Below are 57169 nucleotides of genomic sequence, written 5' to 3' on the forward strand. Positions count from 1 at the left end.
TCGGCTGCTGGACCTCGGTGTCGCGGAAATCGGTGCTGCCGGTGATCGAGGAATTGAACGGCCTGCTGTTCTACCCGGTGCAATACGAAGGCGAGGAATCGTCGAAAAACGTGTTCTACACCGGCGCGGCCCCCAACCAGCAGGCGATTCCGGCGACGGATTACTTCCTGGACGAGCTGGGCGTCGAGAAATTCGCGCTGCTGGGCACTGACTATGTCTACCCGCGCACGACCAACAACATCCTCGAAGCCTACCTGCAGGACAAGGGCATCCCGGCCGAGGACATCTTTGTCAACTACACGCCCTTCGGCCATTCCGACTGGTCCAAGATCGTGGCTGATGTCGTGGCGCTTGGCGCCGACGGCAAGAAGGTCGGCGTGATCTCGACGATCAACGGCGACGCCAACATCGGCTTCTACAAGGAACTCGCCGCGGCCGGCATCTCGGCCGACGACATTCCCGTCGTGGCCTTCTCGGTCGGCGAAGAGGAACTGTCGGGCCTGGACACGACCAACCTGGTCGGTCACCTGGCGGCCTGGAACTACTTCCAGTCGGCTGAATCGGAAGAGAACGACGCATTTGTCGCCGCCTGGAAAGAGCGGATGGGCGAAGAGCGCGTGACCAACGACCCGATGGAAGCCACCGTCATCGGCTTTGAACTCTGGGCCAAGGCCGTCGAGGAGGCCGGCACCACCGAGGTCGACGCCGTGTCCGACGCGATCATCGGCATGGAAGTGCCGAACCTGACCGGCGGCACCGCGACCATGCTGCCGAACCACCACCTGTCCAAGCCCGTGCTGATCGGCGAGATCACCGAGGACGGCCAGTTCGACATCATCAGCCAGACCGAAGAAGTGCCGGGCGACGCCTGGACCGATTTCCTGCCGGAATCGGCCGTGCTGAAGTCGGATTGGAAGGAACTGGGCTGCGGCATGTACAACACCGACACCGAAAGCTGCGTGCAGCTGAAATCGAACTACTGAGCCCCGCTCGGAAGATCGGGGGACGAGGCGGCATGCTCGCCTCGTCCCCACCCAAGACCCTCGATACCTCCCTCCCCGTCATCCCGGGACGCCTTGCCTCATGCTCAGAACCCTGGTCACCGGCCTGTTCCTGCTTCTTGCCGCGCTGCCTGCCGCGGCGCAGACCCTGCAGGACGTGCTTCAGCAGCACCGGCCCGATATCGAGAAGGCCTCGCGCCGGACGATCGAACCCGTGCTGGCCGACATCATTGCCACCGACCTGCCCGAGGTGCAGCTATTCCTGGAACGCTGGGAGGCGCGCGACGTCTGGCAGGATGACGAGACCGCGCTGTTTCATTTCGTCGAGATCGATGGCGACACCTATGCGCTGATCGACATTTCGACCGGCGAGGTCGTGGCCGAGAAGACCAAGAGCGAGCTGTCGCAGCTGAGGCCGAATTCGGGTGTGCGCGGGGTGATTGCCGCGGCGCTGGTGCAGTTCCAGCTGGGCGATCCCGATCCCGACCGGCGGATGGACGCGCTGGCGGCGATCCAGCGCGATGCCGAGCCGAGCCACCTGGCGCCGCTGCGCGCCTCGATCGACGACGAGCCCGACCTGGTGATCAAGGCCCGCAAGATCGAGCTGGAACGTCTGCTGACCGCGGCCTTCGGCACCGACACGGCGGCGCGGGTCGAGGCGATCGGCGACCTGTCGACTTCGATCTCGCTGGAGACGCGCGCGGCGCTGAACCCGCTGCTGAACACCCGGCCGATGCTGGCCGATGCGGTGCCCGACGGCGCCAACGTGGCCGGCCCGATCACGCCCGGCTCGCCTGAGCTGAGCGTCGAGGCGGCCTATGACATGATGATCGACGCGGGCCTGGCCCAGCCGATCCCCGATGCCGCCACGCGCAAGGCCGCGCTGGTGGCCAATATCACCGACGGGGCGGTGGCCGGCGTGCCGGTGGCCGAGCTGGACACGCAGGAGGCGCGCGACGCGGCCTATGTCCAACTGGCGGCCATGGCCGATGTGCCAGCCTGGACCCCCGGGGCGACCCACGACAGCATCGTGGGCGATGCCGATTTCGTCGCCGTCTATACCGAGCCCGACGCCGAGGTGACGCGGGCCGCGCGCAACGCGCTGGCCTCGATCTCGGCCCGGGTGGGGGCCAACCAGGTCTTTGACCTGGCGCTGGACGGGCTGTCGCTGGCGTCGATCTATTTCCTGGCGGCCATCGGCCTGGCGATCACCTTTGGCGTGATGCGGGTGATCAACATGGCCCATGGCGAGTTCATCATGATGGGCGCCTACACGGGATATGTGCTGCAGCAGATCATTCCGAACAACACGGTGTCGATCCTGGTGGCGATCCCGATGGCCTTTGCGGTGACCTTTGCCGCCGGGGTGGCGATGGAGCGGCTGGTGATCCGGCATCTTTATTCGCGCCCGCTGGAGACGCTGCTGGCGACATTCGGCATTTCCATCGCGTTGCAGCAGATCGCCAAGAACATATTCGGCACGCAGGCGCGGCCGCTGACGGCGCCGGGCTGGCTCGATGGGGCCTGGGTGCTGAATGACGTGGTGGGGATCAGCTATATCCGCATCGCGATCTTCGTGCTGGCGCTGATCTTCCTGGTGCTGCTGCTGCTGATCCTGAACCGGACGCGGCTGGGTCTGGAGGTGCGCGCGGTGACGCAGAACCCGCGCATGGCGTCCTCGATGGGGATCAACCCGGACCGGATCAACATGCTGACCTTCGGGCTGGGCTCGGGCATTGCCGGGATCGCCGGGGTGGCGATCGGGCTTTACGCGCAGGTGACGTCCGAGATGGGGCAGGCCTATATCGTGCAGAGCTTCATGACGGTCGTGGTCGGCGGCGTGGGGAACATCTGGGGTACGCTGCTGGGCGCGACGATGATCGGCTTCCTGCAAAAGGGGATCGAATGGTTCAACCCGTCCAACACGCTGGCGGCGCAGACCTACATGATCGTCTTCATCATCATCTTCATCCAGTTCCGGCCGCGCGGGATCATCGCGCTCAAGGGTCGGGCGGCGGAGGCATGATGATGGGGCGTTGCGACGGAACCATGCTTGGGGGGGCGCTGCCCCCGTCCGCCGGGGGCGGACTCCCCCGAGGGTACTTGGGCCAAGAAGAAGACAGGGCGTCGGCGCGGGCCGGGCGGAGGGGTGCATGAGACAATCGGTATTCAGGCAGAACCCGTCGGTGGTGGTGTTCCTGGTGATCCTGGCGCTGTTTGCGCTGCTGGTGACCTTCGGGTCCGAGGCGGCGGGGGCGGGGTGGATTTCGACGTCGTTCGTCAAGACCCTGGGCAAGACGCTGTGCCTGGCGATGGCGGCCGTGGCGATGGATATCGTCTGGGGCTACACCGGCATCCTGAGCCTGGGGCATTTCGCGTTCTTCGGGCTGGGCGGCTACATGATCGGCATGTGGCTGATGTATGCGCGGACCGAGGCGATTGTCGCCGGGTCGCTGGCGCAGGCCGAGCTGCCGCCGACGGCTGGCGAGATTTCGGATGCGATTGCCACCCAGATCTTTGGCGTGGTGGGGGGAAGTGAATTCCCGGCGATCTGGCATTTTGCCGGGTCGCTGCCGATGCAGCTGCTGTTTGTCGTGCTGGTGCCGGGGGTGCTGGCGCTGGTCTTTGGCTGGCTGGCCTTCCGCAGCCGGGTGACGGGGGTGTACCTGTCGATCCTGACCCAGGCGATGACGCTGGCCCTGTCGCTGTACCTGTTCCAGAACGACAGCGGGCTGCGCGGGAACAACGGGCTGTCGGGGTTGCAGAACATTCCGGGGATCGAAGGGCGCGGGCAGGACGTGGTGTCGCTGTGGTTCTTCTGGGCCAGTGCCGTGGCGCTGGCGCTGACCTACATCGTCGGGGCCTTTGTCGTGTCGGGCAAGTTCGGCAACGTGATCCGGGGCATTCGCGACGACGAGGCGCGGGTGCGGTTCCTGGGCTATTCGGTCGAGGGCTACAAGCTGTTTGTCTTCACCCTGACGGCGGTGATCTGCGGCATTGCGGGTGCGCTGTATTATCCGCAGGCGGGGATCATCAACCCGGCTGAAATCGCGCCCATCGCGTCGATCTACCTGGCGGTCTGGGTGGCCATCGGCGGGCGTGGGCGGCTTTACGGGGCGGTGATGGGGGCCTTTGTGGTGTCGCTGCTGTCGAGCTGGTTCACCGGGGGCGCGGCGCCCAATATCAACCTGGGCTTCTACACGATCGAATGGACGGAATGGTGGCTGGTGCTGCTGGGCCTGGGCTTTGTCCTGGTGACGCTTCTGGCGCCGAAAGGGCTGGGCGGGCTGGTGGACCTGGTCGCACGGCCCAAGGTCGATGACCGCCATGGCGCGGATTACGGGCCCGACAAGGGATCGAAGCGGGAGGTCGAGCAATGAGTGAACAGACCCTGCTTGAGGTCTCGGGCGTGTCGGTCAGCTTTGACGGGTTCAAGGCGATCAACAACCTGAGCTTCCAGATCGGCAAGGCCGAGCTGCGGGCGATCATCGGGCCGAATGGCGCGGGCAAGACGACCTTCATGGACATTGTCACCGGCAAGACGCGCCCCGACGAGGGCCGCGTGCTGTGGGGCGACAAGTCTGTGTCGCTGCTGTCGATGCGGGAAAGCGACATTGCCCAGGCCGGGGTGGGGCGCAAGTTCCAGCGGCCGACGGTCTTCGAGGACCAGAGTGTCGAGGACAACCTGGCCATGGCGCTGAAGAACGACCGCAAGCCCTGGGGCGTGCTGTTCTACAAGCGCACCGGCGGGGATACCGACCGCATCCGGGCGCTGGCCGAAGAGATCGGGCTGGCCGACCAGCTGGGCCGGACCAGCGGCGAGCTGAGCCATGGCCAGAAGCAATGGCTGGAGATCGGCATGTTGCTGGCGCAGGATCCGCAATTGCTGCTGGTGGACGAGCCGGCGGCGGGGATGAGCCCCGAGGAGCGGGACCATACCACCGAGATCCTCAAGGAAGCGGCGAAGACGCGGGCCGTCGTTGTTGTCGAGCATGACATGGATTTCGTGCGGAAACTCAATTGCAAGGTGACGGTGCTGCACGAAGGCTCGGTGCTGGCCGAGGGCAGCCTGGATCACGTGACCTCCAACCAGGAGGTGATCGATGTCTACCTTGGGCGCTGAGCGGGGAGAGCCGTGATGCTCGATGTAAAGAACCTGACGCTTCATTACGGGCAGAGCCAGATCCTTTACGACGTGAGCCTGCAAGCCGCGGCGGGGCAGATCACCTGCCTGATGGGGACCAATGGCGTGGGCAAGACATCGCTGCTGAAGGCCATTGCCGGAGTGCACCCGCGCTCGGGCGGGTCGGTGGCGCTGGATGGCGAGACACTGGGCGTCGTGCCCAGCCATGTGCTGGCCCGTAAAGGCATCGCCTATGTGCCCCAGGGGCGCGAGATCTTCCCGCTGATGACCGTGCGGGAGAACCTGGAAAGCGGCTTTGGCTGCCTGCCGGCGGATCAGCATGTCGTGCCCGAGCAGATCTATGAATTGTTCCCGGTCCTCAAGGAGATGCAGAACCGGCGGGGCGGCGACCTGTCGGGCGGGCAACAGCAGCAGCTGGCCATCGGCCGGGCGCTGATCATCAAGCCGAAACTGCTGCTGCTGGACGAGCCGACCGAGGGCATCCAGCCCAACATCATCCAGCAGATCGGCCGGGTCATCGAATACCTGCGCGACCAGGGCGGCATGGCCATCCTGCTGGTCGAGCAATATTTCGATTTCGCCTATGGGCTGGCCGATGAATTCTATGCCCTGCGCCGGGGATCTGTGGTCCTGAGCGGGGCCAAGGACGAGGTCGGGCGGGCGGCGATGCTGGAGGCCGTTTCGGTCTGATCCGCCGGCCAGCGCGTGGTTTGCGGGCATGACATGGGCGTCGCTTCGCGCATGTCGGCAATAAGACGCCGATGCAATGTGACAGGCCAGGCCCGGTGCGGGCCGGGACAGCCGGCGGGCAAATGCGCCCGGATGACGGCCTGCGGCCGCGGGTGATCCGGTGAGCCGGGCGGCGGCAATTCCCGCGCCGCGGGTGAAATATTAACCTTTATGAACGCCTTGCGGGGCATGGGGCGGCCGCGAACGGGGCCGGACGACGGCCCGGGGCAGGGGGCGGCGGCGCCGGCCTGACGCCCGTTCGCGTCAGGCGGTGGCATGGCCCGGCGGGGCCCTGTCATTGCGGTTTCGTGTTCAACCGGCGGCGGGCTCAAAAATATTCGACGGAACCGGACCGCATTCGACATAGTTAACCGAGAAGCGGCCGAGCTGTGAGCATCGGCCCGCAAGTTTCGGTTTCCAACTGGGAGTTTCCAATGAAACGCATCCTCCTCAGCTCCGCCATCATTGCGGCAACCTTCTCTTCGGCTGCCATGGCCGGCGACTGGACCGGCTGGTATGCCGGTGGCCAGGTCGGCTATTCCTACGGCGAGTTCGATCTGTCCAGCGTCGCCAACCCGGGCAATTTCGACGCCGACGGCGTGATCGGCGGTATCATGGGCGGGTATCTGTACGACTACGGTGACTGGGTCGCCGGTGTCGAAGTGCAATACGACTTCTCGGACATCAGCTTCAACGAGGCCACCGGCTCGGGCTCGTTCGACGGCATCGCCCGGGTCAAGGCCCGCGCCGGCCGCGACTTTGGCAACGCGCTGGGCTTCATCAGCGTCGGTGTCGCCTACACCAACTTCGACGGCCTGTCCGGCGTGACCGACATCGATTTCGATGACCCGGGTGTCATCGCCGGTCTGGGCTATGAATACGCGATCAACGAGAACTGGGTCGTCGGTGGCGAATACATGTGGCACCAGTTCCTCGACTTCGGTGGCGACGGCAACGACGTGACCTTCAACACGCTTCACGTCCGCGCGTCCTACCGGTTCTGACCGGCAGGACGTCCAAGATCAGGGTGGGGGCAGCCAGCGGTCCGGCTGGCCCCGCCCGCTTCCGGTCCGGTCCTTTCCAGGCAGCCTATTTGATGCGCCCCAGAAAGGACCAAACGACGCCGGAATTGTTTGTATGCGAATAAATTTCCCTGCCCGATTGCCGGTGTCCGGCGTCGGGATTTCGGCATTTCCGGATCACGGAAATGTACGAATACCGGCCCATCCGGGCCCGCGTTCCCCCCGATCACCAGCCATTTGACAGGCCAAAAGGGCCCGAAACCCGCGCGCCCCGACTGTGCCTTGTGCGACAGAAATGGTCTTCGATTCGGGAAAAATTGTGCCGAAATGAACAATATATAGGCCAAAAACGCACCTGTGGTTGCATTTTGATACCATCTACGCACTTTTTACGGTGGTGAGGCCGCTGCAGTCGCGAAAAGGTGACGTCGCGCGAACTGCAGCCTTGCACGGCATCCCGCATCGCAGCATATTCGAGTGGTTTTCGGACCTTCGGTTGGGCGGGACCGCGCTCATCACTGAATTGGCCCTCCGGGGGTCCATGAATTGGTAGATTAGAAAAGAATGGGTAGGAAAATGCTCGATTCCTCGAATGAGAGTGCACGTAACGCTGCCTCCAAGAAAATTGCTGTTGTTGGTATTGCATGTCGACTGCCTGGCGGAGTGACCGGACCGGACTCCTACTGGCAGCTTCTCGAAGACAAGAAATGCGGGATCCGCGAGGTTCCCTCGGACCGGTGGAGCGTCGATCATTTCTACGACAGCGACCCCAACGCCCTGTCGCGCTCGCAGACCAAGTGGGCCGGTTTCCTCGATGACGTGAAAAGCTTTGACCCGGGCTTCTTCGGCCTGTCGCCGCGCGAAGCCACGTCGATGGATCCCCAGCAGCGCAACACGCTGATGACCTCCTACGAGGCGATCGAGGATTCCGGCATCCCGTGGGAAGAATACCAGAAGGCCCGCACCGGCGTGTTCGTCGGCGTGCAGTCGGTCGATTACCGCGAAGTCCAGGAAAAGCGCCGTTCGGGCTTTGACGCCTTCGGGGGCACCGCGCTGGCCCATTGCATCATCTCGAACCGGGTGTCGCACCGGCTGAACCTGAACGGGCCGTCCTATTCCGTCGACACCGCCTGTTCCTCGTCGCTGACCGCGCTGAACCAGGCCATCCTGAACATTCGCAACAACCAGGCCGATTATTGCATCGTGACTGGCGTGAACTTCATGCTGGCGCCCTCGACCTTCGTGGCCTTTTCCAAGGCGGGCATGCTGTCGCCGACCGGCACGCTGCGCACCTTTGATGCCGATGCCAACGGCTTTGTCCGCGGCGAAGGCATCGGCACCGTGGTGCTGAAACCCTATGACCGGGCCCTGGCCGACGGTGACCGCGTCTATGCGGTGATCGAGGAAAGTTGGGCCAACCAGGACGGCTTTACCTCGACGATCACGGCGCCCAACCAGGACAGCCAGATCAAGATGATGCAGTCGCTCATGCAGGGCGCCGGCGTCGGCCCGAACGAGATCGGCTATGTCGAGGCCCACGGCACCGGCACGCCCATCGGCGACCCGATCGAAGCGGGCGCCATCGGCCGCGTGGTCGGCCAGCCCAAGACCAACGGCAAGCTGCTGATCGGGTCGGTCAAGCCCAACATTGGCCACCTGGAATCGGGTGCCGGCGTCAACGGGCTGATCAAGCTGGCCCTGGCGATCCACAAGGGCAAGATCCCGGCCCAGATCGGGTTCGACAAGCCCAACCCGCGGATTCCGCTGGACGCGCTGAACATGGAAGTCCCGCTGGACATGACCGATTTCCCCGAGGTCGACGGCATCCGCCGGGGCATCGTGAACTCGTTCGGCTTTGGCGGCGCAAATGCCTCGGCCCTGCTGGCCACGGCGGAAACCAAGCCGGTCGAAGGCGTCTGGCGCAAGCCGGTCGAGGTGGCCTCGGCTGAGGCCCCGCGGATCTTCCCGATCTCGGCCCGGACCGAAGCCGTGGTCAAGGACGTGGCTGCCAAGCTGGCCGTCTCGCTGCGCGAGGGCAAGCTGGCCGATACCGACATCGCCGAGGTTGCCGCGGCGCTGGCGTCCAACCGCACCCATCACGCCTATCGCGCGGCCATCGTGGCCAAGGACAAGGACGAGCTGCTCAAGGGGCTGGATTTCGTGGCCGGCACCGATGCCGAGGCCGAGGATCCGGGCAATGTCTATCGCGGCCAGGCCGCGGCGGACAAGAAGGTGGCCTTCATGTACGCGGGCCAGGGCTCGCAATGGTGGGGCATGGCCCGCCAGCTGATGGAAGACAACGCGGCCTTCCGCGATGCCGTCGTGGCCTATGACGCGGAATTCGTGAAATCGGCCGGCTGGTCGATCATGGAAGAGCTGCTGAAGGACGAAGCCGACAGCAACATCGACGACACGACCGTCACCCAGCCGGCGCTGTTCGCCATCCAGCATGGCCTTGTGGCCGTGTGGAAATCCTGGGGCGTGGAACCCGACATGGTGGTCGGCCATTCGATCGGCGAGGCCTGCGCGGCCTATACCGCCGGCGGCCTGTCGCTGGCCGGCGCGGCCAAGTTCCTGTCCAAGCGCGGCGCGATCCGCGACCAGCTGGGCCAGAAGGGCGCCATGGCGGCCGTCGGCCTCGACCCGGAAGACATCGAACCGCTGCTGCCCGAAGACGGCAAGATCAACATCGCCGCGGTCAACGGCCCCGGCTCGACGACGATCTCGGGCGATTTCGACACGCTGCATGCCTTCGTCGAGCAATTCGAGAAGGACCACCCCAACACCTTCATCCGCATCCTCAAGGTCGATACCGCATGGCATTCGTACCAGCTGGAAGCCGGTGAGGCCTGGTTCCGCAAGGAAGTGTCCGACATCGACTGGTCGGTGCCGCACACGCCCTGGATCTCGACCGTGACCGGCAAGCCGGAAACCCGGTTCGACATCGATTACGGCTGGCGCAACCTGCGCCAGGCCGTGCTGTTCAAGAACGGCGTCGAAACCGCCCTGCGCATGGGGGCCAACGTCTTCCTGGAAATGGGCCCGCACACCACCCTGTCGGCGCCCGCCACCTCGACCGCCGGGGATGCCGGCGCCAAGGTCGACGTGATCAACTCGTTGAACCGCAAGCAGAACGACCACCTGTCGATGGCCCAGGCCGCCGCGCGGCTGTTCTGCTCGGGCGTCAAGCTGGACTGGGACGCGATCGCCGGCGAGCCGTCGGATTTCGTGGAACTGCCGGGCTATCCCTGGGCTCTGGAAGAGCTCTGGATGGACAACAACGAATGGCGCGCGATGATGTTCCCCGAAAGCGTGGGCCCGCTGCTTGGGGTCCAGCTGGAAGGTGCCAAGAACCAATGGGTCGGTGAGGTCTCGCTGAAATCCCATGCCTGGATCGGCGATCACCGGCTGCAGTCGGAATGCGTCTTCCCCGGCGCGGGCTACATGGACATCATGTTCGAGGCCGGCCGCCGCATGTTCGGCGACGAGGGCTGCATCGAGATCGAGAACCTGACGATCCACGAGGCGCTGTTCATCCCCGCCGACACTGACGTGCGGTTCTTCACCATGTTCGTGCCGGAACGCAACGCGATCCAGATCTACACCCAGCCGCGTGACAGCCAGGAGCCCTGGACCCTGCGCGCCGATGGCCAGATCCGCCAGAACATCGTGCCGCCGAAATCGGAATTCACGCCGATCCTCAAGGATGATGCCGGGTCCGAGCCGGTCGAGCTGACGACGCTCTACCAGGCCACGTCCGACGACAGCGTGATCAACTATGGCCCGGCCTTCCAGACCGTGCGCGATTTCTGGGTCCATGACCTGGGCGCCGGGGCGCTGGTGGCGGTCGATCCGATCTGCGAGCACAAGTTCGAGGAATTCGAAACCCATCCGTCGCTGCTGGACGCCTGCCTGCAGATTTCCGACCCGCGGATGACCGCGGCCTCGCTGGCGATGGATTACGACGAGCTGACCGGCAATTACGAAAGCTTCATGCCGGTGGGCGCGCTGCAACTGCGCCAGCACCGCAAGATGCCCAAGGAATTCAAGGTCTACGCCTGGCAGAAACCGCGCATCGACGCGCTGACCGGCTGCTCGGACTTCCTGGTTGTCGACATGGACGGCAACGTGGTGATGGAAGGCAACGGCCTGCTGAACCGCTCGCTGTCGGGCACGGCCACGCGCGAACATCCCGAAGGCTTTGCGCCCCATTACGCGGTCGAGGAATACACCGACCACAAGGTGGCGGCGCCCGAACCGGATGCCGAGTTCGGCACCTGGCTGGTGCTGGCCGATGAAGGCACGGCGGGGGAAACCCTGGCCGAAGGCCTTGAGGCCCGTGGCGCCGAGGTCATCCTGATGACCCGTGACGAGGTGTCCGACGAAGTCGAGGACATGCGCGAGGATTTCGCCGACCGGATCAGCGAGCTGATGGAAGACGAGGAAAACGGGCTGGCCGGCGTGGTCTATGCCTGGAGCCTGTCGCAGGAACCCATCACCGAGGACACCCCGGCCGAGACCGTGGCCGAACTGGTGGCCAATGACAGCCGCGCGGTCATCGCCCTGGGCTCGTCCTTCGACGAGCTGCGCCATGGCGAGAACCTGCCGCGCGTCGTGCTGGTGACCCGCAACGGCCGGTCGGCGCCCGACGGCGTGTCGATGAAGGTCGACGGCCTGACCCAGGCGCCGCTGGCCACCCTGCTGCGCACCGTGGCCAACGAGGTCGGCGAAATCGACATGATGGAAATCGATGTCGACGAGGCCCAGCTGGAGGCGATGGACACGCTGCTTGACGCGATCCTCGCACCGGGTGCGGAAAACGAGATCGTCCTGCGCGAAACCGGGGCCTATGTGCCGCGTCTGAACCGCGTCTGGGCGAACGAGCTGGATCCGCAGGACCTGTACATTCCGAAGGACAACACCGACCGGAACTTCTATGTCACGATGAACAACCCGGGGGTGATCGACAACCTCGAGCTGATCGAATGTGGCTTCGAGGAACTGGGCCCGGATGACGTGCGCGTGGCGGTCAAGGCCGTCGGCCTGAACTTCCGCGATGTCATGGCCGTGACCGGCCTGCTGCCCAAGGAAGCCGAAGGCGAACCGGCCTGGACCAACCTCGGCCTGGAATTCGGCGGTGTCATCGTCGAGAAGGGCTCGAACGTGACCGAGTTCGAGATCGGCGAGCGGGTCATGGGCATGGGCAAGCGCTGCCTGCAGCGCTACCTGAACACGTCCAAGCTGGCGCTGGCGCGCATCCCCGAACACATCTCCTTCGAGGAAGCCTCGACCATCCCGTCGGCCTTTGCCACCGCCCATTACGCGCTGAACCGCGTGGGCCGGATGGCCAAGGGCGAAAAGGTCTTCATCCACGTGGCCACCGGCGGTGTCGGCACGGCCGCGGTGCAGATGGCCAAGAACGTCGGCGCGGAAATCTTTGCGACCGCCGGCAACGACGAGAAACGCGCGCTGCTGAAGGAATGGGGCGTGCCCCATATCATGAACTCGCGCGATCTGACCTGGGCGGACGAGGTCAACCGGATCACGGGTGGCAAGGGCGTCGATGTCCTGCTGAACTCGCTGCCGGGCGCCTATATCGAGAAAGGCCTGGAGGCGATGGCCCCCTATGGCCGTTACCTCGAAATCGGCAAGCGCGACGTCTACGCGGACAGCTCGATCGGCATGAAGGTCCTGCGCAAGAACATCTCGGTCTCGGTCCTCGACCTTGCCGCGATGGGCGTGGAACGGCCGGACCTGCTGGGCAGCATGTTCCAGGAACTGACCGAAGCCTTCGTCCGCCGCGAGCTTGAGCCGCTGCCGCTGGTGTCCTTCAAGGTCTCCGAGGTTGCCGACTCGATCCGCTTCATGTCCCAGGCCAAGCACGTCGGCAAGGTTGTCGTCACCTTCGACGAAGACGAATACGTCGTGAAGGCCGACCGCTCGCGCGACGTGAAGATGGAACCGGACGCATCCTACCTGATCACCGGGGGCAATGGCGGCTTTGGCCTGTCGATCGCCCAGTGGATGAGCTCGGCCGGTGCCGGCAAGCTGATCCTGGCCTCCCGTTCGGGCAAGGTCGGTGAAGAGGAACAGCCGCGCATCGAGGCCATCAAGGCTCAGGGCACCGAGGTCGAAATCATCTCGCTGGACATCACCAACGAAGATGAAACGGCCGAGGCCATCGCCGGGATGTTCGCCGATGCCAAGCCGCTGAAGGGTGTCATGCACGCGGCCGCGGTCATCAAGGACGGCTTCATCAACCAGCTGACCGACGAGATGATCGACAGCGTCATCTATCCCAAGGTGGCTGGCGGCTGGGCGCTGGAAAAGGCCTTTGCCAAGGCCGGACAACAGCCCGAGTTCATGATCTCGTTCTCGTCCATCGCGGCCACGACCGGCTCGCCCGGCCAGGCCAACTACGTGGCGGCCAACGGCTTCCTCGATGCGCTTGCGGCCTACCGCAAGAAGCACAAGGACGAAGGCGGGTCGATCAACTGGGGGGCCATCGCGGCCACCGGTATCGTCGGCCGGAACGAGGATCTGAAGAACTACCTGGAAAGCATGGGCCTGATGGGCCTGGAGGAAAACGAGACGCCGGAAGGCATCAAGACGATCCTGCGGACCAGCAAGCCGAACCTGTTCTACGCCAATGCCGACTGGCAGCAGATGGCCCGGACCAACGCCAAGATGGCCGGCATTCCGCGCCTGGCGGGCATGCTCAAGAAGAAGGACGAGAAATCGTCGGAGGTGCGCGAGCGTCTTCTCAGCCTGAACTCGGACGAGCGTCACGAGGAACTGAAAGACTTCGTGAAGGGCGAGATCGGCAACGTGCTGAAGATCGAGCCCGAAACCATCGATCCGGCCATGGCGATGAACGAGCTGGGTCTCGACTCGCTGTCGTCCTTCGAACTGAAGATGCGCATCGAAACCGCCCTGGGTCTGACCCTGCAGGCTGCCAAATTCCTGCAGGCCCCGACGATCCTGGAACTGGTCGACGTGCTGGATGCCGAGCTGGACAAGGCCAAGGCGGAAATGGAAGCAGCGGCCCTGGCCGGCGACCTGGACGACGAGGGCGACAGCAGCGGCGCGGCAACCAGCGAAGAGCTGTTGCTGAGCGATCGCGGCCTGGCCCTTCTGGCCGAGGCCACGGCCCCGATGACGACCGACAGTGCCCGCGAGGCGCTGGAACATCGCATCGTGGTCGAGGTCACCCCGGCGCTGGATGCCGAGGCCCTGGCCAAGGCGGCGGAAACGGTGTCGGCGCGCCATCCGGTGCTGCGGACCCGGTATGCCGGCGGCAAGGTCAGCTTTGACGGCGAAGGCATCAAGCTGGTGCCGGTCGAGGCGCTGGACCCGTTCCAGGTCAAGCCGGTCGACATCGCCGAAGGCGTCGTGGCCAGCCTGACCTCCGCTCCGGCGGGCGAGGATGCCACGCGGCTGATGCTGCAGGTGCAGAGCGCTGTGGCCGACCGGGCGTCGGCCTACCTGGTGATGGACGAGCTCTTGAACCTGCTTGCGGGCAACGAGCTGGCCGATCCGATGGCCGAAGACGCGCTTGGCGCCGAGCTGCGCCGGGGGATCTTTGATCCCGAGGCACCGACCAATGCCAACGACCAGTCGTTCTGGAGCTACGCGGTGGCAGGCAAGGCGCCGGCCATCGAGTTCAAGGAACGGTCGCGGGCCATCTCGATCGCGGCCCTGGGCCGCGACCACGGGCTGGCCGTCGAATGGCAGGGCGACATCACGGGCAGCGCGCTGTCCGAGGCCGATTTCACCATCGGTGTCGCCGAAGCCCTGGCCGAGGCCTTCGACCACAAGGGTGGCGTGCTGCTGACCCGCGAAACCGACCGGCCGGCCCGGCTGGCGGATGCGCAGGCCGTGGCACCGCTCGCCGATGACCAGCCGTTCTACGTGCCCATGGACATCGACGAGACGATCCAGCGTGGCCATGTCGACCGGATCCTCGCGGCGGCGGAAAGCCACGACAGCATCGATCTCTACGTCCTGCGCAAGGAACTGTCGCACCAGTTCGAAGGCGCCGGCGCGGCTCCGTTCCAGATCTCGTACCGGTTCGACCCGGCGCTTGGCGCCCTCGAAAAGGCCCTGATCGCGGGACCGGTCAGCATGGGCGGCATGACCGTGCATGCCGAGGCCAACGGCCGCACGGGCATTGCCAGCGATGTCGAGCTCATCCTGCGCAAGTCGGATGATGCCTCGCTGCTGGTCATGCGGGTCGACAGCGACGTGGTGACGGCAAACGACGCCCAGCGTCTGATGCAGGCCCTGGCCTCGCGGCTGGGGATCACCTCGATCACCTCGCCCTACGAGAACCAGCTTGAGGTCGCGGAATGATCCTGCGCAACAAGCGCCGCGAAGAAGCCTCGGCAGCAACGGAACAGACATTTCCCCTGACGGAAATGCAGAAGTTCATGCTGCCGACGCTGACCGACCCCGACTGCGTGCTGCGGTTCAAGCAGTTCTTCTACCAGGTGCAGGGCCTCCGGATAAAACCGGGGGTCACGCCCCGCCGCATCGAACGCGGGCTGAAGAAACTGGCCAAGCGTCATGACGTGCTCCGGCTTGCCTTTCGCAAGTCGGAGGACAGCGGCGAATGGCGGGGCACGCTGCTGCCCGTCGACGACATCAAGCTGACGGTCGAGGATTACGGCACCATGTCGCCCGAGGACCTGCGCGCCAAGGTGCGCGAGGTCGCCGAGGAGACGATGGAGATCGACGACGAGATCCTCACCGATTTCCGCATGTTGCGCTTCGGCGAGGAAGGCGATGCCATCCTGTTCCGCCTGCACCATGCGCTGACCGATGCCTTCGGCATGATGGTTCTGGTCGAGGACCTGGTGAAATTCATCATCAACCTGCCCAGCAGCGGCGAAGGCTTTGCCTATTCGGATTTCGTCCAGAAGGTCGAGCAGAAGCTGCCCGACCACAAGGGCGAGGCCGGGGCCTATTGGGACGACATGCTGTTCCCGCCGCCCGCGCCGGTCAACTTCGGCCGGGTGGCCAAGGGCCTGTCGATGGAGACCGACCCCCACCTGATCGACGACATCCGCGATGCCAGCGAGATGATGTCGGTCGAGGATTTCGAGGCGGTCACCGAGGTGGCGCAGAAGGCCGGGGCCAGCATGTTCACGCTGACCGTCGCCGCGCTGAACGACGTGATGCACGACATGTACGGATCGGACGGCATCGTCGGCCGGTCGGTCATGGGGCGCAATGCCGGTGACCTGTCGAATTTCGTGGGCTTTGCCCTGCGCTTCCCGCTGTGGCGGGTCGACATGGCCGATGGCGCCACGCTGATGGACCGGGCCAAGGCGCTGCGCACGCAGATGCAGACCTCGATGACCATGGTCACCAAGGAACTGGGCCGGCCGGTCAACCGGATCGACGAACGGCTCAGGGCCGAGACCGGCGGCATCGGCGTTCAGTTCTTCGTCCATGTGCCCTCGGCCGATGCCAAGGCCAAGTCGTCGATGCTGGCCGGGCTGTTCCGGTCGCAGGGCGACCAGATGATGAAGGTCGGCCCGATCGAGGTCGAGCGCATCGCCCTGCCACGGCCGCCGGCCATGGGCGCGCCCAACGACCTGACGGTCCTTGTCCTGCCCTTCGATCACGGCACCCAGGTGACGCTGCGCTGCGATGGCACCGTTTTCGACGATGCCGAATTGCAGGACATCGCGACCCGGCTGATGGCAAAATTGCTCAGCGTTAAAGGTTGAACCACGGCGGCGCTCTGGCGCCGCTGTCATTTCGGAGACATGATTTGCTGGTATCGCGCCATGGATCGTCGTTTGCCCGGCGTGTCCTGGTGCGAGCAGGCAATGTTCGACTGGCCCGCGATGTCGAGCCGGGAACTGGAGACTACGCATGACCACTGACGCCCCCACCGAAACGGCCGCCGATCCCACCAAGCTCTATGATCCGGACGACCCGCGCTATTACGGCTATACGCGGTTCCAGTTCCGGCTGTGGCACGGCATGACGACCTGGGCCTTCGTCAAGATGATCAACGGCCGGGCCAAGTATATCTCGCCCCAGCGCTACGGCCTGTTCCTGTCGGTCCTGCTGCTGTCGCTGCTGCACAGCTTGCTGGCGATCTTCGTGCGGATTTTCTACACCGGCCGCATCCGGCGCACCCAGTTTGCCGGCGATCCGGTCTGCATCCTGGGCTTTCAGCGTTCGGGCACGACCTTTCTGAACGAGCTGATCGCCTGCGACGACCGCTTTGCCTATCCCGACAACCTGCAATGCATCATGCCGGAAAGCTTCATCCTGGCCGAGAAGCGCCTGCGCAAGTCCAATTCCATCATGAAGATGGAAAAGCGTCCGATGGACGACATGGACATGAGCATGGACGCCCCGCAGGAAGACGAGATCGCCCTGCTGAACTCGGGTGTGCCCAGCCCCTATTCCCAGATCGCCTTTCCCTCGGCCGGTGAATTCTATCACGAGGCCCTGGAACAGCAGCAATCCGACCCCGAGATGCGCCGCAAGTGGGTGCGGGCCTGGGTCTGGTTCCTGCGCAAGGTCCAGTTCCGCAACCCGGGCAAGCGGCTGCTGCTGAAATCGCCGACCCACACCGTGCGGGTGGGGCTGATCCGCGAGACCTTCCCGGATGCCAAGTTCATCCACATCACGCGCAATCCCTACCGGATCTTCCATTCCAACCTGAAGCTGGGCAAGGCCCTGTCAGTGACCCAGGGCTTCGAGGCCAAGGGCATGACCGACGCCCAGATGATCGAGGAGCTGATCGAAGGTTTCCCGGTCTTCCACGAGGCCTACGAGGAACAGAAGGCCGAGGTGGCCGAGGGCAACCTGGTGACCGTGCGCTACGAAGAGCTGGTGCGCGATCCGATTGCCGTGATGCGCCAGATCTACGAAGCGCTCGACCTGCCCGACATCGAACACGCCGTGCCGGCGATGCAGGCCTACGTGGATTCGCGCAAGGGCTACACGCCCAACACCTACAAGGAAGACCCCGAGATCGTGCGGATGATCAATGACAACTGGGGCATCTATTTCGATGCCTACGGCTATGATCGCCTGCCCGCCGAAGGTGACGCGCCGCCGGTCAACGAGGCCATCGTGACCGAAGACGGCGCCGCGCCGGGTGCGCCCGAAGACGATCCCGCCGACACGGCCACCACAGAGGTACCCAACGCCTCCCATGGCTGACCAGGACCTCCGGGCCGGAGGCGAGCATTACACCGGCGCGCGGATTGCCCGCGCGCTGGTGCGCTGGCACTGGCTGTTCTTCGCCCTCGCCGTCGCGCTGATCGCCTTCGGCACGGCGGGCATCTTCAAGGTCGAACGATCGACCAACACCCGGGCCTTCTTTGGGCCCGAGAACCCCGAATACCAGCTCTTGTTGCAGATCGAGGACATGTTCGTGTCCTCCGACAACATGATCCTGGCCGTGTCCGGCCCCGAGGGATCCGATTTCGACCCGGCCACGCTGGAAGCCGTGCGCGAGATCACCGAAGAGGCCTGGTACCTGCCGCATGTGCTGCGCGTCGATTCCCTGGCCAGCTTCAACCATTCCTGGGCCGAGGGTGACGAGATCATCGTCGAGCCGATCCTGCCCGAAGAGGGCGAGATCACGCCCGAAATCGCCGCCCAGGCCCGCGAGCGGGCGTTTGCCTCGGAAGAGCTGGTCGACCGGGTGGTTTCGGCCGACGGGCGGACCTTTGGCGTGGCGGTGTCGATCATCACGCCCGACCGGTCCAAGGAGACCTTCCAGGAGATCATGACGGCGGTCGAGGAACTGGCCGACCGGATCGAGACGGATTACCCGGGCCACGAGGTCTACATGACCGGCACCGTCATGGCGAGCCTGGCCTTTTCCAGCGCCGCCGGGCGCGACCTGAACGAGACCCTGCCGCTGGCCGCGGCCTCGACCGTGATCCTGCTGATCATCGGACTGGGCACCTTTTCGGGTGTCGTGGGCTCGGTTGTCGTGCTGCTTGGCGGCGCGGCGGTGACCCTGGGCGCGGGCGGGTGGCTTGGCATGTCGCTGACCCCGGGCAACGCGCCCAGCCCGCTGGCCGTGATCGTCATCGTGGCCGCGACCTGCATGCACCTGGTGCTGCATTGGCGCAACGCGCTTGGCGCGGGCATGACCAACCGCGAGGCCGTCGAACATTCGGTCGAGGAAAACCTCGCGCCGATCACCGTGACCAACCTGACCACGGCCTTCGGCTTTGCCTGCCTCAACTTCTCGGATGCGCCGCCGCTGCGCGACCTGGGCAACATGATCGCCGCCGGCACGCTGTGCGGCTGGCTGCTGTCGATCATGGTCATTCCCACGGCCCTGCTGGTGCTGCCGGCCATGCGCCGGCGCCGCGAGGGCCTGTTGCCGCGCGTGCTGCGCCGGGTCGGTGACCTGTGCCTGCGGTTCCGCCATGCCGTGCTGATCGTCTTTGCCGTGACCACGGTGATCTCGGTTTTCGGGATCTTCCGCATCCATTTCAACGACGATTTCATCCGCTACTTCGATCACAGCTACAAGCTGCGCCGCGACAGCGACATGATCGAGGACCGGCTGACCTCGCTGAAGATCGTGACCTTCGTGCTGGACAGCCCCTACGAGAGCGGGGTGTTCGAACCGCAGTTCCTGGACCATGTCGAAGAGTTCGAGACCTGGCTGAAGAGCCGGCCGGACGTGCGCCAGGTCTCGGTGATCAGCCAGCCGCTGAAGCGGTTGAACATGAACCTCAACGGCGACGATCCGGCCTTTTACCGCACGGCCGAAACGTCCGAGGCCAATGCCCAGCTGCTGATGCTCTACGAGCTGAACCTGCCCGTGGGCCAGGATCTGAACACCCAGCTGAGCATCGACCGCAAGCAGACCCTGATGTCGGTGTCGCTGGACGTGACCAGCAGCGCCGAGCTGCGCTGGTTCACCGAAGATGCCGAAGACTGGATGCAGGAAAACACGCCCGACATCGCCACGCTGGGCACCGGCGCGTCGATCACGTTTGCGCGCGTGTCCCAGCGCAACGGCTCGGCGATGTTCACCGGGGCGGTTGTTGTCCTTATCGTGATCTCGGCGACGATGATCGTGGCCCTGCGATCCTGGCGGTACGGCCTGCTCAGCCTGATCCCCAACCTGGTGCCGGCCATCATGGCCTTCGGCATCTGGGGCGTGGTCTATGGCGAGGTCAACCTGGGCTCGACCGTGGTGACGGTGATGACCTTCGGGATCGTGGTCGATGACACGGTGCACATGATGATGACCTATATCCGCCAGCGCAGGCTGGGCTTTGATCCGCGTGAATCCGTGCGGCGGATGCTGGCCAATGTCGGCACGGCCATCGCGCTGACCTCGGTCACGCTGGTCGCCGGGTTCTCGATCATCGCCATGTCGAGCTTTGCGATCAATGCCCACCTCGGCGCCCTGACGGCCCTGGTCGTCGCCATGGCCTTCCTGGCCGACCTGCTACTTCTCCCAGTGCTTCTTGTTACAGCCGAAGGAAAGAAAGAATGACTTTTCTCAAACGCATTTCATTTGTTTTTGCCCTGGCCGCCGCACCGCTGGCTGGTGCCGCCCCCGCCCTTGCCCAGACCGCCGAACAGAAAGGCGAGGACATCGCCCAGCGGGCCCAGGCCAAGGGCAAGGGTTTTGGCGACAGCCTGTCCAGCGGCCAGATGATCCTTTACACCAAGGGCGGGTCGCAATCGGAACGGCGGTTCAATGCCAAGTCGCTGGAAGGGCAGGGCAACAATCCCGGCGCCTCGCTGCTGGTCTTTGAATGGCCGGGCGACGTGCGGGACACCGCGCTGCTGACCTATTCCTACGACAACAAGGCCGATGACCAATGGCTCTACCTGCCGTCGGTCGGCCGGGTGAAGCGGATTTCCTCCTCGGCCCGGTCCGGGTCGTTCATGGGATCGGAATTCGCCTACGAGGACATGACCGACCAGGGCGCGGCCGAGTTCAACCACAAGTGGGTCCAGGACAGCGGCTGCCCGGTCGGCGGGGGCACCTGCCACGTGGTCGACCGCACGCCCAAGTCGCGGTCGGGCTATGCCATGCAGCGGGTCTGGTTCAACGCGGCCAATCTTTACGTGGTGCAGATCCAGTATTTCGACCGGGCCGGCAAGCACGTGAAAACGCTGCAAAGCTCGGGCCACAAGCAGTTCCAGGGCAAGTACTGGCGCCCGGGCAAGATGCGCATGGTCAACCATCTGACCGGCAAGAGCACCGACCTGCTGTGGTCGGGCTACAAGTTCCGCAACGGGTTCTCGGCCAATGATTTCAGCGTCCAGGCGCTGAAATCCCGCTGAGCATCGGCCGGGCCCGGGGGCGCACCCGGGCCCGGGCCGGCGGGCGCCGGGGGTTGCGCCCGGCGGCGAGGGATGCGTGAATTGACAGGCCCTGCGGGGGCAGAGCGGGAATGACGACGATGGCGATGACACGACAGAGGGCAACCAGGCCGGCCGGGGCGCTGGCGCTGTGCCTGGCCAGCCTGGCCGGGGCGGCCCAGGCCCAGGATTTCACCTATGGCGGGTCGATCGAGACAACGCTGCGCTATTATCCGCAGGACGGCATCTTGCCCGGCCAGACCGAGGCCGGCTTTTCACCCATCGTGAGCGGCGAGCTGAACACCCGCACGCGGTTCGAGAACGGCACGCTCGTCTTCGAAGTCTCGGGGCTGTACAACACCGAGACCGGCGAGGGCTATGCCGACATCCCGCGGGGCTATTACCAGTATTTCGGCGATGGCTGGGACGTGCTGGTCGGCTCCAACATCGAATACTGGGGCGTGAGCGAGGGCAACCGGGTCGTCGACACGGTCAACCAGCGCTACACGATCGACCAGACGGTCGACTACATCAGCCTCGGCCAGCCGATGGTCAATTTCAACCTGTCGACGGGCATGAACGCCACGCTCAGCCTGTACGGGCTGATCTATTTCCGCGACCGCGACCTGGGCTCGGCCGCCACGCGGTTCCGCTCGCCCTTCCTGATGAGCAACAATGACGCCGTCTACGAAGAGGGCAACGGCCGCAACCTGGATTTCGCCGCGCGCTACCGCACGTCGTTCAACGCGCTTGGCGGTGGGATGGACCTGGCCCTGTCCTATTTCGATGGCACCAACCGGGCGCCGTCGACGCTGCCCAATGTCTGCATCCTGCCAAGCGGGGTCTTTGACCAGGCCAATTGCGCGGCCGAGGTCCAGGCCAACAGCAGCACGGTCTATGCCGTGCCCTATTACGCCAAGCTGCGGCGCTACGGGCTGGAGCTGGTCTATTCCAACGGCGATCTGCAGCTGACCTTCGAAGGGGCGATCAGCCAGTCGCTGGACGAGACCTACAATTCGGTGGCCAGCGGGGCCCAGTATTCCTTTGGCGGGATCGGGCCGACGGGCGACACGCTGACCCTGGTGGCCGAGTATCTCTATGACGACCGGTCGGTGATCCAGCCGCTGACGATCTACGATGACGATGTCTTCCTGGGGTTTGCCTATTCGGGCAATGACGTGGCCGGGACCAGCATCCGCGGCGGAATCTATTACGACGTCAACACCAATGCCCAGATCTACACGGCGTCCTATTCGCGCCGGCTGGGCGATGCGCTGCGGCTGGAAGTGGCCGGGTTCGGGGTGAATTCGGCGGGCACGGGCGATCCGCTGGCCTTTGCCCAGGATGACGGATTCCTGCAGGTCTCGCTGGAATATTTCTTCTGACATCACGGGGCGGCGGACCGGGCGGCCGGCGGACGTCCCGCCCACCCACCCCCGTCCGCCGGCCGCCCGGGCACGGAGGGCATCACCGGGTGGGCCACGGGGCGCGGCGCGGGCAGGGGGCTTGACCGGCTGTCCGGCGAGCCCGACATAGAAGCGGAAAATCAAGGGAGGTGGCCGATGGCCAACTGGATTGCGGTCGACTGGGGCACCACGCGGATGCGGGCCTGGTCCATGGATGACGCCGGGCAGGTACTGGCCTCGGCGCAGTCCGACCTGGGCATGGGCGCGCTGACCCCGGCCGGGTTCGAAACCGCCCTGCTGGACACCGCCGGCGACTGGATCGACGGGCCGACCCGCGTGGTCGCCTGTGGCATGGTCGGGGCGCGACAGGGCTGGGCCGATGCGGGCTATGCGGTGGCCCCCTGCAAGCCACCGACCGGGGCCCATGCCGTGCCGGCCCCGTCGGAAGATCCCCGGCTCGAGGTCTTTCTGTTGCCAGGGGTCAGCCAGCAGCGCCCGGCCGACGTGATGCGTGGCGAGGAAACCCAGGTCGCCGGCTTCCTGGCCCTGCATCCCGATTTCGACGGGGTGATCTGCCTGCCCGGCACCCATACGAAATGGGTCCGGGTCAGCGCCGGCGAGATCGTCAGCTTTCGCAGTTTCATGACCGGCGAGATCTTTGCCCTGCTGTCGCACCAATCGGTGCTGCGCCACGGGCTTGAGGGCGAGGGCTGGGATGGCGAGGCCTTTGACGCCGGGGTGACCGACGGCATGGCCCGACCGCAATTGCTGACCAGTGACCTGTTCTGCCTGCGGGCCGAGGGGCTGTTGCACGGGATGGAGGCTCCGGCCGCGCGGGCGCGGCTGTCGGGCCTGCTGATCGGGATGGAGCTGGCCGGGGCGCGGCCCTACTGGCTGGGCCAGGACCTGGCCTTTATTGGGGCCGAGACCCTGTCGGATGCCTATCTGCGCGCGCTCAAGGCCCAGGCCGCGACGGGCACGCGGATGGATGCCGAGGCCATGACCCTGGCCGGGCTGACCGCTGCCCGGGCCGCCCTGGGCTGAACCACCCGGCGCCGTCCTGCGGGCGGGGGGCTGTATCGGCCCTCTGGCGGCCCAAGGCGGCGCGACACAGGGCGCCGCATCGGCCCGCAGACGGCCCAAGCCGGCAGGACACAGGGCATCAACACGGGCGAATCACAAGGCCGTGGCCGGCCCCCGAACGGGGCCTGGCCCGGCTTGACGCCGCAATCCTGGGCGTCTTTTCCGCTATCTCATGCTGAAAACATCATTTTTCGCGCCGATCCGCCGGCTGATTTATACCTGACTAAAAAACTCGGCTTGCTAATTCCGAGCAAAAAAGTAATGTTTATGCATCAGCCACCCCGTTCGGTCCACGGATCAGGGGAAGCCATTCCCAGACGTGGAGAAGTACGATGCGATACAAGCTGTCCGGCGTGGGTTCCCACGCGGACCGACGTGACGCGCCGCCGGTGTATCACGAGGAGGTTCGGGCGCTGCTGCAGGAAGCGGGGGTGCCCATGTCCAATGGCGTAGAATGGATCATCGAGAAAATGGAAGCGCGGGGGCGCGAAGCGACATGAACATGCGGTCTACTGTTACGGAAACCGAAAACTCCATCCCGGTTCTGCCCCAGCATGATGCGCTGGCGCTGACGGCCGGCGGCAACCTGGCCGAAATCGTCCTGGGTGACCAGGTCTATCGCCTTCGGATCACGAAGGCCGGGAAGCTGATCCTGACCAAATGACCGCCGCGCAACGACACCGGGGCGGCGCCCCGGTGGGGCTGGTGGCCGACCTGGACCCGGTCGAGGCCGGGCTGGTCATCTACCTGCGGCTCTATTGCTCGGGCGACGATGCGCGCGAGCAGGCCGAACGCGATTTCACGCTCAGCCTCGGCCCCGATCACGGGACGGAGGCGTTGGAAAGCCTGGGCCGGATCTGCGAGCTTTGCGCCGATCACGGGCGCCGGCCGCTGATGCGCCACGGGATCAGCTGCAAATGCCTGGGGGCTGATGAATCCTGCCTGGCCAACATGGTCGCCGCGGCGGGAACGGGCGAACGGGAAGAAGCCATGCTGCTGGCCGCGCTGATGGTGCGGGCCGACATGGCACCCTGCCTGGCCGGGCTGGCAGAGACGCTGGGCCTGGCGCTGGCACGGATGGCGGCGATGGCCGACGTGGTCGTGCCGCGCGCAGCGGGCCAGCCGGTCACGCTGCACTAGGGGTCCGTGACGGGCCGGGCGGCAATCAGCCCGCGCGGTCCGACGCGAAGATCCCGGCAAATTCGTCGAGCAGGAACCCGGCGATGATCGGGCCACAGGCGGCCCCGATGGCGCGGGCATTGAACCCGATCCGGCCCTCTTCGACCCGGGGCAGGATCAGCCCGCGCGCATCGAGCCGGGGCAACTCGGCCCGGATGCGTTCGACCAGCCGCGCCCGGATCGACAGGGGGATCGCCCCGTCGATCAGCACGGCTTCGAAATCGATGACGGCACAGGCGGCCAGGCAGGCCTGGGCCAGGGCGGCGCCGGTCTGGTCGATCCAGGGCGCGACGTGGTCTTCGAGCGAATCCCAGTTCTGGGGCATGTCCCACAGCATCGTGCTGTCATGGCCCGCCGCCCCGGCGCGGGCTTCGAGCGTATGCACCGAGGCCACGTCGATCAGCTGGACGGTGCGCCCGTCCGGCCCGGTGATGGGCAGCGATCCCAGCGCGCCGGCATTGCCGAACTGGCCTTCCAGCACGAGATGGTTCAGCACCACGCCGCCGCCGATGAAGGCGCCGAGATAAACATAGGCATAATCGCGGTAATGCTTGCCCGAGCCGTAGATCAGCTCGGCCCGGCAGGCGGCGGTGGCATCGTTGACGACATGGACGGGCAGGTCGGTGAAATCGCGGACCAATGCGCGGAAATCGACGGCCTTCCAGGCTTCGAAATCCTGGGCCGGGGCGCCGACCAGGTCATGCCAGTTCCACAGCTCGAAGGGCGCGGCGATGCCGATGCCGCAGACCCGGGTGCGGAGCTGGGCGGGCAAGTCGCGCAGCGCGGCTTCGAACCCGTCGCGCAGGAAGGCAAAGACCTTGTCGGGCATCGGGTAGGGATAGACCAGCCGGTACTCGGCCCGCACCGCCCCGGTGAAATCCATCAGGGCCAGGTTGGCGCTGCGCCGGCCGATCTTGAGCCCGAAGGAAAACAGCCCGTCGGGGTTCAGCGTGACCGGCACCGAGGGCTTGCCCACCTTGCCCCGCTGCGGCGCGCCGCGCAGCACCAGGTGGTCGGCTTCGAGCTTGCGCAGGATGACCGACACGGTCTGGGGTGACAGGCCCGATTGCACGGCCAGGTCGCGGCCCGCCATGGGGCCGTTGCGTTGCAGCATCGTCAGGATCAGCCGTTCGTTGTAGGCTCGAACGCCGCTTTGGTTGATCCCGCTTGTCAGTCGTCGAATTTCCGTCATCGCCCTGCGCCAGCATATCGGGGAGAAGTCTGCAAGAGGCTCATTATTAAATCAAGTTTACTTATTAATTGACATCGGCCCGGGAATCGCCTTTTTTGACGGGCGACGAGCACGGCGTAAGGAGAAACGCCGTCAAGTCGTTGCCTGTACGTCTGGGAGGACATCATGAAAAAACTGTTGCTGGGCACGGCATGTGCCATCATCACGAGCGCAGGTGCCGCTTTTGCCGCCGGCCACGAAACGGTTTCGGCCTGCCTGATCACCAAGACCGACACCAACCCGTTTTTCGTGAAGATGCGCGAAGGTGCCACGGCCAAGGCCGAGGAGCTGGGCATCGAACTGTCGAGCTACGCGGGCAAGATCGACGGTGACCACGAAACCCAGGTCGCGGCGATTGAGACCTGCATTGCCAACGGGGCCAAGGGCATCCTGCTGACGGCGTCCGACACATCGAGCATCGTGCCCGTCGTGCAGCAGGCCCGCGACGCGGGCATCCTGGTCATCGCGCTGGACACGCCGCTGGACCCGATCGACGGGGCCGACATGACCTTTGCCACCGACAATTTCCTGGCCGGCGAGCTGATCGGCCAATGGGCGGCAGCCAAGCTGGGCGGTGATGCGGCCAATGCCAAGATCGCCATGCTGGACCTGGCAATCAGCCAGCCGACCGTCGGCGTGCTGCGCGACCAGGGCTTCCTGACCGGTTTCGGCATCGACGTGGGCGACCCGGGCAAGTGGGGCGATGAAACCGATCCGCGCATCGTGGGCAACGACGTGACCGCCGGCAACCAGGAAGGCGGCCGGACGGCCATGGAAAACCTGCTGGCCAAGGATCCCTTCATCAACGTGGTCTACACGATCAACGAACCCGCCGCCGCCGGCGCCTACGAGGCCCTGCGGGCCGTGGGCCGCGAAAACGACGTGCTGATCGTGTCGGTCGATGGCGGCTGCCCCGGCGTTCAGAACATCAAGGAAGGCGTGATCGGCGCGACCTCGCAGCAATACCCGCTGCTGATGGCGTCCAAGGGCATCGAGGCCATCGCGGCCTGGGCCAAGGACGGCATCAAGCCCGAGGCAACCGGCGGCAAGGACTTCTTTGACACCGGTGTGGCGCTGGTGACCGACGAGCCGGCCGAAGGCGTCGAATCGATCGACACCGCCAAGGGCATGGAGCTCTGCTGGGGCTGATCCGGCCCCGTTCCACCAATGACAATGCAGGGGGCGGCCCGGGCCGCCCCCGTCCCGCAACCAGACGCGCGGCGGCGCGGTGCACATGAGGGTTAAGATGGCGGAGACGGAGAATTACGAGGCTGCGGTCTCGCGGGCCTCGTCCGAAGTGGCCTCGTTCGACGAACATGAAAAAGGCCTGTTCGGCCGGCTTCACCACCTGTTGCACACGACGCCCGCGCTGGTCCCGATGATCGTGCTGATCGCGGCGATCGTCGTCTTCGGCCTGGTGCTCGGGTCCAAGTTCTTTTCGCCCTTCGCCCTGACCCTGATCCTGCAACAGGTGCAGATCGTCGGCGTCCTGGCCGCCGCGCAATCGCTGATCATCCTGACCGCGGGCATCGATCTCAGCGTCGGTGCCATTGCCGTGCTGAGCTCGGTCATCATGGGCAAGTTCACCTTTGACTACGGCCTGCCGCCCTTTGTGGCCGTTGTGCTGGGCCTGGCCTGCGGCACGGCCATCGGCGGGCTGAACGGCTGGCTGGTCAGCCGGGTCAAGCTGCCGCCCTTCATCGTGACCCTGGGCATGTGGCAGATCGTGCTGGCTGCCAATTACCTTTACTCGGCCAACGAGACCATCCGCGCCCAGGAAATCGAGGAACAGGCCCCGTTCCTGCAATTCCTCGGCACGACCTTCAACATCGGCGGCGCGCGCCTGACCCTCGGCGTGATTGCCATGGTCCTGCTGGTGGCCGTGCTGGCCTATGCCCTGCGCGCCACGGCCTGGGGTCGCCATGTCTATGCCGTGGGCGACGACCCCGATGCGGCCGAACTGGCCGGGGTCAGCGTTCACCGCACCTTGATGTCGGTCTACATGCTGGTGGGTTTCATCTGCGCCCTGGCCGGCTGGGTCATGATCGGCCGCTTCGGCTCGGTCTCGCCCTCGGCCACGACGGGGGTCATCGGCAACATCCAGGCCATCACCGCCGTGGTGATCGGGGGCATTTCGCTCTTTGGCGGGCGCGGCTCGATCCTGGGGGCGTTCTTCGGCGCGTTGATCGTCGGCGTGTTCGAGCTGGGCCTGCGCATGGCCGGGGCCAACCCGCAATGGACCTTCCTGCTGATCGGCGTGCTGATCATCGGCGCCGTAGCCGTCGACCAGTGGATCCGCAAGGTGTCGGCATGACCTGCCGCACCGTTCCGCACGCCTCCGGCACCCGTGCCCGCCCGCCCCTGACCTCAACCCGGAAGGTGACAGCATGACCGCCCAGACCGGACCCGACCCCATCCTCAAGGCCCGCGGCCTGGTGAAACGATACGGCCGGGTCACCGCGCTCGACCGCTGCGACTTCGACCTCATGCCCGGCGAGATCCTGGCCGTGATCGGCGACAACGGCGCGGGCAAGTCGACCCTGATCAAGGCCATCTCGGGGGCCGTCATCCCCGACGAGGGCAACATCTGGCTCGATGGCAAGCCGGTGACCTTTTCCTCGCCCATCGATGCCCGCCAGAACGGCATCGAAACGGTCTACCAGACCCTGGCCATGTCGCCGGCCCTGTCCATCGCCGACAACATGTTCATGGGCCGCGAATTGCGCCGGCCCGGCTGGCGGGGCAGCCTGCTGCGCCAGCTCGATCGCCCCCGGATGGAGGAAATCGCCCGCCAGAAGCTGTCGGAACTGGGGCTGATGACCATCCAGAACATCAACCAGGCCGTCGAAACCCTGTCCGGCGGCCAGCGCCAGGGCGTGGCAGTGGCCCGCGCCGCGGCCTTCGGGTCGCGGGTGATCATCCTCGACGAACCGACGGCCGCCCTGGGCGTCAAGGAAAGCCGCCGCGTGCTCGACCTGATCCAGGACGTGAAATCGCGGGGCATCCCGATCATCCTGATCAGCCACAACATGCCCCATGTCTTCGAAGTGGCCGACCGCATCCATGTTCACCGCCTGGGCCGCCGGCTCTGTGTCATCGACCCCAGGCAACACACGATGTCCGACGCCGTGGCCTACATGACCGGTGCCGAAACCCCGCCCGAAGTGCTGCAACCGGCCTGACCCCACCCGCCGGCAGCGCCCGGGCCCCGGTTGGCCCCGGGGTTGCCCTTGTGCCGGCCGCCCGGGCGGGGCATCCCGTTTCGGCCGGCCCGTGGCGCCCGGCCGCCTGCAACCTGCATAAGGAACGACATCCATGATCCTCTGCTGTGGCGAGGCCCTGATCGATCTCATCCCCAACGGCCCCACGCGTGAGCCCCATGTCGGCGGCGCGGTGCTCAACACCGCCGTGGCCCTTGGCCGGCTGGGCGAAGAGGTGGCCATGCTGACCGGCCTGTCCTCGGATGAATACGGCCGCCTGATCGAGGTCCACGGCACGGCCAGCAATGTCAGCTTTGGCCCCTCGGTCCGTTCCGACCGGCCGACGACCCTGGCCGTGGTCACCCTGGTCGATGGCCAGGCCACCTATGATTTCCGCGACGACGGCTCGGCCACCCGCGACATCCGCCCGGCCGACATGCCCCCGCCGCCGCCGGGCACGGACGCCATGGTCTTCGGCGGCATCAGCCTGATCAACCCGCCGGTCGCCGACAGCCTGGCCGATTACTGCCGCCGCCATGCCGGCGAGGCCCTGGTCATGCTCGATGTCAACATCCGCCCGGGCTTCATCACCGATCCGGCCACCTACCGCGCCCGGCTGGCCGCCATGATTGCCGTGACCGACATCCTCAAGGTCTCCGACGAAGACCTGGCCTGGCTGCTGCCCGAAGCCCCGACCCAGGCCGAAGCCTTCGACAGCCTGCTCGACTCCGGCGCCTCCATGGTTGTCACCACCCGTGGCGCCGACGGGGCCATCGCGACCACCGCCGGCGGCCTGACCGTCGACGTGCCCAGCCCGGCCACCACCGTCGCCGATACCGTCGGCGCCGGCGACACGTTCAACGCCGGCCTGCTCTCGGGCCTGCGCCGCGCCGGCCATCTCTCGCGCGCGGGCCTGGCCCGCCTCGATGCCCCCGCCCTGGCCGAGGCCCTCTCGCTGGCCACCCGTGCCGCCTCGGTCACCGTCTCCCGGGCCGGGCCCAACCCGCCCTGGGCCCGCGAGCTTGCCTTGGGGGCCTGACCGCCCTCCTGCTTCTTTCTCTTCTTAAGTATTCCCGGGGGAGTCCTCGTTTACGAGGACGGGGGCAGCGCCCCCTTTCCCCCTTTTTTCACCCGTGCGCCGCCCAATTCCGCGCCATTTGCCCGCCATTTCGCCCAAAATCCCGCCACCCGCCTGCGCCGCCTCTGCCGTCCGTCGCCCGGCGTTTGGGCCGCGCCGCGCCGCGTGCCTAACCTTGTCCCTGCAGGGTGCTTAGGGTTCCGCTGGCCGGCAATTGTCCGGCCGGGCCTGGTCCGAGAAGCACCGCCGGGGCGGCAAAATCCGTTCCGGTACACGGCGGGCCAAAATCCCGGGAGAAGCTCCTGCGCAGGTCTCGACCGCGCCTTGTCTCGTGTTCCGTCAACGGTCGAACCTCATCCAATGAACGGACGGGACCGCAGGGGGACCAAGACGATGCTGAAGAAACTACTGCTCGCCGGCGCGCTGGCCGCGACCGCTCTGACACCGGCCACCGCCCAGGAAAAGACCGAGTTCAAGGTCGGCTGGTCGATCTACGTGGGCTGGATGCCCTGGGGCTACCTCGAGGATTCGGGGATCATGGACAAGTGGGCCGACAAGTACGGCATCGACATCGAGATCGTGCAGTTCAACGATTACATCGAGTCGATCAACCAATACACCGCCGGCGCCTTTGACGCCGTGTCGGCCACCAACATGGATGCCCTGTCGATCCCGGCCGGCGGTGGCGTCGACACCACCGCGCTGATCGTCGGTGATTATTCCAACGGCAACGACGCCATCATCACCAAGGGCGGCGGTGACCTGGCCGCGCTGAAAGGCGCGCCGGTCCACCTGGTCGAATTGTCGGTCTCGCATTACCTCATGGCCCGCGCGCTCGATTCCGTGGGCCTGGCCGAAAAGGACCTGGGCGGGGTGATCAACACCTCGGATGCCGACATGATCGCCGCCTATGCCACCGATGACGTCTCGACCGTCGTGACCTGGAACCCGCTGGTCGCCGAGATCCTCGACGGCCCCGATGCCACCAAGATCTACGACAGTTCGGACATCCCCGGCGAGATCATCGACATCATGTGGGCCAATACCGAGGTGCTCGATGCCAACCCGGACTTCGGCAAGGCCATGGCCGGCGCCTGGTACGAGGTCATGGGCCTGATGGCCGCCGGTGACGAAGACGTGCTGACCGCCATGGGCGAGGCCTCGGGCACCGATCTCGACGGCTACAAGGCCCAGCTGGCGGCGACCGAGATGTTCTATACCCCCGAAGAGGCCGTGGCCTTTACCGCCGCGCCGGGGCTGAAGGTCACCATGACCAACGTCGCCGCGTTCCTCTTCGACAAGGGCATCCTGGGCGAAGGCGCGCCCTCGCCGGATTTCGTGGGCGTCGAATATCCCGACGGCTCGGTCTCGGGCGATGCGGCCAACGTCAAGCTGCGCTACACGACCGACTACATGCAGATGGCCGCCGACGGCGCGCTGTGATCCCAACCGGCTCCGCCCGCCGGGTGGGGCCCCTGCATCGCTGCTGACCCATGCGCCTGCTCAACCGCATCCCCTCGCGGGCCGTCCGCCCGCTGCTGATCATCCTGCCGTTCCTGGCGGTGCTGGCGGCCTATGCCATCGCCTCGGAAATCCGCCTGGCCGCCAACCCGGCGGACAAGATCCTGCCGTCGCCGGCCACGATCGTCGCCACCGCCGAGCGGCTGATGACCGAAGGCGACCGGCGGTCGGGGCGCATCCTGTTCTGGCACGACACGGCCATGTCGCTGCAAAGGCTGGCCATCGGCGTCGGCCTGGCCGCCCTGACCGGGCTGGTCTTTGGCCTGCTGATCGGCCTGATCCCCTATGCCCGGACCACGCTGAACGGCTTCGTGGCCTTTGCCTCGATGGTGCCGCCGCTGGCCCTGCTGCCGATCCTGTTCATCGTCTTCGGCCTGGGCGAGCTGTCCAAGATCATGCTGATCTACATCGGCATCACGCCCTTCCTCGTGCGTGACCTGGCCAGCCGCACCGTCGAGATCCCCCATGAACAGATCGTCAAGGCCCAGACCCTGGGCGCCTCGACCGGGGTGATCGCCCTGCGCGTGGCCCTGCCGCAGCTGTTGCCCAGGCTCTGCCAGGCCCTGCGCCTGGCGCTCGGCCCGGCCTGGCTGTTCCTGATCGCCGCCGAGGCCATCGCCTCGGACCTGGGCCTGGGCTATCGCATCTTCCTGGTGCGCCGCTACCTGGCCATGGATGTCATCCTGACCTACGTGCTCTGGATCACCCTGCTGGCCTTCCTGCTCGACAGCCTGCTGCGCTGGATCTCGCGCCGGGCGTTCCCCTGGGCCGGAGACGCGCTATGAGCTTTGTCACCGTGCGCAATGTCTTCCAGAGCTACGGCAGCCGGCCGATCCTGGAGCGGGTCAACCTGGACGTGGCCGAGGGCGAATTCGTCTCCATCGTCGGCGCCTCGGGTTGCGGCAAATCCACCTTCCTGCGCCTGCTGCTGGCCGAGGAACAGCCCAGCCGGGGCGAGATCCGCGTAGCCGGCAACCCGCCGGCGGTCGAACCCGGGCCGGAACGCGGCGTGGTCTTTCAGCGCTACTCGGTCTTTCCGCACATGAGCGTGAAACAGAACATCGTCGCCGGCGAAAGCCTGTCGCGCCGCTGGGGCCGCTACTGGGGGGCCGAGAAACGCGCCGCCGAGAAACGGGCCGAGGCCACGCTGGAACGGGTCGGGCTGGGCCATGTGGCCGATGCCTACCCGGCGGCGCTGTCGGGCGGCATGCAGCAGAGGCTGGCCATTGCCCAGGCCCTGACCGCCCGGCCGCGGGTGCTGCTGCTCGACGAACCCTTCGGCGCGCTCGACCCGGGCACGCGGCTGTCGATGCATGACTTCCTGACCGAGCTGCGGCGCGAGGCGCCGATGACCGTCTTCATGGTGACCCACGACCTCGAAGAGGGGTTCAAGCTGGGTGACCGGGTGATCGTCTTCGACAAGACCCGCTGGGACCCCCAGGACCCCAACCTGCACGGGGCTACGATCACCTATGATTTCGATGCCCGCGACGGGGGCATTCCCTTTCAACGACTAGAAGAGGCCACCCATGTTCGCCATACGCTCTGACCGATCCCGATCGCACCACCCGGCCGACCTGCGCCACCGCGAGGCCCGGCACCACCACCCGGACCTGTCCAAGCTGCAGGGCTGGAAATCGATGAAGGCCGAGGCCGACCTGCCCGAGGGCCGGTGGGACGAGGAGCGCCGCTGGGCGCTCAAGATGGGCCTGACCGGCGCGGATTCGATCGAGGACAAGTCGATCCCGACCTTCGCCCGGGGCGAGCTGCCCCATTACGCGGGGATCAACACCTTTCTCAAGGCGCCCTATGCCGAGGACGTGTCGGAGGTGAAGCATTACGATGCCACCGTGCTGGGCATCCCGTTTGACGGCGGCACGACCTATCGGCCCGGCACGCGGTTCGGGCCGCAGGGCGTGCGCAAGATCTCGGCGCTGTATACGCCCTACAATTACGAAACGGCCGTCGACCTGCGCGAGCAGATGACGCTGTGTGATGCGGGTGACGTGTTCACCATCCCGGCCAACCTCGAAAAGTCGTTTGACCAGATCACCCGGGCGGTCAGCCATGTCTGTTCCTCGGGCTCGCTGCCGATCATGATCGGGGGCGACCATTCCATCGGCTTCCCCTGCGTGCGGGGCATCGCCGAATGCACGTCCAAGAAGATCGGCATCGTGCATTTCGACCGCCATGCGGACATCCAGGAAAAGGACCTGGACGAGCGCATGCACACGACGCCCTGGTTCCATGCGACCAACATGCCCAACGTGCCGGCCAAGAACCTGGTGCAGGTGGGCATCGGCGGCTGGCAGGTCCCGCGCGAGGCGGTCAAGGTCGCCCGCGAGCGCGAGACCAACATCATCACCATGTCGGACATGGAGAAGATGGGCGTCGAGAAGACCGCCGAGATGGCGCTGGAAATGGCCTGGGACGGGGTCGACATGGTCTATATGTCCTTCGATATCGACAGTATCGATTGCGGTTTCGTGCCGGGTACCGGCTGGCCCGAGCCGGGCGGGTTCCTGCCACGCGAGGCGCTGAAGATGGCGTCGATGGTGGCGGCCGAGGGGCTCTGCGGGATGGAGCTGGTCGAGGTCTCGCCGCCCTATGACACGTCCGACATCACGGCGCTGATGGGCACGCGGGTGATCGTCGACGTGCTGGGCGCGATGGTGTCGGCGGGCACGCTGGGCAGCCACAAGAAGCACATCGACAAGCCGGTCAGCATTCCGGCGGGTGAGTTCGAGGGTCGGAGGTGGTCGAATGCCACATGATCACGGGCCCGATCATCACGATCACCACCACCATCCCCATCCGCATGACCACAACCACGCCCACGGGCCCGACCACCTGCATTCGCACATGCACCAGCATGACGAGGCCGAGGATATCCAGGTCCTGGCCACGCAGTTCATCGACGGGTTCCGCACGGCGGCGGACAAGTCGGTCTATTTGCAGCTGGCCGGGGTGCCGCGCGAGATCCCCGACGATGCCGGGGGGGCGCCGCTGAAGCTGGTCGACGTGCAGCTGACGACGGAATGGCAGGTGGGCACGGCCTCGCCGTCCTTCGGGTCGGCCGAGCTGAGCTATCTGCCCTATCCGGGGCCGATGGTGACCGAGCGGACCAACATGGGCTTTGTCTACGTGTCGCTGAGCCGCAAGCAGGTGATGGACCTGCGGGCCTTCCTGGCCGGGCGGCACGGGCGCGACGCGGGATGAGGTGAAGATCGGGCGCCTCTTTCTTGGAAGGGGCGCCCGGTGGCTGGGGGGCGGCCGGATATTTGGAAAGAGAAAGAAGCAGCAGGCGCGGCGCGAAGGCCCGGCCGGGACGCGTTCTGTGGAGGTTTTGTGACAAGGTGGCCGGGCCGCTGGTCAAGGGCGCGCGGCTGTGTCAGAGGCCGGATCGCGAAACCCTGCCGAGGCACGAGACATGTTCGACGCGACCGATGCTCCTGAATACCGCCTGACCGATGCGCGCATCGTCACCGGCGACGACGTGATCCATGGATCCGTGACCGTGGCCGAGGGCCGGATCGTGGCCATCGGCGCGCCGGACGCGCCGGGCCTGCCGATGGGCGGCGATTACCTGATCCCCGGGCTGGTCGACCTGCATACCGACCATGTCGAGACCCATGTCTTTCCGCGCAACGGCGTGGTCTGGGCCCCGGCGCCGTCGCTGGCGGCCCATGACGGGGTGGTCGTGGCCGGCGGGGTGACCACGGTGTTCGACAGCCTGTGCGTGGGGGCGGCCATGGGCGGCGAGGCCCGGCGGGCCCTGCTGGCGCCGCTGATGGAGGCGCTGGAGCGCGGGCGGGCCGGGGGCCAGTACCGGGCCGAGCACCTTGTGCATCTGCGCTGCGAGATCTGCGACCCCGAGACCGAGGCGCTGGTGCGCCAGGTCATCGGCCAGCCGTCGGTGCGGCTGGTGTCGGTGATGGATCACACGCCGGGCGACCGGCAATGCCTTGATGTCGATGCCTGGGTTCAGGAAAGCGCACGGGACATGAAGATCTCGGTGCAGGAAAGCCGGGCATTGACCGAGGCGCTGATCGAACGGTCGGGGCGGGTCGGTCCCGGGGTGCGCCAGGCGGTGATCGCCGAGGCAAGGGCGCGCGACATCCCGGTCATGAGCCATGACGACCGGACCGTGGCCCATGTGGACGAGGCGCTGGCCGAGGGCGTGATGGTATCGGAATTCCCGACGACGCTGGAGGCCGCCCGGCGGGCCCGCGAGGTCGGCCAGGCCGTGCTGATGGGCGCGCCGAACTATGTCAGGGGCGGATCGCAATCGGGCAACGTGGCCGTGCGCGAGCTGCTGGATCACGGGCTGGTCGACGTGCTGGCCTCGGATTACGTGCCGGGCAGCCTGCTGAGCGCGTCCTTTGCCATGGCCGAGGATGCGGAACTGGGGCTGAGCCTGCCCGAAGCGATTGCCATGGTGTCGCGGCGGCCGGCGCGGATTGTCGGGCTGGACGACCGGGGCGAGATTGCCGAGGGGTTGAGGGCCGACATGGTGCGCGTGCGGCGTGCCGAGGGCCATGGCCATGTCGGGGCGGTCTGGCGCGAAGGGCGGCGGGTGTTCTGAACCGGACCCGGGGCAGGGCCGACAAAATTCCAGAATTTTGTGGGTCCGGCCCGGGGGGGCGGTCGGTGTGCCGCCCCGGGCCGGGGTCTCAGCCGGGGAAGACCGGGTTGGTCCAGGCGCGCTTGCCGGCGCGGTCGATCAGCGTGACGCGCAGGAAGGGCGAGCCGGCGCAGCGGCCCAGGGGCACGGCCGTGCGGGTCATGCTGTCGCCATGCACGGCCACCGCGGCCGAGCCCTTGCCCTGGACGATGACCGTGGCCACGGCCGAGCTTTCGACGATGACCTGGCCGTCTTCCCAGACCACGTTGTGAAAGGCCGGGCCCTGGGTCGAATAATGGTGGCCGGCCTTCAGGGCGTCGACCAGGGCGTCGGGGTCGTTTTCCTGGGCCTTGACCATGACCCAGCCGCCGAAATGGTCGGGTTCCGAGAAATGCGCGTCATCGGTGGCACAGAGCGTCAGGCGCCGGCCTTCGGTCAGCAGCTGGTCCAGCGTGTAGAACCCGTGCGGCCGGTCGCAGCCCGTGGCGCAGCCGTGGTTGTAGACCTCGACGGCATGGGCGGCCTCGATCGAGCGGGCGTCGTCCATCGTCAGGCCCGACCATTCCGGGTGGGCGATGGCCACGAAGGCCCCGGCGGCCCGGGCACGGGCGGCAATCTCGGGGCCGGTTTCCTGGTCGGGCACGGGCAGGAAGGACGGGGTGTTGGACGGGGCGAAATCATCGGGCAGGCCGACGGCCAGGATGTGCCAGAGCTCGCCGTTCTGCATCGCGCCGGAATGCAGCTCGGCGCCGGGGATGGTGGTGAAGCGGTTGGTGCGGAAGGCCCGGGTATCGGTGATCGGGTAATCGAAGGCACCGACGAAATGGTCGGTCAGCGACAGGAAGTCATAGCCCTCGGCGGCATAGCGCCGGCAGACTTCTTCCGGGGTCAGCACGCCGTCGGACCGGTTGGAATGGGTGTGCAGGTTGCCTCTCCAGAACTGGCCGGGGGCGGCGAACATGGCATCGGTCATCGGGGTGTCTCTCCTTGCTGGCCAGGATCCATCTGTGGCGTGCCCGGGTGACGCGGTGATGACAAGCGGAATGTGACCCCGGGGCATGCGCGATGGCTTTCCCGACGGCAATCTGGTCGCTAAGCTGTTGTGCATGTGCAGCATTCCAATCCCGGCCCGCCCGTGACCCGCAACCCTCCCGCACTGGTCTTCACCGATCTCGACGGCACCCTGCTGGACCATGACAGCTATGACTGGTCGCCTGCCGCGCCCCTGCTGGGCCGGTTGACGGCCGCGGGGATCCCCGTGGTGCTGGCCAGTTCCAAGACCGGGGCCGAGATGGTGCCCCTGCGCCGCGAGATGGGCCTGCAGGGCGCGCCGCTGATCTGCGAGAACGGGGCCGGGGTGATTGCCGCCGGGCCTGGGCCGGCGGCGGCCGACCGGGATGCCTATGAGCGCCTGCGCGCGGGGCTGGACGCGTTGCCCCGGGCGTTGCGCGGCAGTTTCGAAGGGTTCGGGGACATGGGCCCGGGGCGCATTGCCGAGATCACCGGCCTGGCACCCGACGCGGCGGCCGCCGCCGCGCTGCGGGCCTTTTCCGAACCCGGGCTCTGGCATGGCGACGCGGCTGGCCAGGACCGGTTCCTGGCGGGGCTGGCCGAACGGGGCATCACCGGTCGGCGGGGCGGGCGGTTCCTGACGCTCAGCTTCGGAGGGACCAAGGCCGACCGGATGGACGAGATTGCCGGGCAATATGGCCGGCCGGTGACGATTGCCCTGGGCGATGCGCCCAATGACCGCGAAATGCTGGAAACCGCCGATTACGGCATCGTCATCGCCAACGCACATGGCACGCCGCTGCCGCCGCTGGCGGGCGAAACCGGGGGCGAGGGCCGGGGCGGGCGGATACGCCGCAGCCGCCAGCCCGGCCCGCATGGTTGGTCGGCCGAGCTGGCTGGCCTACTCTCCGATCTAGGGATCGCAACGCAAGGAGCCGCCCGTGGCTGACTTTCACCAGAACGGCAATATTGCCACGCTTCACAACCTGCGCGCGGCCAGTTCCGAGGCCATGACCCACGAGCTGACGAATTTTGCGCGGACGCGCCGGATTTCGTTGATCCTGCCGTCGCTCTATTCCGAGCTGGAAGCCGATGCCCTGGCCAATATCGTCGACGAGCTGGCCCAGGTGCCCTACCTGCACCGGATCATCATCGGCCTGGACCGGGCCAACCGCGACCAGTACCGCCATGCGCTGGAGTACTTTTCGCGGCTGCCGCAGGATCACGTGGTGATCTGGAACGACAGCCCCCGGCAAAAGGCCATCATGGCCCGGCTGGAGGCCATGGGCCTGAACCCGGCCGAACCGGGCAAGGGCAAGAACGTCTGGACCTGCATGGGCTACCTGATGGCCTGCCAGGACAGCGCGGTCATGGCGATCCACGATTGCGACATCGTCACCTATCACCGCGACATGCTGGCCCGGCTGGTCTACCCGGTGACCAATCCCAACTTTCCCTACCAGCTGAGCAAGGGATTCTATCCCCGGATCGGCGGGGGCAAGCTGAACGGGCGGGTCACGCGGCTGCTGGTCAGCCCGCTGCTGATCGCCCTGCAGAAGGTCATCGGCACGCGCGATTACATCGATTACCTGCGCAGCTTCCGCTATCCGCTGTCGGGCGAATTTGCCATGCGCACGACCGTCCTGCCCGACCTGCGCATCCCGTCGGACTGGGGGCTGGAAATCGGCGTTCTGTCCGAGGCCTGGCGCAACCTGGCCAAGAAATCGGTCTGCCAGGTCGAGATCTCGGATGCCTATGACCACAAGCACCAGGAACTGAGCCCCGAGGATGCGGCGGCCGGGCTGAACCGGATGTCGACCGATATCTGCAAGGCGATCTTCCGCAAGCTGGCCGCCGATGGCACGGTGTTCACGCCCAACGTGTTCCGCACGCTCAAGGCGACCTATTACCGGAGCGCGCTGGACCTGCTGGAAAGCTATTACAACGATGCGGCGATGAACGGGCTGAGCATCGACCGGCACAAGGAAGAACAGACGATCGAGCTGTTTGCCGAGAACATCATGCGTGCCGGCGATACCTTCCTGACCCATCCGTCGGAAACGCCCTTCATCGCGACATGGAGCCGGGTGCATGCGGCCGATCCCGACCTGATGCGCGACATGCTGATGGCCGTGGCCGCCGATCACGACGAGGTCACGGGCGGGCGGCGGCCGGGCTGAACCGGCCGGACCCCGCGCGGCACGGGCCGGGGGCACGAGAATATGCGGCGCATATTCTCGGACCGCGCGGGCCCGGCCGTCCGGTCAGGGGATCAGCTGCGGTTCGAGATCCAGCGGCACTGGTAGGGCGCGAATTCGATCGGGTATTCCGCCCCGGCGATGGTCTCGCCCGAAATCAGGTCCGTCCAGGTATCGCCCTCGATCAGGTTCAGCACCGCCGGGTCCAGCTCGACTTCTTCGTCGCTGACATTGTGCAGGGCAAAGATCGACTGGTCGCGGTCCAGGCTCTGGCGCCAGACGCCAAAGATCCGGTCGTCGATCTGCAGGGTGAACTGGGTCGCGTTGGGGTGGAAGGCCGGCTGCTTGCCACGCAGGCGGATGCGCTCCTTGAGCGCCGTCAGCACCTGCGAGGTATGGCTTTCGGGATCCTTCAGCAGGGCGCGCAGGGTCGGGTAATCCCAGTGGTGGCGGTTGATCGCCCGTTTCATCCCCGTCTTGGCCACCTTGTCGTGGTCGTTCGGCGTGGCCAGCAGGGCATGGATGTAGAAAGCCGGGATGCCTTCGAGCGCCATGACGATGGTCTGCGAGGCCACGAAGCGCTCGACATGCCAGCCGTCCTCGCCCTTCAGCGTGCCCTTGAGCGCTTCGAAGAAGGTGATGTTCAGCTCGTAGGGGCTTTCGCGCCCGCCGCCGAGCGCCCGCATCGAGACCTCGCCGCCATAGCGCCGCACGGCCCCGATCATGGCGTCCTTCTGGTCTTCGGGCAGGATGCCTTCGGCCGGGCGCATGCCCACGCCGTCATGGCTGGCCGAGAAGTTGAGATAGGCACAGCCCAGCTGGGCCGGGGGCATCGCGGCCTGCCAGCGCACGAGGTAACGCGCCGTGCCCGACAGCATGGCATGCAGCAGCAGCGGCGGCAGCGAGAAGTTGTAGACCACGTGCGCTTCGTTCCGGTTCCCGAAATAGGACAGGTTTTCCAGGCTGGGCACGTTGGTTTCGGTCAGCAGGATGACCGGTTCATAGGCATAATCGCACAGCAGGCGCATCAGGCGCACGATGGCATGGGTCTGGGGCAGGTGGATGCAATTGGTGCCCACTTCCTTCCAGACAAAGGCCACGGCATCCAGCCGGATGATCCGCACGCCGTTGTCGACATGCATCCGCATGATGCGCAGGAATTCCAGCAGCACCTCGGGATTGCGGAAATCGACATCGACCTGGTCGTGGCTGAAGGTGCACCAGACATGTTTCGTGCCCTGGGCCGTTTCGACCTCGCGCAGCAGCGGGCTGGTGCGCGGGCGCACGACGTCGCCCAGGTCGTCCTCGGGCGTGGCTTCAAAGAAGAACCGGTCATAGGGCGCGTGGCCCTGCAGGTAATCGTGGAACCAGGCCGACTGGCTGGACACGTGGTTCAGGACCAGGTCCGACATCAGCTTGAACTCGCCGCCGATGCGCTGGATGTCCGACCAGTCGCCCAGGATCGGGTTGACCGCCCGGTAATCCGACACGGCAAAACCGTCATCCGAGGTGAACGGGAAGAACGGCAGGATATGCACGCCGTTGGTCACGCCCTTGAGGTTGCGGTCGAGGAAATCGCGCAGCAGGTCCAGGGGCTTGTGCGCCCCGTCGACAATGGAATTGCCATAGGTGATGACCAGCGTGTCGCCTTCGGACCAAAAGCCGTTGCCGGGCTTGCGCCCGCGTTTGCGGCGATGGCGGTCGTCGGGCCAGAAGGCATCGACGATCTGGCTGCCGATGATGTCGGCATCGAGGTCGGGATAGATCTGGCGGACCAGATCGCTCAGGCGTTGACCGAAAGGATCCTTCACGACACGGGCTCGGCTTTGCTCAGGCCGCCGATGGCGGCGATGTGGTCGATGACGGCCTGCAGGCCCTGGCCCGATTTCAGGGCGCAGAAGACAAAGGGCCGCCCGGCGCGCATGCGCGTGGCATCGCGGTCCATGACCTCCAGCGAGGCCCCGACATGGGGGGCCAGGTCGGTCTTGTTGATGATCAGCAGGTCGGACTTGGTGATGGCCGGGCCGCCCTTGCGCGGGATTTCCTCGCCCGCGGCGACATCGATGACATAAAGCGTCACGTCGGCCAGTTCCGGCGAAAACGTCGCCGACAGGTTGTCGCCGCCCGATTCGATGAACACCACGTCCAGATCGGGAAACCGGTCGTTCATCTTTGCGATGGCGGCCAGGTTGATCGAGGCATCCTCGCGGATGGCCGTGTGCGGGCAGCCGCCGGTCTCGACACCCATGATCCGGTCGAGCGGCAGGGCCTGCATGCGCATCAGCGCCTCGGCGTCTTCCTGGGTGTAGATGTCATTGGTGATGGCCGCGACGGAATAATCGTCGCGCATCGCGCGGCACAGCGCGGCGGTCAACGTGGTCTTGCCGGCGCCCACCGGGCCGCCGATGCCCACGCGCAGCGGGCCGTTGGATGAGGTCATGAGCGAAACATCCTGGAATATTGGGTCTCGTGCCGCATCGACGCGATATCCGCCATGAAGGCCGATGACCCGAGGTCGTCTGGGGTCAGGGATAGCGCCAAAGCGGACAGGTCTGCAAGGGCGGGGCCCCGGGCGGCCAGAACGGCCTGGGCCTCGGTCTGGCCCAGCGGCACCAGCCGCGTGGCCGCGGCGGTCAGGTTCGAGGCGAAGCCATGCAGATAGAATTGAAGGGTCTTTTCCAGCGGCAGGCCCTGGGCCGCCGCTGCGGCACCCACGGCCACCGGATAGGCCAGCGGCGCGTCGGCGCCGCCCCAGATGGCCGATGTGGTCGCGGCAAAGGCCGCGCCCTGCAGCTCGGTTTCCATTGCCCGTTCGGCCGACGGGGCCAGCGCCCGGGCCAGCGCATCGATGCCCGCCAGGGCATCGGGCGCGGCGGCATAGGCCGCGACCAGCAGGATGGCATCATTGCGCCCGCCGCCAAAGAGCAGCACGTCGTCCAGCCAGCGGCCGAACCCGTCCGCATCGCGTACGGCGCCCTCGGCCACGGCCGATTCGAGGCCGTGCGAATAGGCAAAGGCCCCCACGGGATAGGCCGGCGACAGCCACTGGGCCAGCGTCAGCAGGGCCAGGTCGGCTCCGGCCGGCCCGGCCTCGGGCTGTGACCCGCCGGATTCGTCAATGGGCATGGGAATGGGTCCGGCCGTGCCCATAGGCCCCGCCTTCGGGGGTAAAGGGCTCGGTCACCTCGCGGGTGGTCGCACCCAGCAGGTCCAGCATCTCGGCGATGACATGGTCGGGCTGGATCAGCAGGCGCCCGGGCTCGATCTGGCAGGGCGTGTGGCGGTTGCCCACGTGCCAGGCGATGCGCGTCAGGTCGGGCGCGGTGATTTCCAGCAGGGTTTCCGGCGCGGCCTCGACGGCGATCTCGCGCCCGTCTTCGAGCAACAGCACCGATCCGTGGTCCAGCGACGTGGTCTTGGCCAGGTCGACCAGGATGGCGCCGCCATCATCGGCCAGTTGCAGCACCTTGCGGCGCAGGAAGCGGCCTTCGTAATCCAGGGCAACACGGCCGGCAGCGGGGCCATGTCCATGGTCGCGCACCTGGGTGGCGCGGATCAGGGGGGCGCTCATGCGGCGCCCCCTGACGTCATCACATGTAGAGCACGTCGTGGAAGACGACCCGCACGATGTCCTCGCGCTTGATGCCACGCTCGGCCAGCTCGGCGTCGGTCATGCGCTGCAGGGCGTGCACCTTCTTCATGCGCGGGTTGGCCTCGGCCACGGCGACCAGGGCGTTGCCGATCGATGCGAAGAAGTGCTGCACTGCGGAAAGTGCGGTTGCGGGTGCGGTGGTGTGCGTTGCGTATGCCATTGTAACCTTTGCCTCTTAGGGTGCTCCCCTCTTGGACACAGGTATATGCTGCAGCTGCAGCATGCGGTAGGTGCATGTCCGAATAGCCGCTACGCGCCTCATGCAACTCTTGGCTGATCATCTTCATTTTCATCTCAGAACAGGAAGTAACGCTGGGCCATCGGCAGTTCGCTGGCCGGTTCGCAGGTCAGCAATTCGCCGTCGGCGCGCACTTCGTAGGTCTCGGGGTTCACTTCGACATGGGGCATGGCATCGTTGAGCTTGAGGTCGGCCTTGCCCACTGTCCGGCAGCCTTTCACCGCCGCCGTCTGTTTCGCCAGCCCGATCTGGCCGCGCAGCCCGGCGGCCTGGGCGGCCTCGGACACGAAGAGCACGGCCGAGTTTTCGACCGACCGGCCATAGGCGCCGAACATCGGCCGCGAATAGACCGGCTGGGGCGTGGGAATCGAGGCATTGGGATCGCCCATCTGGGCGCAGGCGATGGTGCCGCCGACCAGCACCATTTCCGGTTTCACGCCGAAAAAGGCCGGCGACCACAGCACGATGTCGGCGCGCTTGCCTTCCTCGATCGAGCCGATCTCGTGGCTCATGCCATGGGCCAGGGCCGGGTTGATGGTGATCTTGGCGACATAGCGGCGGACGCGGAAATTGTCGTTGTCGCCGGTTTCCTCGGCCAGGCGCCCGCGCTGTTTCTTCATCTTGTCGGCGGTTTGCCAGGTGCGGATGGCCACCTCGCCGACCCGGCCCATGGCCTGGCTGTCGGACGCGATGATCGAAAAGGCGCCCATGTCGTGCAGGATGTCTTCGGCCGCGATGGTCTCGCGCCGGATGCGGCTTTCGGCAAAGGCCACGTCCTCGGGGATCGACTTGTCGAGGTGGTGGCAGACCATGAGCATGTCCAGGTGCTCTTCGAGCGTGTTCACCGTGAAGGGCCGAGTCGGGTTGGTCGACGAGGGCAGAACATGCGATTCGCCGCAGATCTTGATGATGTCGGGGGCATGGCCGCCGCCGGCGCCTTCGGTGTGGAAGGCATGGATCGTCCGGCCTTTCATCGCGGCCACGGTGTTTTCGACGAACCCCGATTCGTTGAGCGTGTCGGTATGGATCATGACCTGCACATCCATGTCGTCGGCGACCGACAGACAGCAGTCGATCGCCCCGGGCGTGGTGCCCCAGTCTTCGTGCAGCTTCAGCGAACAGGCCCCGGCGTTGATCATTTCGACCAGCGCGGCGGGCTGGCTGGCGTTGCCCTTGCCGGCCAGGCCGAAGTTCATCGGGAAGGCATCCAGCGCCTGCAGCATGCGCGTCAGGTGCCAGGGCCCGGGCGTGCAGGTCGTGGCCAGCGTGCCATGGGCCGGGCCGGTGCCGCCGCCCAGCATCGTCGTCACGCCCGAATGCAGGGCGTCCTCGATCTGTTGCGGGCAGATGAAGTGGATATGGCTGTCAAAGGCCCCGGCGGTGACGATCCGGCCTTCGCCGGCGATGACCTCGGTGCCGGGGCCGACGATGATGTCGACGCCGGGCTGGGTGTCGGGGTTGCCGGCCTTGCCGATCTTGGCAATGCGCCCATCCTTCAGGCCGATATCGGCCTTGTAGATGCCGGAATGGTCGACGATCAGGGCATTGGTGATGACGGTGTCCACCGCGCCTTCGGCCCGGGTGGCCTGGGATTGGCCCATGCCGTCGCGGATGACCTTGCCGCCGCCGAACTTGACCTCTTCGCCATAGGTCGTCAGGTCGCGCTCGACCTCGATGATCAGGTCGGTATCGGCCAGCCGCACCTTGTCCCCGGTGGTGGGGCCGAACATGGCGGCGTAATCGGCGCGGGATATGGTTGCGGGCATCTGGGTGTGTCCTCGGCTTGGAGTGAGGGGCGCGTCAGCGGGCGCGCATATGCGGGAAAGGGGCGGGGCAGGGCATCGGTCAGTACCCCGTCATCTGGATGAGGTCTTTGGTCCGCTGGCGGGTCAGCCGGGCCATGCAGCTGGAGAACACCAGTGGCTGGATGGATCCTGTCGTGTAAGGCGCGGCCTCGGCCCAGCAATTGGCGTCGCGAAAGGCGATCCAGGCGCGTTGCGCCTTCAGCAGGTCCTCGCCGTGGCCGGTGCCGTCGTAAAACGCCTTGGCAGGTTTCCAGGCCGCGTTCAGCTCGGCATCGGCGGCCTTGAAATCGGCTTCGGCGCATGCGTTCATCTCGACCTGGGTGTTGCCCGGGCAGGCCGCTTGCGCCGCCACGGGCAGCAGCAGGAACGCGAGGCTAGGCAACAAACGCATCGTCCACCTCGACCTGAAGCGCCGTGACCACGGCATTGGTCTGGGCCGCCATGCCGACCACGGCCAGCAATTCGCCGTACATCTCGTCCGACATGCCCTTGGCCCGGGCCGAGGCGGTGTGGGAATGCACGCAATAGCTGCAGCCATTGGCGGCCGAAACGGCGACATAGAGCATTTCCTTGACCAGCGGATCCAGCGCCCCGGGCGCCATCACCACCTTGAGCCGGTCCCAGGTCGCGCGCAGCAGGGCCGGATCATGGGCCAGGGCGCGCCAGAAATTGTTGACGTAATCGGTCTGCCGGGTCGCGCGGATCTCGTCGAAGACGGCGCGGGCCTCGGGCGACAGGTCGTCGTCGCTCAGCAGCGGGACGGTGCCCATCAGAGCACCGCCATGACCCGGGCCGGCCCGCCGGTGCCGCCGCCATGCTTGGGCGCGCCGACAAAGACCGTGGCTCCCGTGGCCGGCAGGTCGGCCAGCCCGGCCAGGCATTCGATGCCGTAGCGCCCCGAGGGCAGCCAGCCGTAATGCACGGCGAAATCGGCCGACGAGCCGGGATCGAGCGACAGGGTGTCGACGCCGATGGCCGCGACGCCCATCTCGGCCAGCATGTCGGTGGCCGGCTTGGAAAACCCTGGAAAGGCGAAATTGCCGTCGGCATCGTTGCGGAACGAGGCATCACCGGCCTTCTCGGCCCAGCCCGAATACATCGCCACCAGCGCTCCGGCCGGAATGTCGCCATGGGCCGAGACAAAGGCTTCGATATCCTCGGGCGACAGCATGGTGTTGGGCTCTTCGGCGGCCCGGGCCGAGATGTCGATGATGCACAGCGGGCAGACCAGGGTCTCGGGGGGCAGTTCGTCGACGGACAGGCCGTCTTCGGAGAAATGCAGCGGCGCGTCGATATGGGTGCCGGAATGTTCGTCATAGGTGACGCGGAACAGCTGGTAGCCGGATTCGTCGAACTTGACGGTCTTTTCCATCGAGATCCCCGGCTCGCCCGAGAAGGTCGGGAAATCGGGGGTGAAGGTATGGGTCAGGTCGACGACCTTGCCCGTGGCCTGGGCCAGGGCCGGCCGCGCGGCGCCGGCGGCCAGGCCGACGATCCCGGTGGCCGCGGCCCCGCGGAACAGGTCGCGGCGCGACAGCATCCGGCTCTTCACACTTTCCATCACGCAAACATGGCACATTTCGGATACTCCCCCTGGAACGATGACGATGAACACTTGCCGGTCTGCCGGCGGGTCGGCTGGATGAGATGACGGCGGGTCTGGGTCTTTGGTGTCGTGACGTGGCGGCGGGCCCGGCTTAGTCGAGCGGGCCCATGACCTTCTGGTTGAAGCCGAAGATCCGGCGGGCGCCCGAGATCGGGATCAGGCTGACTTCGCGGGCCTGGCCCGGTTCGAACCGCACGGCGGTGCCGGCAGCGATGTCCAGGCGCATGCCCCGGGCGGTCTCGCGGTCGAACTCCAGCGCCGGGTTGGTTTCGGCGAAATGGTAATGCGAGCCGACCTGGACCGGGCGGTCGCCGGTATTGGCGACCATCAGGGTCAGGGCCGTGCGATCCGCGTTCAGCGTGATCTCGCCATCGGCCGGGATGACCTCGCCGGGGATCATGTGTTGCGCTTCACGATGATGGCGATGACGGCCAGGATGGCGATGGCGGCCAGGCCCATCAGCAGGGTCGGATCGTCGGGATGGACATGGGGCAGGTCGGCGGAATGGGCCGAAGCGGCGGCCGGCAGGGTCAGGGTGGCCATGGCCAGGGCGGCGAGACGTTTCATCGGGGTCGTGTCCTTCTGTCAGCGGATCGGGTTGTGGACGGTCACCAGCTTGGTGCCATCGGGAAAGGTCGCTTCGACCTGCACTTCGTGGATCATCTCGGGGATGCCGTCCATGCATTGGTCGCGGGTGATCACCCGGGCCCCGGCCTGCATCAGATCGGCGACCGACCGGCCGTCGCGGGCGCCTTCGACCACGGCGTCGGTGATCAGGGCGATGGCCTCGGGGTGGTTCAGCTTGACGCCCCGGGCCAGGCGCTTGCGGGCGACCTCGGCGGCCATGGCGACCAGGAGCTTGTCTTTTTCGCGGGGGGTCAGTTGCATGTCAGATGGTCCAGGTCCGGGGCAATGGGGTCGTCGAAAGGCATGCGATCAGCGGTAACAGGTGCTGCCGCAGGGTGAAACCGTCGCGGGCGAGCAGCCGGGCAAAGAGCAGACCTTCGCGGATCAGGCTCACCCCTCCCTCCGGCGGGAGGGTCTCGCGGGCGACGGCAAGGAACCGCTCGGCATCGGGCGCGGCATAGAGCACCGTGGCCATGGCCCCGGCGCCGTCGGCCACGGCCGGGCGGGCCAGGTGGGCGGTGATGTCGCCCTGCAGGGCGGTGCGGTCGGCAAACAGCAGGGCGCCGTCGCGGCGGATGTCGATCCGGTCGGCCAGCCGGCCGTGGCGCAGGGTCTCGCCCATGGCATGGCGGCCGAAGACCAGCGGTTCGACCAGCAGCAGCCGGGCGTCGCCATGCAGGTCGACGGCCAGGCGGCGATCGATGGCCGCGCCGTCGAACAGGATGGTTTCCTGGGGCAGCCAGTCGAGCCGGGCCCCGGGCTGGACGGTCAGCCGGTTGCGGATGCGCCCGGTCTCGTCGGGCTGGGCGCGATAGGCCCGTTCGGCGGCCTGGGTGGTCAGCACGAGATGGGTGTCGGCCCCGGCCGTGGCGGAGATGTCGAAGCGGTCGCCGCCGGTCACGCCGCCGCCGGTGTTCAGCAGCACGGCATCCAGGGCATTACCCCGGGAGCGGGGAAACAGGGCCTTGAGCGAGCCTTGCTGGCGCAGGTCGTCCAGCACGCTGGCCATGGCAGAGCCCCGGGCCATGGCCTTGGACGACAGGCGCACCTGACCCCGGGCGCGCGGCTGCTTGGCGCGGGTCAGCGGCACGGCGAGGCTGGCGGTCATGGGGGCTCCTGGAACGTTCGGAGGCCAGATTGCGCAGGGGCTGGCCGGGCGACAAGGTCAACCGGGGGGCGATCCCGGGCGGATGGCTGTATTCGTGGCGAAAATGGCAAAGCTGCCCGAATTCTGGGCGGTTCGCGAATTCGGGTCAAGGCCGGGCCGGCAGGGGCGCGGGGCGGGGCAATGTCGGGGCCGGGCAGGGCCGTGTCGCGACACTGCGGGGCAGCGGTGGCGCGTGGGAGGTCAGCGGCGGCCCTGGGGGCGGGCCGGGGGGCGGACCAGGTCGCCATGGGCCGGGGCCGCGCCGATATCGGGCGGGGCGATGTTGACCTGGGGGCAGGACTTGGCCGGGGGCGGGACAGTGCCGGGGTTGGGCCAGGCCGCCACAGGGGTCTTTAACATTGGGTAGGGAGGCGGCCTGAGGTTGGGCGAAACCGTGCAGAGGCGATCATGTCACCGCAAGGCGGAGCCGCGTCGATGCGGGGCGGGCCGAAGTTGGCCCGGGACCAGGGCCGGCGCGGGGTGGGCGGCATGGTGCGATGGCCCGGCCGGGCACGGGGCGCGGCTTGCCATATCGCGGGCCATTTCGCAGGATGGGCGCCACAGCCGACGGGGCCATGGCGCCCCCTTGCCGCGTGGAGAAAGCGACATGCCCGACCGACTGCCCGTTTCCCGCCCCTGCCGCGCAGGTGGGGCATGACCGGCGCGCCCGCCGCCGCCGGCCTCACCGCGCTGGACCAGCCCAGCCCGCTGGGCGGCTGGTCGGACAGCCTGGCCCGGCTGGATGGCGCGCTGGTCGTGCCGCCCCAGGTCTCGGGCTTTCAGCAACAGGCCGGCATCCTGGCCGCCGATGGCCGCTATTGCCCCGAAGGCGCCCTGTGGCGGCGGTTTCGCCCGCTGACGCTGGAGCCCGACCCGGTGACCGGGCCGGTGGCCGACCTGCCCGGGCGCTGGCTGTGGGGCGGGGTGCTCTGGGCGCATTTCGGGCATTTCCTGGCGGAAAGCACGGCCCGGCTCTGGGCGTTGGACCACCTTGCCGGCCTGGTCGACGGGCCGCTGGACGGCGTTCTGTTCATGCCCAAGCGGCCGCGCAACGGTGAGAAGATCACCGGCTACCAGGCCGATTTCTTCCGGCTGATGGGCGTCGACGTGCCGATCCGCGTGGCCACCGGGCCGATGCGGGTGGAACAGTTGGTCGTGCCGGGGCAGGGCTTTGGGCTGGGCGAGATCTCGGCCGGGACGGACAAGGTTCGCGCCCAGTTCGCCGACCGCTTTGCCCGCGACGTCGCGCCGGACGGGCCCGAGAGGCTGTATGTCAGCCGCTCGGCCCTGGGCTTTGCCAAGGGCAGCATCCTGGGCGAAACGCGCATGGAGGAACGGCTGGCCGAAGAGGGCTACGAGATCTTTCACCCCCAGGCCCATTCGATGGAAACCCAGGTCGCGCGCTACCGGGCGGCGCGGCAGGTCGTGGCGACGGATGGGTCGGCGCTGCACCTGCTGGCCATGGCCCGGCCCGCCGGCCAGAGGCTGGCCATCGTGGCGCGCCGTCAATCCTCGGCCGTCGAGCTGCTGATCCGCCACGTGTCCAGCTTTACCGGCGCCGACCCGCTGCTGGTCGATGCGCTGCGCCGGTCCTGGTTCCCCGACGGGCGCAAGGCCAACAAGCGCCATGCCCTGGGCGAGCTGGACCTGGCCGCCGTGGGGCGCCAGCTGGAAGCGGCCGGGCTGATCGGCAATGCTGCGGCCTGGACCAACCTCAGCGAAGACGAGGTGCAGGCCGCGCTGGCCTCGACCGGGCAGGGCTGGCACCTCAAGCGCTGGCAGAAACGGCGCGATGCGGCAGAGGCGGGTGACGGCGAGGATGGGGCCAGCGACGCGGCCTGAACCGGCCGGCGCGCGGACCCTGGGGGCGGTCTGACGCGCCGTCCCTTGCCGATTTTGCGAAATTCCGTTTTGCATCGCGGAACCGTCCGGCTAGGTATATCCTTGGGCCGGGCCGGCGCGACACGAGTCAGCCGGGCCGGGCGGCCGCTTGGGAGGGCGGGCCGCAACGGGATCAGGGCGCAGGCCGCCCGCAGGAGGGGAGGACAGGACCATGCCTGACGCCATCGCTTACGACTTGCAGGGCGATATCGCCATTCTCAAGGCCCAGAACCCGCCGGTGAACGCCCTGGGCCATGCCGTGCGCCAGGGGCTGATCGACGGGATCGAGCGGGCCGAACGCGAGGGGGCGCGGGCCGTGGTCATCCATGGTGACGGTTCGACCTATTTCGCCGGGGCCGATATCCGCGAATTCGGCAAGCCGCCGCAGGAACCGCACCTGCCCGATGTCTGCAACCGGATCGAAGCCTCGCCGCTGATCGTGGTGTCGGCCATGCACGGCACGGCCCTGGGCGGCGGGCTGGAAATCGCGCTGTCGACCCATTACCGCATCGCCGTGCCCTCGGCACGGATGGGCCTGCCCGAAGTGCACCTGGGCCTGATCCCCGGGGCCACGGGCACGCAACGGCTGCCGCGCCTGATCGGTGTCGACAAGGCGCTGGACGTGATGACCACGGGCCGGCAGGTCGGCGCCCAGGAGGCGCTGGACCTTGGCCTGATCGACCGCATCGAGGATGGCGCGCCGGGGGTCAACGGGCTGGCCTATGCCCGCCAGCTGATCGACGAAGGCGCCCCGCGCCGGGCGGTGTCGGAACTGCCCGCGCCCGCGCCGATCGACTGGGATGCGACCTATGAGGCCGTGCTGAAACGCGGGCGCGGCCAGATCTCGCCGGCGATGTGCGTGCGTGCGGTGCAGGGGGCGTGCGAATTGCCCTTTGCCGAGGGCGTGGCCAATGAACGGCGGATCTTTCGCGAGCTGATGGACACCGACCAGCGGCAGGGCATGATCCATGCCTTCTTTGCCGAGCGGGCGGTGGGCAAGCTGCCCGAGCTGAAAGGGGTCGAGCCGCGCCCGGTCGCGGCCATCGCGGTGATCGGCGGGGGCACGATGGGCAGCGGCATCGCGACGTCGGCCCTGATGGCCGGGCTGTCGGTGACCATGCTGGAAATGTCCCCCGAGGCCGCCGAAAAGGCCAAGGGGCGCATCGCAGGCAACCTGTCGGGCGCGCTGAAACGGGGCAAGATCGACCAGGCGGGCTTTGAGCGGCTGACCGAACAGGCGCTGACCCTGACGACATCCTATGACGACCTGGCCGAGGCCGACCTGATCATCGAGGCCGTTTTCGAAGAGATGTCGGTCAAGAAAGAGGTCTTTGCCAAGCTCGACGCCGTGGCCAAGCCCGGCGCGGTCCTGGCCTCGAACACGTCCTACCTGGACGTGGATGAAATCGCCGCCGCGACCTCGCGGCCCGGCGACGTGCTGGGCCTGCATTTCTTCTCGCCGGCCCATGTGATGAAGCTGCTGGAAATCGTGGTGGCCGACAAGACCGCGCCCGACGTGCTGGCCACCGGGTTCGCGCTGGGCAAGAAGATGGGCAAGGTGTCGGTGCGGGCGGGTGTTTGCGACGGGTTCATCGGCAACCGCATCCTCAGCCATTACCGCACGGCGGCCGATCACATGATCCTGGACGGCGCCTCGCCCTACCAGATCGACGCCGCACTGGAATCCTTCGGCTTTGCCATGGGGCCCTTTGCCGTGGCCGACCTGGCCGGGCTGGACATCGGCTGGGCCGTGCGCAAGCGCAAGCGGGCCGAGGGGCTGCATCCGCAGGCCCGTGACAGTTCCTATGCAGACACGCTCTGCGAGGCCGGGCATTTCGGCCAGAAGACCGGCAAGGGCTATTACGATTATGTCGCCGGGCCCAAGGCCCGCGTGCCCAACCCCGAGGTCATGCCCCTGATCGAGGCCGACCGCGCCGCCCAGGGCATCACCCCGCGCGACTTCACCGATGCCGAGATCCTGCGCCGCTACATGGCGGCCATGGTCAACGAAGCCGCCCGGGTCGTGGGCGAGGGCATCGCGCGGCGGCCCTTGGATGTCGATGTCACCCTGCTCTACGGCTACGGCTTCCCGCGCTATCGCGGCGGGCCGCTGAAATGGGCCGACATGGAAGGCCTGCCGGGCCTTTTGGACGATATCCGGGCATGGGCGGCCGAGGATGCCCATTTCTGGCAGCCCGCGCCGCTGCTGGAACAGCTGGTGGCCGAGGGGCGCAGCTTCGAGGATCTGAACAAGGAGGCGGCGGGCTGAGCCCCGCCACGGGAGGACCGACATGGATCTGAACTACAGCGACGAGGAACTGGCGTTCCGCGACGAGGTGCGCGCCTTTCTGGAGGAAAAGCTGCCCGCCGGGATCGCCGACAAGGTGCGCCGGGGCGAAGAGCTGACCAAGGACGACATGGAACGCTGGCACGCGATCCTGAACGCCCGGGGCTGGCTGGCGCCGAACTGGCCCAGGGAATACGGCGGCTGTGAATGGAACGCCGTCGAAAAGCACATCTTCGACGTCGAAAGCGCCTATGCCAATGCGCCCCGCGTGGTGCCCTTTGGCCTGTCGATGCTGGCGCCCGTGCTGATGAAATTCGGCAGCCAGGCGCAAAAGGACCATTACCTGCCGCGCATCCTGAACGGCGACGATTGGTGGTGCCAGGGCTATTCCGAACCGGGCGCCGGCTCGGACCTGGCCTCGCTCAAGACACGGGCCGTGCGGGAGGGCGACCATTACGTGGTCAACGGCCAGAAGACCTGGACGACGCTGGGCCAATATGCCGACTGGATCTTCTGCCTGGTGCGCACCGATCCGGACGTGAAGCAGCAGGAGGGCATTTCCTTCCTGCTGATCGACATGAAGACCCCCGGCATCGAGGTGCGGCCGATCATCCTGCTGGATGGCGTGCACGAGGTGAACGAGGTGTTCTTCGACAACGTCAGGGTGCCGGTCGAAAACCTGGTGGGCGAGGAAAACAAGGGCTGGACCTATGCCAAGTACCTGCTGACCCATGAGCGCACCAATATCGCCGGGGTCGGGGCGTCGCAGGCCGGGCTGGACACCGTCCGGCGCATGGCCCGGGCCGAGATGCAGGGCGGCCGGCCGCTGATCGAAAACCCGCATTTCGCGGCCCGGCTGGCCCGGGCCGAGATCGACCTCAAGGCCATGGCCACGACCAACCTGCGGGTCATTGCCCAGACGGCCAAGGGCGGGGCGCCGGGGCTGGAGGCGTCGATGCTGAAGGTCAAGGGCACGATCCTGCGCCAGGAGATCAACGACCTGGCCCGCCGCGCGGCGGGGCCCTATGCCATGCCCTTCCCGTCCGAGGCGGTCGAAGGCGACAACGATCCGATCGGGCCGGACTACGCCGCCCGCACGGCACCGCAATATTTCAACAACCGCAAGCTGTCGATCTTCGGCGGGTCGAACGAGATCCAGCGCGGGATCATTGCCAAGGTCAGCCTGGGAGGCGCGAAATGAATTTCGATCTGACCGAGGAGCGCCAGATGCTGCAGGACACCCTGCGGCGCTACCTGTCCGACAAGTACACGACGAAGGTGCGCAACGACATCCTCGACGGCGAGGCGGGCATGTCGCCGGCGATCTGGGCCGAACTGGCCGAGCTGGGCGTGATCGGCGCGCTCTTTCCCGAAGAGATCGGGGGCTTTGGCGGCCAGGGCTTTGATATCTCTGTGGTCTTCGAGGAACTGGGCCGGGCCGGGGTGGTCGAACCCTTCCTCGACACGGCCATCCTTGGCGGGCGCCTGATCGCGGCGCTCGGCGACGACGGCCAGAAGGCCATGATCGACGAGGTCATCGCCGGCACGCTGCACCTGGCCCTGGCCCATGGTGAGCCGACCTCGCGCTATGACCTGTCGCGGGTCGAAACCGGCGTGTCGGGTGGCGACGGGGACCTGCGGCTGAGCGGCCGCAAGGCCGTGGTGGTCAATGCCGAGGCGGCGGGCTGGCTTGTCGTTTCGGCCCGCGAAAGCGGCGGGCCCGACGAGGCCGAGGGGATCTCGCTGTTCCTGGTCGCCCGCGATGCCCCGGGGCTGACCCTGCGCGGCTATCCTCTGCTGGCCGGCGGGCGGGCGGCCGAGCTGACGCTCGATGCCACCCCGGCAACGCGTCTGGGCCCGCCGGGCGGGGCGTTCCCGGCGATCGAGGCGGCGGTGGCGGCGGCCCATGTGGCGCTGTCGGCCGAGGCCTTCGGGGCGATGACCACGGCCACCGAGCTGACCCGCGATTACCTGATGACGCGCAAGCAGTTCGGCCGGCCGATCGGCACGTTCCAGGCCCTGCAGCACCGCATGGCCGACCTGCTGATCGAGCTGGAACAGGCCCGGTCGGCGGTGATCAATGCGGCCGGGCACCTGGGCGCGCCGGAGCACATCCGCGACCTGGAAGGCGCGGCGGCGCGCAACCTGATCGGCCGGGTCGGCCGGCTGGTCGCCGAGGAAGCCATCCAGATGCATGGCGGAATTGCCATGACCCGGGAATATGAACTCGCCCATATCGCCAAGCGGATCGTCATGACCGATCATCGCTTCGGAGATACCGATTACCACCTGGAGCGATTCATTGACCTCAGCGCCGCCGCCTGAGCCAGGCCGCAACGACATGCCCGGGGCCGATGCCTCGGGCCTGATCCACGACCAGTCCGGCACCCAGTCCCTTGTGGGTTATGTCGTCGATATCGGCCAGGCGGACGGCAAGGGCCGCGCCTGGCTCGACATCACGGACCGGCACACCAACCGCGTGGGCATGCTGCACGGCGGGTTGACGGCCATGCTGCTGGACGCGGCCTGCGGCTTTACCGCCTCGCGCATGTTCGCCGACGGCACCGGCGAAAGCGCCGACAAGACGCCGCTGGTCACCGTGTCGCTGACGGTCAATTTCGTCGACGGCGCGCGGCTGGGCCAGCGCGTCACGGCCACAGGCCACCCGGCCGGCGGCGGCCGCAAGATCGCCTATGTAAACGGTGACGTGCGCGACCAGGGCGGCCGGCTTGTGGCCACCGCAACCGGAGTGTTCCGCCGTATCAAGAGGTGACGGCGTCGATATCGCGCGGGGCGCGCGATGCCTCCGGCGGGGAATATTTGGAAAGAGAAAGAAGCAGCAGGGTCGCGCGCCATCCCCGGCCAGGCGCGGCCTTCCTGCTTCTTTCTCTTCTCAAGTATTCCCGGGGGAGTCCTCCAACGGAGGACGGGGGCAGCGCCCCCCTTGCGACGGGATAGGCCGATGCAACGCCGGGGGTGCGAAACGCCGTCGGCCCCGCATGACACCGCCCGCGGGCCGCGTTACAAAACTTTCGTCAATCCGACACATTGCGTTTGGACACCGCCGTTAGGCCGCTCGCGTGATGGATGGAGCGACGCCTTGCTGCGCATTGACAAACTGACCAAGCGCTTCGGCGCCAATACTGCCGTGGACGCCGCGACGCTGGACGTCGACAAGCCGGCGATGATCGGCATCATCGGCCGTTCGGGCGCCGGCAAATCGACCCTGCTGCGGATGATCAACCGCCTGGCCGATGCCACCGAGGGCACGATCACCTTCGAAGGCCGCGAGGTCAGCCGGCTGACCGGCGCCGACAAGCGCGCCTGGCAATCCGAATGCGCGATGATCTTCCAGCAGTTCAACCTGGTGCCGCGGATGGATGTCGTGTCGAACGTCCTGCATGGCACGCTGAACAAGCGGTCGACCCTGGCCACGATGTTCAACCTCTATCCGTCCACCGACATTCACCGCGCCATCGAGATCCTCGATCGCCTGGGCATCGCCGAACACGCGCCGAAACGGGCCGAGGCCCTGTCGGGCGGCCAGCAGCAGCGCGTGGCCATCGCCCGCGCCCTGATGCAGGATCCGCGCATCATCCTGGCCGACGAACCCATCGCCTCGCTCGACCCGATGAACGCCCAGACCGTGATGGAGGCCCTGCGCCGCATCCACGAGGAAGACGGCCGCACCGTCATCTGCAACCTGCACACGCTGGACACCGCGCGGCGCTATTGCGACCGGGTCGTCGGCATGCGCGCCGGGCGCATCGTCTTTGACGGTCTGCCCGAACAGCTGACCACCGGCGTCGCCCGCGAGATCTACGGCGCTGATGCCAGCTTTTCGGAAGCCGCGACATCGACCCAGATCGACACGCTGGACCGGACCGAGGCCGCGCGCCGCGACGCCGAAGCCTACGTCTGACCACCCCAATTCATCAGCCCGCCCGCCGACGCCCGACAGGAGGGGGGCGGGTTTCCAACCAGAGGACATCGAAGAGATGAAAAAACTGCTTGCTGCCGTCGTGGCCACCACCGCCCTGACCGCTCCGGTCTTTGCCCAGGAGATCGAGGAATTCCGCATCGGCATCCTTGGCGGCGAAAACGCCCAGGACCGGCTGAACAACAACCAGTGCCTGGCCGATTACACCGCCGAGCTGCTGGGCGTGCCGACCAAGCTCTT

Annotated in this window: 50 protein-coding genes and 1 riboswitch (2 of these 51 cut by a window edge); of the genes, 35 read left to right on the top strand and 15 right to left on the bottom strand. The window is 66.7% G+C overall.

Translation table 11 applies throughout. The annotated features are described in order from the left end of the window. The 16 genes from urtA to ACK3BB_RS04500 form a co-directional block, all read left to right on the top strand. Nucleotides 1-983 carry the 3' portion of an urea ABC transporter substrate-binding protein gene (gene urtA, locus ACK3BB_RS04425; protein WP_428927522.1) on the top strand. It extends 295 nt beyond the left edge of the window, so only the last 983 of its 1278 coding nucleotides appear in the window; its start codon lies off the left edge, out of view; its stop codon occupies nucleotides 981-983. 100 nt (nucleotides 984-1083) lie between these two features. Then, nucleotides 1084-3027, top strand: coding sequence for an urea ABC transporter permease subunit UrtB (gene urtB, locus ACK3BB_RS04430; protein WP_428927523.1), 1944 nt, complete (start codon nucleotides 1084-1086; stop codon nucleotides 3025-3027). A 127-nt stretch (nucleotides 3028-3154) separates the two neighbouring features. Continuing rightward, the gene (gene urtC, locus ACK3BB_RS04435) at nucleotides 3155-4381 is read left to right on the top strand and encodes an urea ABC transporter permease subunit UrtC (protein ID WP_428927524.1); all 1227 of its coding nucleotides are present in this window, start codon (nucleotides 3155-3157) and stop codon (nucleotides 4379-4381) included. Then, the gene (gene urtD / locus ACK3BB_RS04440; RefSeq protein ID WP_428927525.1) at nucleotides 4378-5124 is read left to right on the top strand and encodes an urea ABC transporter ATP-binding protein UrtD; all 747 of its coding nucleotides are present in this window, start codon (nucleotides 4378-4380) and stop codon (nucleotides 5122-5124) included. Before urtC ends, urtD begins: the two co-directional genes overlap by 4 nt. Before the next feature lie 15 nt (nucleotides 5125-5139). Beyond that, complete coding sequence (urtE, locus tag ACK3BB_RS04445; RefSeq protein WP_428927526.1) at nucleotides 5140-5835, top strand: urea ABC transporter ATP-binding subunit UrtE; 696 nt, start codon at nucleotides 5140-5142, stop codon at nucleotides 5833-5835. A gap of 473 nt (nucleotides 5836-6308) precedes the next feature. Further along, the gene (locus ACK3BB_RS04450; RefSeq protein WP_428927527.1) at nucleotides 6309-6878 is read left to right on the top strand and encodes an outer membrane protein; all 570 of its coding nucleotides are present in this window, start codon (nucleotides 6309-6311) and stop codon (nucleotides 6876-6878) included. Nucleotides 6879-7472: 594 nt separating this feature from the next. Next, nucleotides 7473-15248: an SDR family NAD(P)-dependent oxidoreductase gene (locus ACK3BB_RS04455; protein ID WP_428927528.1), complete on the top strand. Its 7776-nt coding sequence runs from the start codon at nucleotides 7473-7475 to the stop codon at nucleotides 15246-15248. Continuing rightward, complete coding sequence (locus ACK3BB_RS04460; protein WP_428927529.1) at nucleotides 15245-16630, top strand: condensation domain-containing protein; 1386 nt, start codon at nucleotides 15245-15247, stop codon at nucleotides 16628-16630. Before ACK3BB_RS04455 ends, ACK3BB_RS04460 begins: the two co-directional genes overlap by 4 nt. Before the next feature lie 148 nt (nucleotides 16631-16778). Further along, the gene (locus ACK3BB_RS04465; RefSeq protein WP_428927530.1) at nucleotides 16779-18086 is read left to right on the top strand and encodes a sulfotransferase family protein; all 1308 of its coding nucleotides are present in this window, start codon (nucleotides 16779-16781) and stop codon (nucleotides 18084-18086) included. Beyond that, nucleotides 18079-20397, top strand: a complete 2319-nt coding sequence (locus tag ACK3BB_RS04470; RefSeq protein ID WP_428927531.1) for an efflux RND transporter permease subunit — start codon at nucleotides 18079-18081, stop codon at nucleotides 20395-20397. The genes ACK3BB_RS04465 and ACK3BB_RS04470 overlap by 8 nt, the downstream gene beginning before the upstream one ends. Beyond that, nucleotides 20394-21197: an outer membrane lipoprotein-sorting protein gene (locus ACK3BB_RS04475; protein ID WP_428927532.1), complete on the top strand. Its 804-nt coding sequence runs from the start codon at nucleotides 20394-20396 to the stop codon at nucleotides 21195-21197. Before ACK3BB_RS04470 ends, ACK3BB_RS04475 begins: the two co-directional genes overlap by 4 nt. A gap of 125 nt (nucleotides 21198-21322) precedes the next feature. Then, a complete protein-coding gene (locus ACK3BB_RS04480; protein ID WP_428927533.1) occupies nucleotides 21323-22600 on the top strand; it encodes a hypothetical protein in 1278 nt (425 codons plus the stop codon). A gap of 177 nt (nucleotides 22601-22777) precedes the next feature. Further along, nucleotides 22778-23665 carry a 2-dehydro-3-deoxygalactonokinase gene (locus tag ACK3BB_RS04485; RefSeq protein WP_428927534.1) on the top strand — a complete coding sequence of 296 codons (888 nt, stop codon included), beginning with the start codon at nucleotides 22778-22780 and terminating at the stop codon, nucleotides 23663-23665. Between the two features lie 371 nt (nucleotides 23666-24036). Further along, nucleotides 24037-24204 carry a hypothetical protein gene (locus tag ACK3BB_RS04490; protein WP_428927535.1) on the top strand — a complete coding sequence of 56 codons (168 nt, stop codon included), beginning with the start codon at nucleotides 24037-24039 and terminating at the stop codon, nucleotides 24202-24204. Nucleotides 24205-24206: 2 nt separating this feature from the next. Continuing rightward, nucleotides 24207-24368 carry a hemin uptake protein HemP gene (gene hemP / locus ACK3BB_RS04495; RefSeq protein WP_428927536.1) on the top strand — a complete coding sequence of 54 codons (162 nt, stop codon included), beginning with the start codon at nucleotides 24207-24209 and terminating at the stop codon, nucleotides 24366-24368. Further along, on the top strand, nucleotides 24365-24844 hold the full coding sequence (locus tag ACK3BB_RS04500; RefSeq protein ID WP_428927537.1) for a hypothetical protein: 480 nt from the start codon (nucleotides 24365-24367) through the stop codon (nucleotides 24842-24844). Before hemP ends, ACK3BB_RS04500 begins: the two co-directional genes overlap by 4 nt. 25 nt (nucleotides 24845-24869) lie before the next feature. Here the strand turns inward: ACK3BB_RS04500 and ACK3BB_RS04505 are convergent, their stop codons facing one another. Continuing rightward, a complete protein-coding gene (locus ACK3BB_RS04505; protein WP_428927538.1) occupies nucleotides 24870-26075 on the bottom strand; it encodes an ROK family transcriptional regulator in 1206 nt (401 codons plus the stop codon). A 165-nt stretch (nucleotides 26076-26240) separates the two neighbouring features. Here ACK3BB_RS04505 and ACK3BB_RS04510 point away from each other — a divergent pair, with 165 nt between their 5' ends. From ACK3BB_RS04510 to ACK3BB_RS04555, 10 genes are all read left to right on the top strand, one after another. Further along, on the top strand, nucleotides 26241-27263 hold the full coding sequence (locus ACK3BB_RS04510) for a sugar ABC transporter substrate-binding protein (RefSeq protein WP_428927539.1): 1023 nt from the start codon (nucleotides 26241-26243) through the stop codon (nucleotides 27261-27263). Between the two features lie 97 nt (nucleotides 27264-27360). Next, the gene (locus ACK3BB_RS04515) at nucleotides 27361-28428 is read left to right on the top strand and encodes an ABC transporter permease (protein ID WP_428927540.1); all 1068 of its coding nucleotides are present in this window, start codon (nucleotides 27361-27363) and stop codon (nucleotides 28426-28428) included. Nucleotides 28429-28501: 73 nt separating this feature from the next. Continuing rightward, a complete protein-coding gene (locus ACK3BB_RS04520; protein ID WP_428927541.1) occupies nucleotides 28502-29296 on the top strand; it encodes an ATP-binding cassette domain-containing protein in 795 nt (264 codons plus the stop codon). A 133-nt stretch (nucleotides 29297-29429) separates the two neighbouring features. Then, complete coding sequence (locus ACK3BB_RS04525) at nucleotides 29430-30353, top strand: carbohydrate kinase family protein (RefSeq protein WP_428927542.1); 924 nt, start codon at nucleotides 29430-29432, stop codon at nucleotides 30351-30353. 220 nt (nucleotides 30354-30573) lie between these two features. After that, nucleotides 30574-30690: riboswitch (guanidine-I (ykkC/yxkD leader) on the top strand. Between the two features lie 95 nt (nucleotides 30691-30785). Continuing rightward, entirely contained in the window at nucleotides 30786-31835 is a 1050-nt protein-coding gene (locus ACK3BB_RS04530) for a putative urea ABC transporter substrate-binding protein (protein WP_428927543.1), read from the top strand. A 50-nt stretch (nucleotides 31836-31885) separates the two neighbouring features. Beyond that, entirely contained in the window at nucleotides 31886-32698 is an 813-nt protein-coding gene (locus ACK3BB_RS04535; protein WP_428927544.1) for an ABC transporter permease, read from the top strand. After that, nucleotides 32695-33462: an ABC transporter ATP-binding protein gene (locus tag ACK3BB_RS04540; RefSeq protein WP_428927545.1), complete on the top strand. Its 768-nt coding sequence runs from the start codon at nucleotides 32695-32697 to the stop codon at nucleotides 33460-33462. Before ACK3BB_RS04535 ends, ACK3BB_RS04540 begins: the two co-directional genes overlap by 4 nt. Continuing rightward, entirely contained in the window at nucleotides 33443-34687 is a 1245-nt protein-coding gene (locus ACK3BB_RS04545) for an agmatinase family protein (protein WP_428927546.1), read from the top strand. Before ACK3BB_RS04540 ends, ACK3BB_RS04545 begins: the two co-directional genes overlap by 20 nt. Beyond that, nucleotides 34677-35132 (top strand): hypothetical protein, encoded by a 456-nt coding sequence (locus tag ACK3BB_RS04550; RefSeq protein WP_428927547.1) that lies wholly within the window; start codon nucleotides 34677-34679, stop codon nucleotides 35130-35132. The genes ACK3BB_RS04545 and ACK3BB_RS04550 overlap by 11 nt, the downstream gene beginning before the upstream one ends. Before the next feature lie 211 nt (nucleotides 35133-35343). Continuing rightward, nucleotides 35344-36498: an alpha-D-ribose 1-methylphosphonate 5-triphosphate diphosphatase gene (locus tag ACK3BB_RS04555; RefSeq protein WP_428927548.1), complete on the top strand. Its 1155-nt coding sequence runs from the start codon at nucleotides 35344-35346 to the stop codon at nucleotides 36496-36498. 88 nt (nucleotides 36499-36586) lie between these two features. Here the strand turns inward: ACK3BB_RS04555 and ACK3BB_RS04560 are convergent, their stop codons facing one another. After that, complete coding sequence (locus tag ACK3BB_RS04560; RefSeq protein ID WP_428927549.1) at nucleotides 36587-37510, bottom strand: CehA/McbA family metallohydrolase; 924 nt, start codon at nucleotides 37508-37510, stop codon at nucleotides 36587-36589. A gap of 162 nt (nucleotides 37511-37672) precedes the next feature. Between ACK3BB_RS04560 and ACK3BB_RS04565 the strand changes: the two genes are divergently transcribed. After that, entirely contained in the window at nucleotides 37673-38497 is an 825-nt protein-coding gene (locus ACK3BB_RS04565; RefSeq protein WP_428927550.1) for an HAD-IIB family hydrolase, read from the top strand. Beyond that, the gene (locus tag ACK3BB_RS04570) at nucleotides 38490-39728 is read left to right on the top strand and encodes a glycosyl transferase (protein ID WP_428927551.1); all 1239 of its coding nucleotides are present in this window, start codon (nucleotides 38490-38492) and stop codon (nucleotides 39726-39728) included. Before ACK3BB_RS04565 ends, ACK3BB_RS04570 begins: the two co-directional genes overlap by 8 nt. 92 nt (nucleotides 39729-39820) lie before the next feature. Here the strand turns inward: ACK3BB_RS04570 and ACK3BB_RS04575 are convergent, their stop codons facing one another. The 13 genes from ACK3BB_RS04575 to ACK3BB_RS04635 form a co-directional block, all read right to left on the bottom strand. Continuing rightward, a complete protein-coding gene (locus ACK3BB_RS04575; protein ID WP_428927552.1) occupies nucleotides 39821-41557 on the bottom strand; it encodes an alpha-amylase family glycosyl hydrolase in 1737 nt (578 codons plus the stop codon). Continuing rightward, complete coding sequence (gene ureG / locus ACK3BB_RS04580) at nucleotides 41554-42186, bottom strand: urease accessory protein UreG (RefSeq protein WP_428927553.1); 633 nt, start codon at nucleotides 42184-42186, stop codon at nucleotides 41554-41556. The genes ACK3BB_RS04575 and ureG overlap by 4 nt, the downstream gene beginning before the upstream one ends. After that, nucleotides 42183-42872 carry an urease accessory protein UreF gene (locus ACK3BB_RS04585; RefSeq protein ID WP_428927554.1) on the bottom strand — a complete coding sequence of 230 codons (690 nt, stop codon included), beginning with the start codon at nucleotides 42870-42872 and terminating at the stop codon, nucleotides 42183-42185. The genes ureG and ACK3BB_RS04585 overlap by 4 nt, the downstream gene beginning before the upstream one ends. Then, nucleotides 42862-43317: an urease accessory protein UreE gene (locus ACK3BB_RS04590; protein WP_428927555.1), complete on the bottom strand. Its 456-nt coding sequence runs from the start codon at nucleotides 43315-43317 to the stop codon at nucleotides 42862-42864. The genes ACK3BB_RS04585 and ACK3BB_RS04590 overlap by 11 nt, the downstream gene beginning before the upstream one ends. A gap of 19 nt (nucleotides 43318-43336) precedes the next feature. Next, on the bottom strand, nucleotides 43337-43558 hold the full coding sequence (locus ACK3BB_RS04595; RefSeq protein ID WP_428927556.1) for a DUF1127 domain-containing protein: 222 nt from the start codon (nucleotides 43556-43558) through the stop codon (nucleotides 43337-43339). A gap of 134 nt (nucleotides 43559-43692) precedes the next feature. After that, a complete protein-coding gene (gene ureC / locus ACK3BB_RS04600; protein WP_428927557.1) occupies nucleotides 43693-45402 on the bottom strand; it encodes an urease subunit alpha in 1710 nt (569 codons plus the stop codon). A gap of 79 nt (nucleotides 45403-45481) precedes the next feature. After that, complete coding sequence (locus ACK3BB_RS04605) at nucleotides 45482-45823, bottom strand: lysozyme inhibitor LprI family protein (RefSeq protein WP_428927558.1); 342 nt, start codon at nucleotides 45821-45823, stop codon at nucleotides 45482-45484. Next, the gene (locus ACK3BB_RS04610; protein ID WP_428927559.1) at nucleotides 45816-46211 is read right to left on the bottom strand and encodes a carboxymuconolactone decarboxylase family protein; all 396 of its coding nucleotides are present in this window, start codon (nucleotides 46209-46211) and stop codon (nucleotides 45816-45818) included. The genes ACK3BB_RS04605 and ACK3BB_RS04610 overlap by 8 nt, the downstream gene beginning before the upstream one ends. Beyond that, entirely contained in the window at nucleotides 46211-47020 is an 810-nt protein-coding gene (locus tag ACK3BB_RS04615) for a cyclase family protein (protein WP_428927560.1), read from the bottom strand. The genes ACK3BB_RS04610 and ACK3BB_RS04615 overlap by 1 nt, the downstream gene beginning before the upstream one ends. A 118-nt stretch (nucleotides 47021-47138) precedes the next feature. After that, nucleotides 47139-47447 (bottom strand): urease subunit beta, encoded by a 309-nt coding sequence (locus tag ACK3BB_RS04620; RefSeq protein WP_428927561.1) that lies wholly within the window; start codon nucleotides 47445-47447, stop codon nucleotides 47139-47141. Next, nucleotides 47444-47614 (bottom strand): hypothetical protein, encoded by a 171-nt coding sequence (locus ACK3BB_RS04625; protein ID WP_428927562.1) that lies wholly within the window; start codon nucleotides 47612-47614, stop codon nucleotides 47444-47446. Before ACK3BB_RS04625 ends, ACK3BB_RS04620 begins: the two co-directional genes overlap by 4 nt. Before the next feature lie 18 nt (nucleotides 47615-47632). Beyond that, nucleotides 47633-47935 (bottom strand): urease subunit gamma, encoded by a 303-nt coding sequence (locus ACK3BB_RS04630; RefSeq protein ID WP_428927563.1) that lies wholly within the window; start codon nucleotides 47933-47935, stop codon nucleotides 47633-47635. A 1-nt stretch (nucleotide 47936) separates the two neighbouring features. Then, nucleotides 47937-48782 carry an urease accessory protein UreD gene (locus ACK3BB_RS04635; RefSeq protein WP_428927564.1) on the bottom strand — a complete coding sequence of 282 codons (846 nt, stop codon included), beginning with the start codon at nucleotides 48780-48782 and terminating at the stop codon, nucleotides 47937-47939. 693 nt (nucleotides 48783-49475) lie between these two features. Between ACK3BB_RS04635 and ACK3BB_RS04640 the strand changes: the two genes are divergently transcribed. From ACK3BB_RS04640 to phnD, 7 genes are all read left to right on the top strand, one after another. After that, nucleotides 49476-50663 (top strand): glycosyltransferase family 61 protein, encoded by a 1188-nt coding sequence (locus tag ACK3BB_RS04640; protein WP_428927565.1) that lies wholly within the window; start codon nucleotides 49476-49478, stop codon nucleotides 50661-50663. Nucleotides 50664-50874: 211 nt separating this feature from the next. After that, on the top strand, nucleotides 50875-52971 hold the full coding sequence (locus tag ACK3BB_RS04645) for an FAD-dependent oxidoreductase (protein WP_428927566.1): 2097 nt from the start codon (nucleotides 50875-50877) through the stop codon (nucleotides 52969-52971). 22 nt (nucleotides 52972-52993) lie between these two features. Next, a complete protein-coding gene (locus ACK3BB_RS04650; RefSeq protein ID WP_428927567.1) occupies nucleotides 52994-54190 on the top strand; it encodes an acyl-CoA dehydrogenase family protein in 1197 nt (398 codons plus the stop codon). Next, on the top strand, nucleotides 54187-55314 hold the full coding sequence (locus ACK3BB_RS04655) for an acyl-CoA dehydrogenase family protein (RefSeq protein ID WP_428927568.1): 1128 nt from the start codon (nucleotides 54187-54189) through the stop codon (nucleotides 55312-55314). Before ACK3BB_RS04650 ends, ACK3BB_RS04655 begins: the two co-directional genes overlap by 4 nt. A 16-nt stretch (nucleotides 55315-55330) precedes the next feature. Further along, a complete protein-coding gene (locus ACK3BB_RS04660; protein WP_428927569.1) occupies nucleotides 55331-55762 on the top strand; it encodes a PaaI family thioesterase in 432 nt (143 codons plus the stop codon). Between the two features lie 327 nt (nucleotides 55763-56089). After that, nucleotides 56090-56911 carry a phosphonate ABC transporter ATP-binding protein gene (phnC, locus tag ACK3BB_RS04665; protein ID WP_428927570.1) on the top strand — a complete coding sequence of 274 codons (822 nt, stop codon included), beginning with the start codon at nucleotides 56090-56092 and terminating at the stop codon, nucleotides 56909-56911. Nucleotides 56912-56987: 76 nt separating this feature from the next. Then, nucleotides 56988-57169: the start of a phosphonate ABC transporter substrate-binding protein gene (phnD, locus tag ACK3BB_RS04670; RefSeq protein ID WP_428927571.1), read on the top strand. Its footprint extends 721 nt past the window's final position; the window shows 182 of its 903 coding nt (coding positions 1-182); the start codon lies at nucleotides 56988-56990; its stop codon lies off the right edge, out of view.

Source organism: Marinibacterium sp. SX1 (assembly GCF_050389775.1).
Classification (GTDB): domain Bacteria; phylum Pseudomonadota; class Alphaproteobacteria; order Rhodobacterales; family Rhodobacteraceae; genus Marinibacterium.

What these genes read in the sequence shown, in the direction of transcription:
- urtB (WP_428927523.1), top strand. Translation starts at nt 1,084, where the DNA reads ATGCTCAGAACCCTGGTCACCGGCCTGTTCCTGCTTCTTGCCGCGCTG.
- urtC (WP_428927524.1), top strand. Translation starts at nt 3,155, where the DNA reads ATGAGACAATCGGTATTCAGGCAGAACCCGTCGGTGGTGGTGTTCCTG.
- urtD (WP_428927525.1), top strand. Translation starts at nt 4,378, where the DNA reads ATGAGTGAACAGACCCTGCTTGAGGTCTCGGGCGTGTCGGTCAGCTTT.
- urtE (WP_428927526.1), top strand. Translation starts at nt 5,140, where the DNA reads ATGCTCGATGTAAAGAACCTGACGCTTCATTACGGGCAGAGCCAGATC.
- ACK3BB_RS04450 (WP_428927527.1), top strand. Translation starts at nt 6,309, where the DNA reads ATGAAACGCATCCTCCTCAGCTCCGCCATCATTGCGGCAACCTTCTCT.
- ACK3BB_RS04455 (WP_428927528.1), top strand. Translation starts at nt 7,473, where the DNA reads ATGCTCGATTCCTCGAATGAGAGTGCACGTAACGCTGCCTCCAAGAAA.
- ACK3BB_RS04460 (WP_428927529.1), top strand. Translation starts at nt 15,245, where the DNA reads ATGATCCTGCGCAACAAGCGCCGCGAAGAAGCCTCGGCAGCAACGGAA.
- ACK3BB_RS04465 (WP_428927530.1), top strand. Translation starts at nt 16,779, where the DNA reads ATGACCACTGACGCCCCCACCGAAACGGCCGCCGATCCCACCAAGCTC.
- ACK3BB_RS04470 (WP_428927531.1), top strand. Translation starts at nt 18,079, where the DNA reads ATGGCTGACCAGGACCTCCGGGCCGGAGGCGAGCATTACACCGGCGCG.
- ACK3BB_RS04475 (WP_428927532.1), top strand. Translation starts at nt 20,394, where the DNA reads ATGACTTTTCTCAAACGCATTTCATTTGTTTTTGCCCTGGCCGCCGCA.
- ACK3BB_RS04480 (WP_428927533.1), top strand. Translation starts at nt 21,323, where the DNA reads ATGACACGACAGAGGGCAACCAGGCCGGCCGGGGCGCTGGCGCTGTGC.
- ACK3BB_RS04485 (WP_428927534.1), top strand. Translation starts at nt 22,778, where the DNA reads ATGGCCAACTGGATTGCGGTCGACTGGGGCACCACGCGGATGCGGGCC.
- ACK3BB_RS04490 (WP_428927535.1), top strand. Translation starts at nt 24,037, where the DNA reads ATGCGATACAAGCTGTCCGGCGTGGGTTCCCACGCGGACCGACGTGAC.
- hemP (WP_428927536.1), top strand. Translation starts at nt 24,207, where the DNA reads ATGCGGTCTACTGTTACGGAAACCGAAAACTCCATCCCGGTTCTGCCC.
- ACK3BB_RS04500 (WP_428927537.1), top strand. Translation starts at nt 24,365, where the DNA reads ATGACCGCCGCGCAACGACACCGGGGCGGCGCCCCGGTGGGGCTGGTG.
- ACK3BB_RS04505 (WP_428927538.1), bottom strand. Translation starts at nt 26,075, where the DNA reads ATGACGGAAATTCGACGACTGACAAGCGGGATCAACCAAAGCGGCGTT.
- ACK3BB_RS04510 (WP_428927539.1), top strand. Translation starts at nt 26,241, where the DNA reads ATGAAAAAACTGTTGCTGGGCACGGCATGTGCCATCATCACGAGCGCA.
- ACK3BB_RS04515 (WP_428927540.1), top strand. Translation starts at nt 27,361, where the DNA reads ATGGCGGAGACGGAGAATTACGAGGCTGCGGTCTCGCGGGCCTCGTCC.
- ACK3BB_RS04520 (WP_428927541.1), top strand. Translation starts at nt 28,502, where the DNA reads ATGACCGCCCAGACCGGACCCGACCCCATCCTCAAGGCCCGCGGCCTG.
- ACK3BB_RS04525 (WP_428927542.1), top strand. Translation starts at nt 29,430, where the DNA reads ATGATCCTCTGCTGTGGCGAGGCCCTGATCGATCTCATCCCCAACGGC.
- ACK3BB_RS04530 (WP_428927543.1), top strand. Translation starts at nt 30,786, where the DNA reads ATGCTGAAGAAACTACTGCTCGCCGGCGCGCTGGCCGCGACCGCTCTG.
- ACK3BB_RS04535 (WP_428927544.1), top strand. Translation starts at nt 31,886, where the DNA reads ATGCGCCTGCTCAACCGCATCCCCTCGCGGGCCGTCCGCCCGCTGCTG.
- ACK3BB_RS04540 (WP_428927545.1), top strand. Translation starts at nt 32,695, where the DNA reads ATGAGCTTTGTCACCGTGCGCAATGTCTTCCAGAGCTACGGCAGCCGG.
- ACK3BB_RS04545 (WP_428927546.1), top strand. Translation starts at nt 33,443, where the DNA reads ATGTTCGCCATACGCTCTGACCGATCCCGATCGCACCACCCGGCCGAC.
- ACK3BB_RS04550 (WP_428927547.1), top strand. Translation starts at nt 34,677, where the DNA reads ATGCCACATGATCACGGGCCCGATCATCACGATCACCACCACCATCCC.
- ACK3BB_RS04555 (WP_428927548.1), top strand. Translation starts at nt 35,344, where the DNA reads ATGTTCGACGCGACCGATGCTCCTGAATACCGCCTGACCGATGCGCGC.
- ACK3BB_RS04560 (WP_428927549.1), bottom strand. Translation starts at nt 37,510, where the DNA reads ATGACCGATGCCATGTTCGCCGCCCCCGGCCAGTTCTGGAGAGGCAAC.
- ureG (WP_428927553.1), bottom strand. Translation starts at nt 42,186, where the DNA reads ATGACCTCATCCAACGGCCCGCTGCGCGTGGGCATCGGCGGCCCGGTG.
- ACK3BB_RS04585 (WP_428927554.1), bottom strand. Translation starts at nt 42,872, where the DNA reads ATGCCCATTGACGAATCCGGCGGGTCACAGCCCGAGGCCGGGCCGGCC.
- ACK3BB_RS04590 (WP_428927555.1), bottom strand. Translation starts at nt 43,317, where the DNA reads ATGAGCGCCCCCCTGATCCGCGCCACCCAGGTGCGCGACCATGGACAT.
- ACK3BB_RS04595 (WP_428927556.1), bottom strand. Translation starts at nt 43,558, where the DNA reads ATGGCATACGCAACGCACACCACCGCACCCGCAACCGCACTTTCCGCA.
- ureC (WP_428927557.1), bottom strand. Translation starts at nt 45,402, where the DNA reads ATGCCCGCAACCATATCCCGCGCCGATTACGCCGCCATGTTCGGCCCC.
- ACK3BB_RS04610 (WP_428927559.1), bottom strand. Translation starts at nt 46,211, where the DNA reads ATGGGCACCGTCCCGCTGCTGAGCGACGACGACCTGTCGCCCGAGGCC.
- ACK3BB_RS04615 (WP_428927560.1), bottom strand. Translation starts at nt 47,020, where the DNA reads ATGTGCCATGTTTGCGTGATGGAAAGTGTGAAGAGCCGGATGCTGTCG.
- ACK3BB_RS04620 (WP_428927561.1), bottom strand. Translation starts at nt 47,447, where the DNA reads ATGATCCCCGGCGAGGTCATCCCGGCCGATGGCGAGATCACGCTGAAC.
- ACK3BB_RS04625 (WP_428927562.1), bottom strand. Translation starts at nt 47,614, where the DNA reads ATGAAACGTCTCGCCGCCCTGGCCATGGCCACCCTGACCCTGCCGGCC.
- ACK3BB_RS04630 (WP_428927563.1), bottom strand. Translation starts at nt 47,935, where the DNA reads ATGCAACTGACCCCCCGCGAAAAAGACAAGCTCCTGGTCGCCATGGCC.
- ACK3BB_RS04635 (WP_428927564.1), bottom strand. Translation starts at nt 48,782, where the DNA reads ATGACCGCCAGCCTCGCCGTGCCGCTGACCCGCGCCAAGCAGCCGCGC.
- ACK3BB_RS04640 (WP_428927565.1), top strand. Translation starts at nt 49,476, where the DNA reads ATGACCGGCGCGCCCGCCGCCGCCGGCCTCACCGCGCTGGACCAGCCC.
- ACK3BB_RS04645 (WP_428927566.1), top strand. Translation starts at nt 50,875, where the DNA reads ATGCCTGACGCCATCGCTTACGACTTGCAGGGCGATATCGCCATTCTC.
- ACK3BB_RS04650 (WP_428927567.1), top strand. Translation starts at nt 52,994, where the DNA reads ATGGATCTGAACTACAGCGACGAGGAACTGGCGTTCCGCGACGAGGTG.
- ACK3BB_RS04655 (WP_428927568.1), top strand. Translation starts at nt 54,187, where the DNA reads ATGAATTTCGATCTGACCGAGGAGCGCCAGATGCTGCAGGACACCCTG.
- ACK3BB_RS04660 (WP_428927569.1), top strand. Translation starts at nt 55,331, where the DNA reads ATGCCCGGGGCCGATGCCTCGGGCCTGATCCACGACCAGTCCGGCACC.